Raw genomic sequence first — 57,671 nt, 5'->3', positions numbered from 1 at the left:
AACGGACGAGTAGTGATCGGCGGTGATGGCCAAGTGTCGCTCGGCAATACCGTCATGAAAGCGAATGCGCGCAAGGTTCGGCGTTTATACAAGGATCAAGTATTGGCCGGCTTCGCCGGTGGCACGGCCGACGCGTTCACGTTGTTCGAGCGATTCGAAGCCAAGCTGGAAAAACATCAGGGTCATCTGGCGCGGTCGGCGGTCGAGCTGGCGAAGGATTGGCGTACCGACCGGCTGTTGCGGCGGCTGGAGGCGATGTTGATCGTCGCCGACCGCACCGCGTCGCTCATCATTTCCGGGCAGGGTGACGTGGTCGAGCCTGAGGCCGGCCTGCTCGCCATCGGCTCCGGCGGACCGTACGCCCAAGCCGCCGCCCGTGCCTTGCTCGAACACAGCGAGCTCGATGCCCGCGCCATTGTCGAGCACGCGCTCGGCATTGCCGCCGACATTTGCATCTATACCAACCGCAACCTGACGATCGAGGAGTTAACAATTTAGTATGAGTGAGATGACCCCCCGCGAGATCGTCCAAGAGCTCGACAAGCACATCATCGGTCAGGCCGCCGCCAAGCGCGCGGTTTCCATCGCCCTGCGTAACCGCTGGCGGCGCATGCAGGTGACCGACGAGGAGCTACGCAACGAGATCACCCCGAAAAATATTCTGATGATCGGCCCGACCGGCGTCGGCAAGACTGAAATCGCCCGCCGGTTGGCGCGGTTGGCGAACGCGCCGTTCATTAAGGTCGAGGCCACCAAGTTCACCGAGGTCGGCTATGTCGGCCGCGACGTCGATTCCATTATTCGCGATTTGGTCGAGGCCGCGGTCAAGCTGATCCGGGTCTCCGACATGGAGAAGGTGCGTACCCGCGCCGAGGACGCTGCTGAGGATCGGATCCTCGACATCCTTGTGCCGCCGTCACGCGAAATGGGTTTTGCCGCCGGCGAGGCGCGTGCCACCGACGACGGTCCGGCACGGCAGCGTTTTCGTAAGAAGCTGCGCGAGGGCGAGATCGACGAGCAGGAGATCGAAGTCGAGGTCAGCACGCCCGGCATGGGTGTCGAGATCTTCGCACCGCCCGGCATGGAAGAGATGACCAGCCAGCTGCAAAGCATGTTCCAGAACTTAGGCGGCCGCCGTACGCGCCCGCGCAAGGTGAAGGTCAAGGATGCCAAGAAGCTGTTGACCGAGGAAGAAGCGGCGCGTTTGCTCAATGAAGACGATATCAAGCTGCGGGCGGTGCAGCGTGTTGAGCAGCATGGCATCGTCTTTATCGACGAAATCGACAAGATTGCCGGCCGCTCGGAAACGCAGGGCCCGGATGTCTCGCGCGAAGGCGTGCAACGCGATCTGCTGCCACTGGTGGAGGGCAGCACGGTATCGACCAAGTACGGCATGGTTCGTACCGATCACATCTTGTTCATCGCCTCCGGCGCGTTCCACATGGCGAAGCCGTCGGATTTGATTCCCGAGTTGCAGGGCCGTCTGCCGATCCGCGTCGAGTTGACGGCGCTCAACGCCGAAGACTTCGTCCGCATTCTGACCGAGCCCGATGCGGCGTTAACGGAGCAATACTCGGCGTTGCTTGCTACCGAAGGGCTCAAACTCGAGTTCACGCCCGACGGCGTGCGCCGCATCGCCGAAGTGGCGTTCGAGGTGAACGAGCGTACCGAGAACATCGGCGCGCGTCGGTTGCATACGGTGATGGAGCGGTTGCTGGAGACGATTTCGTTCGAGGCGGCTGATCGTAGTGGTCAGTCCATGGCGATCGACTCGGCTTACGTCAATCAGCACCTCGCGAGCTTGGTGAAGAACGAAGATTTAGCGCGGTACATCTTGTAGAAATAAGCGCCGGCGGCCGCCCACCGCGACGGGTTAACCGCAGATCCGTTGCGCCCTGTTCCGCCGGCAGGCGCGCACCTATTTATTTCTTACAAAGCACCCACTCGCCGATCGATCGGCGAGTGGGATGTAAAAATTAAGAAAAGGGGGTAGCGAGATGAAACCCGCCCGGTGACATCGGCTGACGAGGGCTGGCCGGTAATGACGAAGGCGCAGGATCATAGAAAATTTTGCACCGGCATCGATTGTTCACCACCCATCTAGGTAATCGAACCGTCAATCCGTTACCCCCTGTTCGAGCGGCACGCGAGTTTCTACCTTCGGCCCAGCGCGTATCGCAATACGACGGCTGAACCGTCCAGCGACCGCACATAACAATAAGTCACCTGGGAGGTGTTCGGTATGGAATCGATCAAGGTTTGTTTCGTCCTCGTCGTTTTTGCATCGTTGCTGTCGTTGGGCGGCTGTGGCGGCGGCGACAGCACCGGCGAACCGATCGTCAGTGACCCGCCGAACGTTGACTACCCGCTCAACGTCACGGTCAACGGCGCGGGTGCGGTAACCAGCACACCCGGAGGAATCAATTGCGGCACGAGTTGCAGCAGTTCGTATGCAGCGGGAAGCGCGATCACCCTGACAGCGACGCCAAGCTCAGGCTACCTCTTCGGCGGCTGGAGCGGTGCCTGCTTGGGCACCGGCAACTGCAGCCTGTCGATGAATGCGGCTAAAACCGTCACGGCGACGTTCGTCAACGCGAGCACCGGCGCTACCATCACCATCACCCCGAGCGACGAGACCACTGGGGTCGTGACTGATTCGAGAGGTATCACCACCAACAATCTGATCAAGAAGATCGAGGCCGCGAACCCGGGTGATACCGTCCTGATCTCGCCAGGCACATATCACTCACGGTTACATCTGACGAAGAATGGCACCGCTGGCTACCCGATCTTCATCAAGGCGCTGGATCCGTCGAATCGGCCGGTGTTCGACTACACCGGTAAGAACGTCAGCGACTGGCCCGGCAGCGAAGGTCCTGCCTCCTACAATAGCAATTCGGCACGCGCGGCGTGGTTGATCGGTTCGTGCGGTGTCTATAACCCTATCAACGGTCAGTGTCAGTGGGTCGGTGGCACGTATTACACGATCGATGGCATCGTGATTCAAGGTGCGCGCCATGATGCAGTCGACAGCACCGGTGGCATTCGCTACGGCGGTGCAGATCACCTCACGGTCCGCCATTGCCGCTTCTACGACAACAGCATGGGCATTATGGGCGGCGGTACCTGGACCTTAATTGAATACACGGAGTTCGACAGCAACGGGGTGCAGGGTACGGATCAATCGCACAATCTGTACATATTCGGTGGCGATAACTTCACGTTGCAGTATTCCTATTCGCACGATTCCGTCGGGGGGCAGAACTTTCATATCCGCGCGCGCAACGCCACCGTGGCGTACAGCTGGTTCGAGAATGCGGGGGATTATGAGGGTGACATGATGACCGATAGCGCGGCCTACGATCCGAACTACGACGGCACGCAGGCGCTGCTGTTCATCGGTAACGTGGTTATCCAGAATCCGAATCCCGGGAATCAGACGAAGCTGATCACGATGTATAACGACACCGGTGCCACCATCAACATGTCGATGACGGTGCTGTGGAATACGTTTATCTTCAAAGACGCCGGCAGTAACGGCGGTAACGGCTCGGGCGTGATTCAACTCGGCAACGCCTCGATGGTGAGTTCGACCCTCACGTTCTCCAACAACGTCGTGGGCGGGGTCAATTATCGCAAGGCGTACGTAGTAAGTGCGCCGGGGACGGCGAACTACACCGTCACGGGGTCAAATAACTTCATGCTGACCGGATCCACGGTCGGTGTGCTGACCGGCACCGTGTTTGCCGCGAACGCGATGTTCACCAGCCCCGCGACCGGCGATTACACGTTGGCCGCCGGCAGCGCCGCACGCGACGCCGCGAATACCTCGGTTACGCCGCAACCGACCGCTCAATACCGTGCCACCGTCGGCGTTTCCGCGCGTACGGCGGTGACGGATATGGGGGCGGTGCAGCACTGATGATCTCGGTGGACGTCAACGGCTAACGCAGACTGGAGCGACGTTCGAGAAAAGGCCGCTGTTGCGGCCTTTTCCGTCTTACGTTGAGTCGTGCGTAGCGCGTTCGGCTCGCTTCCCTCTCCCGCGTAGGCGGGAGAGGGAAGCGTAGGGTCAAGAAGCGTAGGGTCAGGTCTTGCAATGAAATATCTCCCTTGCTAGCACTACAGCACCGTGAGTCGGGCCGTAGGGCCGTGGGCAAGGCGGTGTTTTATTGCAAGACCTGACCCTGCTTGCGGCGCAGATTTTGCTATGACAACCCTCAGGGTCAGACGGCAATTTCTCCACGCCTAAACATCTGTGGTGTAATCTTCGAGCGAGACGACACAAAGAGTGCGTCGGCGCCGAGCTAAGCGCGCCGGAGTCAGGCAAGTCCCCTTTAGCGGCGCTTGGGTCGTTGTTGTGTCGCCATGTTTCTTTCTTCCGATATCAATGCCGCCCAGTTTGTACGACTCTTTTCTTTAAGTAACTCTTCGAGTGTGTAACGTTTCTTTGCTTCGTTGTTCGCGCTTTTGTCCGTATTCTTCGAGTCACTCATTTTGATTTCCCCTTTTTGGTTGTTGCGAGACGAAATTCAGCGAGTTCTTCGTCGGTTAGCAACGCCACATCAGGATCTTTGTCCGCTTGTTCGGCAATTTGTTTTTCCGAGGTATTTTGTACCCGGCGGCTATCCGTGCGACTTTTCATCTTTTTTATTTCATCGAGCGTGTAAGTGACGATATGTTCTTTGCGTTTGGTCATGACACATCTCCTACCATGAATGTATAACTATCGTACTGCGCGCGTTCTTTTGCACTCGCCTTTCGCATCGAGATAATTCGGATGACTTCTTGATCCCCGTCGCGGATTCTCTCGGTGTAGACGACCAGATAAATATTGAAGTTGACTTGGCCTATCGTTTGCATCCGTGTTTCGTCGTAATCAACTCGGCTGTCTTCCCGCTCCTGTCGCCGTGGATCCAGCCATACTAATGCCGCATCTCTAAAGTCTATGTTCCGTTCCCGGAGAGTTTTTTCGCGTTTGTCCTCATCCCATTCAAACAGCATGCCTGCTTCCTCCCTTTTTTTAGTCCAATCGACGGATTGAACGTCGGAAGCGAGGATATCGCCGACTCAACAAACACGCTAGGGGAAGGTTGCTAAGAGAAAATCCGCACAAAAAATCGGGGCCAGGTTGGAATGGCTCTTAACTTAAGGGAACCTCTAAAAATCCCCCCCATGGGTCAAGCGAATTAGGGGTCAAGCGAATTAGGGGTCAAGCGAATTAGGGGTCAAGCGAATTAGGGGTCAAGCGAATTAGGGGTCAAGCGAATTAGGGGTCAAGCGAATTAGGGGTCAAGCGAATTAGGGGTCAGGTCTTGCAATGAAACATCTCCCTTGCTAGCACTACAGCACCGTGAGTCGGGCTGAGGGCAAGGCGGTGTTTCATTGCAAGACCTGACCCTGCTTGCGTGTGCGTGTGACTGCTTGCGTGTGACCCTGCTTGCGGGGTTAAGTTATCTTAGCGGCGATGACTCTTAACCGTTATTCGCTTGGATGAGAAGCCGTCGACGGTTAAGGTGCGTGTATTGCGCCTCGCAAAAAGCGGCGAAGAATGTCCTGCTTTATTAGAAAACAGGCGCAGCACAAATTTGGCGGAAGGCTCGACTTAACTACGTGGTCGCGTCGGATTCGATGTCTATTGAGCTCGGCATCGGCATAGTGGGGAACGATGTTGTTCCTTCGAACGGAAAAATAAACGTCGACGTTAACGGCGATGGTTCGCCCGACCAATTCACACAGTGTTCAACGACGGAAGGGGTTTCATTCAACTTGTGGGCGAAGTCGGCTTACGAAGGTAAACCGCTGTGGTCAGGTTATTACTACATCGGTTATGACACCGAAGCGAATTGTCCGTGAAAGACAACTCCCCGCCAGCCGAGCGGAGGAGGTTCGAGTCTCGGTTACTCCAACGATTGCCAATCGAAGTATCCGATCATCATTTCATCGGTGGTTTGCTCGCCGAACGGAACGTTGCGCGTCGGATCCGGGTTCGCCGGGTTGTCGGGGCTGTTGTCGAACCAGCCGGTCGCAGTCAGCTTCGCACCCGCCGGCACGTCGATCGGCGTGCGCGGAACGTAGCGCAGTTGCCAGTTGAAATCGTAGCGCGGGATATCCAGCAAGATTTGTTCTTTACCCTCCGGATAGACGATCTGGTACCGGAACGCTTTTCCGCGGACGTGCATATGCGGCAGGAAGCTCAGGATGCGCCCGCGCGTTTTGAATTCGTAAACGCCGCTGACCGGGTAGTTAGGATTCCCCGCCGGGATCAAAAATTCGGCATTGACCGCCGATGCGGCGTGTACTTCGACGTCGGGTTGGCCGGCGACGAATTTCAAGCCGAGGCTCAGCTGATCGGCGCCGCCGACACCGTTCGGCGTGTAGTGAATTTGAAATAGCAGCTCGGTGCCTTTGGGCAATCGTTTAGCAACGCCCAGTGGAAAAATAACGGTGCTTTGGCCGGGCACACGCGCTGCGAAATAGCCGGTTCGCCCACCCATGTCCGGAAGCTTGTGCGAGTGGTCCTGGCTGTGAGGGTTGAAGCCATCGTTAATGAAGACGAGCACATGGTGCACCACTTCCGGCCGGGTATGGCGGATCTCGAGCGCGCTTACCCACTTGTCCTCGGTGAGTCGAGTCTTCACCGTGACGTACTGATAGGGCACGACGCCTTCCGTCGGCACATCGAACGACGGTGGTGTGAGCACCAGGTCCGGCTCGCCGATCGTCCAGCCCGTCGGCCAGTGATGCGGTAGTGGCGCGTCGGCCGGATCGCCCTTGGGCATACCCGCTTGGATCCAGCCGAGCAGCGCCGCGCGGTCACGTGCGGTCAGGCTACGATCGTTCTGCCATTCGCCGTGGGTCGAGCTGGCGAACCATGGCGGCATGATTTTATTTTCGACGGCGTACTTGATCATCGGCGCGTGCCCTTTGACGTCGTCGTACGTCATCAGCTCGAACGGGCCGGCCTCGCCTTGGCGATGACACGCTTGGCAATTCGTCTGTAACAACCGCGAGATACGATTGTGAAACGTCACATGGGTCTCAGGCGCGGTCGACGGCTCGAGACCGATAGCGCAACCCGGTGCGGACAAGGCGGGGATGGCGACGCTTTCGTCGTCGACCACGGCATCGAGCGCGTCGTGTAAATAGCGATAACGCGGTTGCGCGAGCGCGTAGCCGAGACCGTATTGATCGCTGATCGGCCCCCGGTAAACGAGCGTGCGTGCCCGATCGAGCACGAACACGTCGGTCGAGCTCTGCGCGTCGAGTGCTTGCGCTATGCCATGTTTCAGGTCCGGTAGATAGCGCGCCGTCAGGCCCAGTGCTTTCGTTGTTTGTCGCAGGTGCTCCAGTGTTTCGAGCTTGTTGGTGTTGACCAGTAGAAACGCCACCCCGCGCGGACCGTATTCCCGTTCTAGTGCCGTTAGCGCCGGCGCAAATTTGCGACCCACCGGACAGTCGACTAGGTTCATGGCGATGACCAGCGCCTTCGCTGTGTGGTAGTCCGAGAGCCGGCCCTTTTTTCCATCAAGATCGATGAAGTTGATATCGGCGACACGCTCGCCAACACGGAACGCCGCAGCGCGGATCGGTTGCGGGCCGAGCTTGGCGAGGTTCGGACCCTCAGCAGGTACCGTGGGGCTCGGTTTTTGGCCGGCCATCACGATGAACAGAACAATAAAGAGGATCGCTAACGATCCTATCGCCAAGAGGATTGGCCTAACGATGCGCACTCCCTTCATAGATGAGTAGAACGTCCGGATCTTAATGTATGGATTTTAGCTATCGTGCAACGGCTAGCCGTAAGCCGCAACTAAACGTTAGTACCATTGGGTTCGTTGACGGCGGCATTGACCGAGACCGCTTGTCCTGTAAGCGGTCGCCACCATCGGTTCGCGCTGGTTCGGCACAGCGGCCGTTCTTACTCTCTCGCTAACAATAAATAACTAAGGGAGATCGGACGATGGATTTGTTCGTGCCGCGTATTTCGTTTCGTGCTGTGTGCTTGCTGATGTCGGTGTTGCTCGTCGGTTGTGGCGGCGATGACGGCAGCAGCTCCAATCTATCCGATCCGCGCTACACGCTAACTGTATCCACTAACGGTGGCACGGTAGTATCCACGCCCAGCGGTCTCGATTGCAATTCCGAGTGCAGCGCCTCGTTCGCCGCCGGTACCTCCGTCACCCTCAACGCTTCGGTTGTCAGCATCGGCACGGTGCAATTCAGTTGGACCGGCGATTGTGCCGGTGCCGGCGCATCGTGCACCATGACGATGGATGCAGCTAAGAGCGTGGCGCTGCACATTGCTGTGGTCGATCCGGTCGCTTCGAATGGTGGGCCGCAACTCTTGTTTAGCGATCTCGTATCCGGTCCCGCTATCGGTAATTCGGAAAGGATGCCGTTCGCCGCGTAGCCATTACGCGGCCGCAGTTGTATGCAGAGACCGCAAGTGGCGTGACACATCCAGCGTGGAGCGCTCATGCATTAGATGAATCGGGTCATGAGTTGGCAATGGTCAGCGAAGCGCTAACGCGAAGCTTTTCTACTGTGCCAGCGCAAACGTATCCACTCGCGGCAGTCGGATTTCAAGGCATCAGTGGCGTTCGTTTCGATTCCGACTTTCGGCTTAACGGGGTGCCGTTCGCGGCTTTTTCATCGGTATTAATCGAACGTATTTCCATTACGCCATTCGCCGAGCGCTAACTCGCAAAAATGACGAAGATGGTGAAGGGGTCCTTCTGCCGGGAGTTCTGGCTTGGTCGTTCGCGGCATTTCGAACGCCAAGGATTCTTGGGGGATGGGTGGAAGCAGAAGGCTGTACTAGGGGTCCGGGGAGTAGCGGTCCAATGAATCGACACACGAATGGGTTAACGATCCTACCCGTCGCCGACGCGATCCTTGATTAATCAGCACAAGAGATCACGGCGCTGCTCGTCGCCCCTCGCCGATAAACCGAAGTCGTCGATTTATGTTGAGATCAACTATTTCTGTGTAATGCTCGTCGGAGTGCGTGGTTGTCGCACTCAAAACGCACGAACCATTTCAAGCGGTAAAAATAACGAACGGTGTTCCGCATCGAGCACGATAAATCCGTGATGCTTATAAAACGCCATCGCTTCCTCATCTTTCGCATCGACGAGCAGAGCGTACGCCGCGATGTCAGCGCGTGCCGTCCGTGCCAGCGCATCGGCCAACAACGCTGCACCCAATCCCTGGCCTCGATGTTGCTGGTCGACCGCCAACCGGCCCATGCGCGCCACCGGCACGGTGGGGTAACGGGGTAACTTGCGTTGGAGCTTCGGCGGCAAGTCCGTCAACAGCACGTCGGCAGCAGCCAACGTGTAATAACCGACCACACCGTTATCAGGCGCCAACGCCACAAAGCACGCCGTGTAATGGCGACGTATGTCCTGCGTGACCTGCTCATGAAAATAACGATCGAGTGGGGTACTGCCGCTGTTGAACACCTTCCGGTCGTGCGCCGTGTCGAGGGCGGCAATCCGATACCGCGTTGCCGTCATTCCGAAAGCAGTCGCCGACGGTGTGCGAACGCGCGCTTGAGCGCGGCATTGGGGGCAGGCGGAGAGAGCAAGGCACGGACGAAGTTCGCCTGATTTTCCCGCGAGATCCGCACGATACTCTCCGCCTCGATCGCGCGTACGGCCGCCTCTCGCATGGCGTCGGTTACGAAATCGCTAACCGTACGGCCCTGCAACTGCGCCGCGCGCTTGATCAAATCGCGCAACTCATCGCTGATTCGCGCCTCAAGGCGCGCGCTGGCACGGGAGTTTGTTGACGCGGTCATTTTGGAATCTCGGAAGATTTCATTATCGATAATGAAATATGTACGGCAAAATGCCGTACATGTCAAGTTGGGCATTTTAAACCGTCGTGGCTGGCCCCCAACGACCGCTATTATGCCAAGCCCCTGATTTGGCACACCTTGAACGCGCAAGACCTGTTTATGGTCAGCCGCCATAACAAGACCGTCAAAAAGAAAAAGATCGAGGTGCTGGCGAAAACCCGCACGCCCACGCTTTCCGTTGACGATTGGATCGTTGATATGGGCGGCAGCCAATACGGTACGGCGCCGGTGCGATTGCGCTGGACACATGCTTGGAATGGGGAGTTCGACATCATCCTTGTCACCAATGTGCTCGATCCCGCGGTGTTGTCGCCGCGACAGCTGCTGCAACTGTATCGACGCCACTGGAGCGTGGAGCGAATGTACTTGGCGATGAAGGACGTGCTGGAATTAAACCCTCTTTATAATTGTTCACCGGCGGCGGTCGGCCAGCAGGTCTATGCCACGGCGATTCTCTACAATACGCTCAGAGCCTCACAAGCCAAGATCGCGCAAACCGCCGGTATTGCCCCCGAGGCGCTCTCCGTCGATAAGCTCTTCCCCACCTTGACCACTATATCAAGGCGACGTATATCGCCGCCGGGGTCGAGGAGGCGATCGGGGAATTGCGCACGGCCGATCCCATCGATCCGAATTCAACATCGAAGCCTGCGGATTTGCATCCGCGATCATTTACTGGAAAAACGCAACGAGCAGCGACGTCGGCGACGCTTTTGCAAAGGCCGTGCACGGGCGACGTCCTACAATAAAATACCGGGAGCGAAGAAGCTGCTGAGGAATTAACTTAGCGGCGATGCAGCTAAGAGCGTGGCGCTGCACATTGCTGTGGTCGATCCGGCCGCTTCGAATGGTGGGCCGCAACTCTTGTTTAGCGATCTCGTATCCGGTCCCGCTATCGGTAATTCGGACACGACCCACGGCGCCGGCGGTGCCATTGTCACGGTTTGGGGTCGTGGCCTCGGCAGCGCCCAGGGTGCGTCCACCATCACGATCGGCGGCGTGACGGCGCCGGTCTACGAATGGAAAAACGCCGCTGGCCCGGCGGCTGATATGTACAGTCGCCACGGCATGCAAATGATCTCCTTCCTCTTACCGAGCACCGTGGCAGCGGGAACACAACGGATCCAAGCGAACATCGCTGGTGTGCTGACGAATACGTTGCCGTTTAGCGTGCGGGCGGCCGGCAATATTTATTACGTCAAAACCACCGGCGCCGATACTAACAACGGTTCCTGGAGCGCGCCCTGGCGCACCCTCCCGAAGGCGATCGACAGCATGGCGAGCGGCGATATTATTTATGTCGGTGACGGCGTTACTGCAACGACGACTCATGATATTGGCGCGCACGGTTGTATCAACCTGAACCGCGACGGCACCGCCGATCTGCCACGCGCACTCGTGGCCTATCCCGGCGCAACCGTCAATGTTGGTGGTGTTGGCGCGACTTGCACGGCGGCGTTCAGCAACTACATCCGCCGCGGCAACGTCGATGGCCGCACCGAATATTGGGTCGTGTCGAAATTGCGCGCACTCGGTGTCGGCGGTGATCAGTCGGCATTACAGGCGTACACCGGTTATCGCTTAGTCGCTAATTACGTCTCCATGCCGCGACCGGACGACAACTGTCAAAGCGGCGCCATGACCGGCGAAGGTAACGATCTTGCGATTCTTGGCAATCAAATCACTAACACCGCGCGCGATAACCCGACCACGGTCAGCAAGTTGTGTCATTCGATGTATATCTCCGGCAAGCGCTCGTCGTCGCAGTTCGGTGATACCTGTGGCGGTATCCGTTGTCCGACGGAATCCAATCGTGAGATCGGCTGGAATTTACTGAACGATAACTACAACAACCGCGGCATCAACCTTTATAGTGAACAGGATCGCGCCGCGTTCATCGAGAACCACAAGGTCCACGATAATTACATCATCAATCATCGCGGCAACGGCATGTTGATCGGTTACTACGTTACCGGCGAGAACTGGTTCTATAACAATGTCCTGATCAACACCGGCCTTGGGCCGGAGTGGGCTGGTGGCGAAATCTCCGGTCACTACGCGATTCAGATCAACGGCGGTCACGAGTCAGGCCGGCCGACCACGCTGCATATTTGGAACAACACTATTTACGGCGGTGGCTATCCGGCAAACACGAGTTCAGCGGCGCTGACGTGGTTCAAGTGGGCCGATCTATCCGGCATTAGTGTCAATCTCGATTTCCGCAATAACGTCATCGTCAGTCCTAATGTGCCATACATGAACGCCGACGCCAGCCTGCCGGCGGTGGCGGCGCCTAACTTGTGGTTCGGTCAAAGCGCTGTGCCGGCATGGAATCCGGCCGGCATTGCTGGCGATCCGCTGTTCGCGAATCCCGCTGCCGGTAACGTACGGCTACTGGTAGGTAGTCCGGCAATTGATCGCGGTATTGCGACCCCGCTCACCTCGGATTTCGACGGTATATTCCGTCCGCAAGGCGCTGCGTTCGATCTCGGCGCGTTCGAATACCGCTAAGCAAACCGTCAACCGGCCATCAATTTTTGATGGCTGGTTGAGGCTCTTGAAATGATTTCCTCTATCCCCATTTTATTTCCCGTCGGCGGAGCAGCAGGGCCCGCAAGACGGGTAAAGCCCGCGGTCCAGTTGCTTCATGTCATTCATTCGAATCTGGATAGGAGGTATTGCTATGAACCGGCTAGTAACGGGTATTGAAGGCGCGCCGCTCGCGCGTTGGGGTTTCTTGGGCGATGACTTTGATCGCGTGTTCGAAGGATTCTTTCGGCCGATGCGCTCGGTCGAAGAAGCGACCAGCGAAAGTATTACGCCTGCCATGGATATCATCGAGCGCCAGAACGACTATGTCGTCCGTGCCGATTTGCCCGGCGTGCGCAAAGAAGCCATCAACATCACGCTTGAGAATGGTCTGTTGACCCTCACCGCCGAGCGCAAGCTCGACGAGACTCGTAAGGAAAGTGAGCAGGCGTTGCGTCTTGAGCGTCGCTACGGTCGCTTTGCCCGCAGTCTGCGGCTCGGTACACAGATCGACGAGACCGGCGTGAAGGCGAATTACCATGAGGGTGTGCTCGAGCTGGTGTTGCCGAAAGCCGAGCAAGCAAAGCCGCGTAAGATCTCGGTGGACGTCAACGGCTAAACGCCGTACGTTCAACCGATGTTCGAGAAAGGGCCGCGTATGCGGCCTTTTCTTTTGCTGGCGCTGCGTCGACGCGCACGCACATTAAGCACCGGCCAAGGCCGTCTCGCCTTTGCCGGCCGAATCAGGTAATTTTGTACTTGCCCGCAATAACGTAACGCCAATGAGCCAGAACCCAATTTCCGCTGCCGATCGCACCCGTATCCTAGCCGAGGCACTTCCTTACATCCGCCGTTTTCGTGGCAAGACTATCGTTGTCAAATACGGCGGCAACGCCATGACCGACGATACGTTGAAGCAGAGCTTCGCGCGCGACATCGTGTTGATGAAGTTAGTCGGTATCAATCCGGTAATTGTGCACGGCGGCGGTCCGCAGATCGGCCAACTGCTGGAGCGTATCGGTAAGAAGAGCGAGTTCGTGCAAGGCATGCGGGTCACCGATCGCGAGACCATGGATGTGGTGGAGATGGTGTTGGGCGGGTTGGTCAATAAAGAAATCGTCAACCTCATCAATCAGCACGGCGGCAAAGCCGTCGGCCTCACCGGCAAAGATGGCGGCCTCATTCGCGCACGCAAGATGCTGCTGCAACGCACCGCTGGCGAGTCGGCGGCCGGCGATCTGATCGACATCGGACTGGTCGGCGAAGTCGCCGGTATCGATCCGACCTTGGTGGCATTGCTCGATTCGGCCGAGTTCATTCCGGTAATTGCGCCGATTGGTGTCGGCGAAGACGGTGCGACCTACAATATCAACGCCGACGTTGTCGCCGGTAAGCTGGCGATTACGCTCAAGGCGGAAAAATTTATTCTGCTGACGAACACCACCGGCGTGCTCGACAAAGAAGGGAAACTGTTGACCGGTGTGACCGCGAAGCAAGTCAAAGCGTACATCAATGACGGCACTATCCACGGCGGCATGTTGCCGAAGGTGAACTACGCACTCGACGCTGTCAGCAGCGGCGTACGCTCGGCGCACATCATCGACGGCCGGGTACCGCACGCGGTGTTGCTCGAGTTACTCACCGACAGCGGTGTCGGTACCTTGATTCGCCCATGACCAAGGCTCGCCCCGGCGAACGTCGCGAGATGATCCTGCAGACGCTCGCGCGGATGCTGGAAGAGCGCCGTGGCGAGCGCATTACTACCGCGGAGTTGGCCAAGGCCGTCGGTGTTTCCGAGGCGGCGTTGTATCGGCACTTCACGAGCAAAGAGCGCATGTTCCAAGCGTTGCTCGAATTCATCGAAGAGACGTTGTTCAGTCGTATCACGCGGATCTTGAGCGAAGAGACCGACGCCTGGCAGCGGTTGCACGCGGTGGTGTCGCTCGTACTCGGCTTTGCCGAGAAGAATCCGGGCATGGCGCGGATTCTCTACGGCGATATTTTGACCGGTGAGACCGAGCGTTTACGCAAGCGCGTTGCGCAGATTTACGAACGCTTGGAGACGCAGCTCAAGCAGATATTGCGCGAGGCGGAACTGCATCAGGGCCAGCGTTTCGCCGTCGCTGACACAGCGACGTTATTGTTATCGATCATCGAGGGGCGAATCGCCCGCTTCGTGCGCAGCGATTTTCGGTTGGCGCCGGCGGCCGATTGGGAACAGCAGTGGGAGTTGCTGCGGACGGGTTTGATTAGTCGTTAGTGCCCCGGAGTGATTAATCCAGTTTAAGAATTTGCCGGCGCTTATTCGAGCGTCTCCCTCTCCCCTTGCGGGAGAGGGACTAAGGGCGAGGGGTGGGAATGGGACCCCTCTCTCCTGTCCTCTCTCCCGCAAGGGGAGAGAGGAACCCCTCGGTTGTTAGTCGCGACACACCGGACAGCGCGGATCTTTACGCAACTTCACCGTGCGCCACTCCATCGTCAGCGCATCCAGCATTAACATTCGATCGGCCAGCGGTTCGCCGATGCCCATCAATACTTTCATCGTCTCGGTCGCCTGCACGCAACCGACCAATCCCGCGACCGGCGCGAGCACGCCGAACTGCACGCACGTTTCGCCGACTTCGCCGGTGTCATCGTACAGGCAGCGATAACACGAGCGATTCGGTTGATCGTTGCGGAACACGGCGACTTGTCCTTCGAAGCGCGTGACCGCGGCCGAGATCAAGGGTTTCTTGGCACGCACGCAAGCGGCGTTCACGGCGAAACGGGTCGGGAAGTTATCGCTGCCATCGATTACGGCGTCGGCTAAACGCACTTGTTCGAGTAACTCTTCCGCGTCGAGCTGGCGCTCGATGCCGGTAATTTGCACGTCCGGGTTCAGCGCGTTGAGGCGCGCGGTTGCCGACGCCACTTTCGTTTGGCCGACGGTCTCGGTGACGTGCACGATTTGACGCTGCAAGTTGGTGAGGTCGACTTTGTCGAAGTCGACCAGAACTAAATGACCGACACCGCTGGCAGCGAGATACATCGATACCGGCGAGCCGAGGCCGCCGACGCCGATGATCAAGACGCGCGCGTCGAGCAGCTTTTGCTGGCCGTCGATGCCGATCTGCGGAAGCAAGATGTGGCGGCTGTAACGCAGGAGTTGCGCATCGTTCATGCGCCGATTGTACCGCGGAAGCGGTCTACGGTTGCTTGAGGCGAAGCGCAACCCGGCGGTCGTGAAAACCGTCGGGCTGCGGTAGGACTAGAAGCGGTAGGACATTCCGAAGGCGATGACGGGGTAAATCTTGAAGTCGTCGAGGTCGTCTTCGGCCTCCTGCTCTTCGGTGCGCAATGCCGCTTGGTAGGTGGAATCGTCGGCAAGCGTACCGTCGCTGCTGAGCGTTACGTCAGCCGATCCTTGGAATAGTGCGCCGAGCTCGAAGTTGAAACTGAATCGATTGCCTTTGCCGACGGCATTGCCCCAACCAATGCCGAGATAAGGGGCGGTCTTCTTAAATTCGACCTTACCCGACAGCGTGCCGATTTCCGACGCTGTAAAAGTAGAGCCACCAATGGTTTGGTCGCTCGTCGGTGTCGCCGTGAGCGTCACCTCGTTTTGATTGTTGAAGATGCCGATGCTGATGCGAAATGTGCCGGAGAAAGGATGCCAGTCCAACATCAGACCGGCCGTTTGCAGATCCAGCTCGCCGTCATAGCGGATGCCGCTCGCATCTTCATCACCATCGTGGCTGTATTTGTTGAAGCCGCCGCGCAAATTGAATTGCTCCGACAGGCTGTAAATTCCTTCGAGACCGAAACCGAGAGTTCCGGCTTTGACGCCGAGGCCGAACTCACCGGCGGCATTAGCGGTCCCCGTAAGCAGCAGACCGGCTAGGACGATTGGATAGACGACATGCTTCACGGATGACTCCTGTGGGTTTGCCCTCTTTGTAGATAGCAGGCGGCGCACGAAAGTCTAGCGATTACGGGGCACGGGCCTCGGTGATGCGTTCGTGCCCGGCAAAATCACGCTGTGACGTAATGTCGACGTAGCCAAATTCGGCTAGCAACGTCTGAACGGCGACGGCTTGATCGAAGCCGTGTTCGAGCAACAACCATCCGCCGGCGACCAACTGCGCGCGCGCCTGCTGGGCGATGCGACGAATATCTGTCAGGCCATCATTACCGGCGACCAGCGCTTCGCGCGGCTCGAAACGCACGTCGCCTTGCGATAGATGCGGATCGTTCGCCGGAATGTACGGTGGGTTCGAGACGATCAGTCGAAAGCGTTGACCGGCGAGGGGCGCGAGCCAATCGCCGATGACGAATTCGACGTTGGCGATGTCGAGACGTTGCGCGTTGGCTTGTGCTACCGCCAATGCCGCCGCCGAGCGATCGGTGGCAATGACATCGAGTTGCGGGCGTTCGTGCGCAATCGCTAGAGCGATTGCGCCGCTACCGGTGCCAAGGTCGACGATCGTTTCGACGATCGTCTCGGAAAGATGCGCGAGCGCGCGCTCGACCAGCAGCTCGGTCTCGGGGCGCGGTATCAATGTCGCCGGGGTGACAGTTAAGGCTAATGACCAGAACTCGCGCTGACCGACGAGATAGGCGATGGGTTCGCCGCGCCGGCGCCGCTCGACGAGGGCGGCGAGCGCGGCGCGTTCTTTCGGCGCGAGCGGACGGTTTGGATGCGCGATCAGAACGCTGCGGGTTGCGCCGCTCACAAATTGCAGTAGCACCTCGGCATCGAGTCGCGGCGTTGGGCTGATGGGCGTTAGCGCATGAGCGATATCGTCCAAGGCCGCGGTCAGTGTTTTTGAAGCGATCACTTCGCTCATAAATCCGTGGGCAGAAATGTGCTGCCCACCCTAGGTTTATTCGGCCAATGCCGCGAGCTGATCGGCCTGCTCGGCGGCGGTGAGCGCTTGCACGACTTCGTCGATTTTTCCTTCCATGACGTGATCGAGCTTGTAGAGCGTGAGGTTGATGCGGTGGTCGGTCATGCGGCCCTGCGGAAAGTTATAGGTACGGATGCGTTCGGAACGATCGCCGCTGCCGACCAAACTCTTGCGTGCCGCCGCTTCTTGCTCGCGGTGCTTGCGCCGTTCCGCCTCCAGTAGGCGCGCCGACAAGATCGACATCGCCCGCGAACGGTTTTTGTGTTGCGAGCGTTCGTCTTGGCACTCGACGACGACACCGGTCGGTAAGTGCGTGATGCGGATAGCGGAGTCGGTTTTGTTGACGTGCTGACCGCCGGCACCGGAGGCGCGGAAGGTATCGACCTTCAAGTCGGCCGGGTTGATGGCGATGGCGTCGACCTCGTCGGCTTCGGGCAAGATCGCTACGGTGCAGGTCGACGTATGAATGCGCCCCTGCGCCTCGGTTTCCGGCACGCGCTGCACACGGTGCACGCCGGACTCGAATTTTAAGCGCGAGTACACGTTCTTGCCGACGACGCGGGTGATGATTTCTTTGTAGCCGCCATGTTCGCCGGCGCTGGAGCTGACCACTTCGGTGGTCCAGCCCAATGCCTGCGCGTAATAGTTGTACATGCGGAAGAGATCGCCGGCGAAGATCGCCGCTTCGTCGCCGCCGGCACCGGCACGAATTTCGAGAAACACATTGCGCTCGTCGTTCGGATCTTTCGGCAACAGCAGCGCTTGCAGCTCGCGTTCCAGTGCGTCGATGCGCTTCGATGCGTCCGCCACTTCCTCGGCGGCCATTGCTCGCAGCTCGCCATCGGATTCGGTCAGCATCGTTTGGGCGGCGTCGCGTTGTTCTTGCGCGTTTCGATAATCGCGGAACAGCGCGACCAGCGCGTCGAGCTCGGCGTATTCCTGCGAGAGCTTGCGGAAGCGGTCGTTGTTGCCGATCACTTTGGGATCGGATAGGAGGACCATGACCTCGTCGAAACGTTGGGCCAAGCCCTCCAGGCGTGCCTGGATGGTGGGATTCACAAGAGTTACTCGTCGTTCAGGTCAAAGAGAAGGCGCGCGGCTTCGAGCATGGCTTCATTGCCGTCGTGATCGGCGCGTTTCAGGGCGTCGGTCGGCGCGTGCGTAAATTTGTTGGTCAAGGCGCGCGCGAGTTGTTCCAGCACTTTATTCGGGTCTTCGCCGCGGGCGAGGCGTTGCTTGGCGCGTCTAAGCTCGGTGTCGCGGATGGCAGCGGCGCTATCGCGCAGCGCGCGGATCGTCGGCACGGCGTTGAGCGAATTCACCCACGTCATGAAATCGACGACCTTGGTGTCGATGATCTTTTCCGCTTCGAGCGCTGCTTCCGAGCGCGACTGCATGTTTTCTTGTACCTGGTCTTTCAAGTCGTCGACCGTATAAAGATAAACGTCGGCGAGCTCGGCGGTTTCCGGCTCGATGTCGCGCGGCACCGCCAGATCGACCAGGAACATCGGTCGATGCTTGCGCATCTTCAACGCGCTTTCGACCGCACCTTTGCCGAGGATCGGCAGTTGGCTCGCGGTCGAGGAGATGACGATATCGGCGTCGGCCAGTCGCGCCGGCATTTCTATCAGCGAAATCGCCTCGGCGCCCATGCTGTCGGCGATCAGGCGTGCGCGCTCGACGGTGCGGTTAGCGACGATCATGTGACCGATCGCATGTTCCTTCAGATGACGCGCGCACAGCTCGATGGTATCGCCGGCGCCGATCAGCAATACCGTTTGCTCCGCCAAATTTTTAAAGATGCGTTTGGCGAGTTGTACTGTGGCCGATGCCACCGACACCGGGCTGGCGCCGATGGCGGTATCGGTGCGCACTTGCTTGGCGACCGCGAACGTTTGCTGGAACAAACGATTCAAAATTTTGCCGGTGGCGCCGGCCTTGTGGGCGGCGGCGAACGCGTCTTTCATCTGTCCCAAGATCTGCGGTTCGCCGAGCACCATCGAGTCGAGACCGGCAGCGACGCGAAACGCATGCTTTACCGCCGCTTGGTCCGGATAGGTATAAAGGTAAGGACGCAGATCGGTGTGCGGCAGCTGATGGTAGCGGCACAACCACTCGATGATAGGGTCGTCGTTGGTGCTGTCGGCGCCGCAATAGACCTCGGTGCGATTGCAGGTCGACAAGATCGTCGCTTCGCCGACGATGCCGCGGTCCATGACATCGTGCAGCGCTTCGGCCAATTGCTCAGGCGTAAACGCGGCACGTTCGCGGATGGCGATCGGTGCCGTGTTGTGATTGATCCCGAGGGTGAACAGGTGCATGGGGGCGATATTACCGTGCGCGGGGCGCGGGCGCGATTTTACCCGATCTAGAGAGGTCGGGTCAGGCGCTGGATGTCGTTTGGCCGCCGAACCAGGCGCGGATCGTATGGATGCCGATGACGGCGGCAAATAGCAATATAACCACGGCAGCGGCGAACCAGCCCCACGCGTTGGTCTGTGCCCATGCCAGTAGCTGCGCGATCGTGCTCCAGGCGGCTAACGCCGCGACCATCAGCGCAAGCGCCGTGAGTAAGGTATAAGACCGCTCGGCGGCACGTAAGCCTAGGGCTATGAGCGCGAAACCGAACGCCGCCAACCATAGGCTAGCCAGCGCCAGCAGCGGCCAAGCGCTGAGGCCGCCGAGCCCGTGGCCGTCGGCGAGCGCGAGTAGGCCGGCCAGGCCGATGATCCACCATAGGCGCGTAGGCGAGTTGTTGCGTGTCGGTATGGGGTTGGATGTCGCTGGAATGAGCTCAGCGAAAATGACTCTCAGCGCACGCACCGCCGCTTCCAGCGCTGCCAGCGCCAAGCTGGCGAGCACCGTGGCGATAAAGCAGCGGGCGAGCGTGGCATCGATGCCGAGGGTTGCGACAAGGCGCGCGTACTGTTCGACGTAGAACGCCAGTGCGCGCGGAAAGTCGGCGGGGCTCGACAGGCTGGCAGCGTGCTTGGCCCATTCGCCGCTATCGGCGAAGGCGACCGCGACCACGATCAGCGCACTCAGTGCTATCAAGCCCTCGATCAATGCGGCACCGTAACCGACATAGTGCGCATCGGTTTCACGGCGCAATTGTCGACCGGTAACGCCGTAAATGATTAACAGCTGCACGCCGGCGAGCGCACCCGAGCTGAGTAGAATGAATAGCCACGGCAAGGTGCTCGGTTGGGTATCCGCGTGTTGGAATTGCGGTGCTGTCAGCGTCGGATGTTGCCATCCCAAGGCAACGTAAAAAATCAGCAGCGCGATGACCAACAACGACGCGCTGAAGAACCCGCGCGGCCGCATGAGTTTCCAGATCGGCAGGCGGGCCGCATGAAACGCGTACACCATCAGCAGCACCACCCACACGAGCACGGCGTCAATCGATAGCAGCGTGGTCTGGCCGAGAGTGACGTTGAGTGTGCCGGCGAAGGTAAACGGTAACCGACTGAGCGCGCCGATCAGCAGCAGCGCCAGCACGATCGCGATCAATGTCGTCGGCAACAGCGCCGACTCGCGACGTCCGTGCAGATAGTGGCCGACACCGAGGGCGAGAAGAACGATCGCCCAAAACGGTAACGCCGCCGTCGGAAATGTCGCCAGTACGCTCGCCACTAGGCCCGCGCATGCCGCTACTAATATGAAGAGAATTACCAGTGCGAGCAGCAACAACGGTAGACGCACGTGGTCGCTAATCAGCTCAGCGGCGGTTCGGCCGATGCCATGCGGCCGGCGCACGGCCAGCCAGAAACCGCCGAGAGCGTAGGTCCCGGCGGCGACCGTGCTACCGATCGTCAACCACAAAAACGCCGGCACCCAACCCCATGAGGCGGCAACCAGCGGGCCGACGAACGCCGTGACACCGGTGACGGCGGCGATGTGATGGCCGAGTAATAGGTGCGAATGTACCGGGACGAAGTCGTACGCATCGGCCAGCGCTTGCGCGGGTGTACTATAATTTTCCTCGAGGCGGAAGATTTCCAATGTCAGTAACTTCGCGTAGAACCGATATCCGAACGCGAACGTCACTGCTACCGCCAGTAGGAGAAATAGGGCATTCATCGGGGATCCGCCTTTCGAGTACCCAAGATTAAGTATTGTTTGATTAGCGAATTTAAGCAGAAACTTCGGCAGGATGCTGACTAAGCGCCATCGCCACTCTGTAAGTTGAACCGGTGTCCGGGTTGATGTAAACCTCCCGACGCGCCTCTCACGAATCAATCGTTATGTTGTCGGAGCTTTTCTTATGAAGTTGCGATCCTCTTATTTAGTGTCGGCACCGGCATTGATGTTTTTTAGCGCCTGCAGCTTGCCGTTGCTCGCGGCGCAACCCCAACCGGCGGTTGCACCGCCGGCGCTGACGGAACCGGCCACCGGTTCCGAGCTGGATGCGGAAACGCTCTACGATATTTTGGTCGGTGAGCTCGCCGCGCAGCGCGGTGATGCGACGATTGCCGCCGAGGCGTTGGGCCGAGCGGCGCGCCGCACGCGTGATCCGCGCTTCGCCGAGCGGGCTACCTTGGCGGCGTTAGTGGCCAAACAGAACGACCAGGCGTTGCAATCGGCACAGCTGTGGATGGAGTTGCAACCGGCGAGCACTGACGCGCGTGAAGCGCTGGCGACCGTGTTGCTCGAGCTCGATAAGATTACGGAAGCGCGCGAGCAATTTCTGCGCGTGCTCAACGCCGACTCGAGCCGCGCTAATCTCGACGCGGTCTATCTGCGTTTTGTCGGTGTGCTCGGTCGCGCTAGTAATCGCATCGCCGCGCTTTCGTTGATGCGCGAGTTGGTCAAGGTGAACCCCGACGTAGCCGCCGGCCACTTCGCGCTGGCGCACTTGGCGGTACGCGCCGGCGATCTCGAAGCGGCAGAACAGGCGGTCGATCAGGCGTTGACCCGCAAGCCCGGCTGGGAGGATGCAGCGTTGTTCAAGGCGCGCATTCTGGTGTCGCGCAACCAGGGAGCGCAGGCGCAGCGTTACTTCGAAGATTTCTTAAAGAGTCATCCGAAGGCGACCAATATTCGGTTGCACTATGCCCGGCATTTGGTGACCCAGAAGCAATGGGAACAAGCGCTCACGCAATTCAAGCGCGTGTCGGCAGAAACGCCTGGTGATGCCGAAATCGTTTATTACATCGGCTTGCTGGCACTACAAACCAACCGGCTGGAAGAGGCCGAGTCCTATTTGAAGCGGGCGGTAGAGTTGCAGCCGGAAAACGACCACGCGCGCTTTTCGCTCGGCCAGCTGACCGAGCGGGGTAAGCGTTATGCCGAAGCGACGCGCTGGTATCGCGACGTCAACGCCGGCGAGTACTACTTCGAGGCGCAGATCAAGCTCGGCCTAGTGATGGCGAAGCAGGGCGATGTGGCGAAGGCGCGGGCGCATTTGCATGAGATTCCAGTCGAAAGCGATCAACAACGGGTACAGATCGCACTAGCGGAGGAGCAGCTGTTGCGCGACGCGCGTCAATATCGCGAAGCGCTCGACATGCTGAACGATGCGTTGACTCGCTTGCCCGGCGATGTCGATCTGTTGTACGCGCGTGCCTTGGTTGCCGAACGGCTCGACATGCTGAAGATTCTCGAAGCCGATTTGCGCGCGATCTTGAAACGCGACCCGAAAAACGTGAACGCACTGAATGCCCTCGGTTACACCTTGGCCGATCGCACCGATCGTTATGCCGAGGCACAGACGTTGTTGAACCAAGCACTCGAGCTCAAACCGGACGATCCGTATGTGTTGGATAGCATCGGCTGGTTGTTTTATCGCCAGGGCGGTAATGCCGAGGCGATCAAATATCTGAAGCGTGCGCTAGCGCAGCGCAGCGACGCCGAAATCGCGGCGCATCTCGGTGAGGTGTTGTGGGTCACCGGCGATCGGACCGAGGCGGAATCGGTCTGGAAGCAGGCGCTGCACGAAACGCCCGACAACGAGGCGCTGCGCGACGTTATTAAAAAGTTCAAACCGTAAGTCGCACCGGTCGAGATTGCCATGCGTTTTCTTGTGGTCGTTGTGTTGGCGTTCGTCGTTACCGGTTGCGTTACCACGCCCGAAACGCCGGTGGCCGATGTAGAAGGCGCGTGGCAGATACGGCAACGGGCGTTGGCGGAAATCGATCATTGGAATTTGCACGCACGCATCGCCGTGCGCACGCCGAAAGAAGGAGGGCAAGCATCGCTGCAATGGTTGCGGCAGCAACAAAACCATCGACTCGATCTGGCCGGTCCCTTCGGCAGCGGCCGTGTGCGGTTAACGCAGGGGCCGCACGGCGCCGAGTTATTCGACGGCCGTCGTGTGTATCGCGATTCCTCCATGCAACAACTGCTCGTCCGTGCCACCGGCTGGCAGTTGCCGCTCGACGGACTCAACTATTGGGTATTGGGCCTGCCGGCGCCGAATGCGCCGGCGCAAACGACGCTCGACACGCACGGCCGATTGAAGGAGTTGCAGCAGTTCGGCTGGGCCGTCAGTTTCTTGGAATACGCGCCGCAGGGTGCCTACGAATTGCCCAGTCGGATTTTTATTAAACAGCAAGAACCGGAGCTTGAAGTCCGCCTGGCGATTGGCGAATGGTCGTTGAGCGATGCCGTGCCGGTGTCGCCGTAGTCGCTTCCCCGCTATTCATGAGTCACGCGTAAGCGGCATACTGCGTCGCTGACTGATCGATGGAATAAGATCCCCGTGCCCGTCATTTGGCCCGCGCCGGCGAAGTTAAACCTGTCCCTGCATATCGTTGGCCGTCGACCCGATGGTTATCATTTATTGCAGACCGTTTTCCAGTTCCTCGACTATGGCGACGAGCTATCGTTCCGCGTGACCGACGATGGGTCGATAACGCGTGCGCGGGAATTGACCGGCGTGCCGGCGGAAATAGACCTGACACTACGGGCAGCGCGGCTGTTGCAGCAGGCCACCGGTTGCCCCGCCGGTGCAGAAATAACCCTGACTAAGCGTATTCCGACGGGCGGTGGTCTCGGTGGCGGCAGCTCGGATGCGGCGACCACGTTGTTGGCGCTGAACACGCTGTGGCGGATCCAGTGGCCGACGGCGAAATTGGCGGCGCTCGGGCTTACGCTTGGCGCTGATGTACCGGTATTTATCGAGGGTCAGGCGGCTTTGGCCAAGGGTGTCGGCGAGGTTTTGACCCCGGTCAACCTGCCCGAGCCGTGGTACGTAGTCGTGGCGCCGACCGTGCAGGTATCGACCGCCGATGTTTTTCGTGAATTTGCTCGCGAACGCCAATTGACACCCCATACCTCGGCCCGGACAATACGCGACCTTCGCGCGGGCTGCGGTCCTAACGACCTCGAACCTTTAGTGCGAAGACGTTATCCCGAAGTCGAGCGCGCTTTTCAGGCATTATCCCGGTACGGGCAGCCGCGCATGACAGGTTCCGGCGGGTGCGTGTTTATCGAAGTGGTGGACGACCGGCAGGGTAAGCGCGTGCTGACGGAGCTGTCTTCCGGGTTCACGGGATTCGTGGCGCGCGGGATGAACCGGCACCCGTTGTATCAGCCATCGATGTCGTAACGCGTTTCCAGTGTGAAAATCATTGGGGTGTCGCCAAGCGGTAAGGCACCGGATTTTGATTCCGGCATTCCCAGGTTCGAATCCTGGCACCCCAACCATTCTCAATATGTCCGCGTGCGGACATATTGAGAATGGTAGTTTGGACCAGGATGAGAACCCGGAGGGTTCGACAAATTCGCCGGGAGCGAATTTGAACAGCGTCGCGGAGCGACGTTGGCCCGAAGGGCGAAGTACAGGTACGTACGGAGTAATCCTGGCACCCCAACCAATTTCAGCAGCTAATACCAACTAGCGATCTTCGCAAGATAAGGGGAGCGTATGTCGCTCGATAACATGATCGTCTTCTCTGGCAACGCTAATCCCGCGCTCGCGGAATTAGTCGTACGCCATTTGGGCTTGCCGCTCGGGAAGGCAACCGTCGGCCGATTCTCCGACGGCGAGGTCATGGTAGAAATTATGGAACACGTCCGTGGTAAGGACGTGTTCGTGGTGCAGCCGACGTGCAATCCAAGCAACGATAACTTGATGGAGTTATTGGTGCTGATCGATGCGATCAAGCGCTCATCGGCGCGACGCATCACGGCGGTGATTCCTTATTATGGTTACGCACGTCAGGATCGTCGGCCGCGCACGGCGCGCGTGGCGATCACGGCCAAGCTGGTCGCCGACATGATCACGACCGCCGGCGCCGATCGCGTGTTAACGATGGATCTGCACGCCGATCAGATTCAGGGTTTCTTTAATATACCGACCGACAATATTTACGCGTCGCCGGTATTGATCGGCGACTTATGGCGGCACGAGCACGAGGACCTGCTGGTGGTGTCGCCCGATGTCGGCGGTGTCGTGCGTGCGCGAGCGATGGCGAAGCATTTGGAAGCCGATCTCGCCATTATCGACAAACACCGGCCGCGGCCGAACGAAGCGAAGGTCATGCACATCATCGGTGAGGTCGAGAACCGCACCTGCGTACTGATGGATGACTTGGTCGATACCGCCGGCACATTGTGCGAAGCGGCGTCGGCATTGAAGGCGCGCGGTGCGAAAAAAGTTTTAGCGTATTGCACGCACGCCGTGCTGTCGGGCAAAGCCATCGAGCGCCTGTCGCATTCGCAGCTCGACGAATTAGTCGTGACGGATACCATTCCGCTGGGGCCCGAGGCCAAAGCGTGTAATCGCATCCGTCAGTTGAGCGTTGCCGAGCTGCTGGCCGAGTCCATGCGCCGTATCGCTCAAGAGGATTCGATTAGTACTTTATTCATGGACTAGTTAGTCCATACCTACTCTCCCTCTCCCCTTGCGGGAGAGGGATGGGGAGAGGGGGCGTGAAGTTCGGCACCCCTCAAACGTCGTCCAGCCCTGGTCGCGGGGCGGACGGGATTTGCCATTAACTTGAGGATTTACCAATGAGTCAGAAATTCGAAGTGATTGCTGAGCCGCGCGTGGCCAAGGGGACGGGTGCGAGCCGCCGCCTCCGCCACGAGGGCAAAGTTCCGGGTATCGTTTATGGCGCGGGTAAAGAGCCGGTGGCGGTTGTATTCGACCACAACGCCATGTTCCGCCAGCTCGGCCAGGAGGCGTTTCATACCTCCATCCTGACGCTACAGCTCAACGGCGCCAAAGACCAAGCCATCTTGCGCGACTACCAGGTGCATCCGGTTAAGCCGCTAGTCATGCACGTCGATTTGCAGCGCATCAGCGCCACCGAAAAGATTCACATGCGCGTGCCGTTGCACTTCCTTGGCCAAGACGCGGCCCCGGGCGTAAAACAAGAAGGCGGTCTCGTCAGCCATCTGATGACCGAAGTCGACATCACCTGCTTACCGGCGGACCTGCCGGAGTACCTCGAAGTCGACATGTCGAACGTGCACTTGAACCAATCGGTGCATTTGTCCGACCTTAAACTGCCTAGCGGTGTCGCCATCAGTCAGTTGGTTCATGGTAACGACCTGGCAGTGGCAACCATCACCGCCGTGCGGGTCGAGGAAGAAGCGCCAGCGGCAGCTGCCGAAGCAGCACCGGCAGCGGGCGAAGTCGCGGCCGCAGCACCGGCAGCGGGCGCCGATGCCAAGAAGGCCGAGGCGAAGAAGCCCGAAGCCAAGAAATAGGGTAAGTAAGGAGAGGCTTGATGACCGCGTCACGGTCACGAACGTTGCCCTTGAACCGACATCGCTTTTGTTTTAGCTCCCCCTCTCCCCTTGCCCTCCCCCGCAAGGGGGGAGGGGGAGTTGGTTCGCTGGCGCGATTCGTGGAGGTGGGGTGCAACCCGGCATCTCTTTGATCGTGGGCCTGGGAAATCCAGGCCCGGAATACGCGGAAACCCGGCACAACGCCGGGTTCCGTTTGCTGGATGCTGCATTTGCCTCCGGCGGGTCGCTGCGTTACGAGTCTCGATTCACCGGCGACGCCGGACGTGCCGAGGTTGGGGGTCGCGAAGTCTGGCTGCTTAAGCCGATGACCTTCATGAATCTCAGCGGCGATGCCGTTGCTAAGTTTGCTCACTATTACAAAATTCCCGTCGATCAGATTTTGGTCGTGCACGACGAGCTCGACCTGCTCCCCGGTGTCGTGCGCCTCAAAATCGGCGGTGGCAACGGTGGCCACAACGGTTTGAGCGATATCACCGCCAAGCTCGGCCCTGACTATGCGCGGTTGCGCATCGGCATCGGCCATCCAGGATCGGCGGCAAAGGTTGCGTCGTACGTATTGAAGAAGGCGCCGGCGAGCGAGCAGGAGTTGATCGATACCGCGATCGAGCGGGCCCGGCAGCATTTGTCCGACATCGTTCAAGGCCAGCAGCAGAAAGTGATGAACTTGTTGCACACACAGAAGTAAGACCCGTTAACATTTCTCGCCATTTGGGCGAGAGCGATAAGGCGAAATTCCTATGGGTTTTAAATGCGGCATTGTCGGTTTGCCGAACGTCGGCAAGTCCACGCTTTTCAATGCGCTTACGCGCGCCGGTATTCCGGCCGAGAACTATCCGTTCTGCACCATCGATCCGCACGTCGGTATCGTTGAGGTGCCGGACGAGCGTTTGACGCAACTCGCCGAGATCGTGCAGCCGCAGAAAACGTTGCCGACGGCGATCGAATTCGTCGACATCGCCGGCCTGGTTGCCGGTGCATCGCAGGGCGAAGGGCTCGGTAATAAATTTCTGGCGCACATCCGCGAAGTCGACGCCATCGCCCATGTCGTGCGTTGTTTCGAAGATCCGAACGTGGTCCACGTCGCTGGCGGCGTTAACCCGCTCGCCGATATCGAAACCATCAATACCGAGTTGTCGCTCGCCGATCTCGATACTGTCGACAAGGCGTACCAGCGCACGACCAGCAAGGCCAAGAGCGGCGCGAAAGACGACGTGAAATTGTTGGCGTTGCTCGGTCGCGTGCGCGAGCACATGAACAGCGGCGCGCCGTTGCGCGCGTTGGCGCTGACGCTGGAGGAGCAGCAGCTAATGAAACCGCTGTGCCTGCTCACCGATAAGCCGACGATGTACATCGCCAACGTCGCCGAGAACGGCTTCAAAAATAATCCGTACCTCGATCAAGTGACGGCGCTGGCGCAAAAGGAAGGCGCGGTCGTAGTGCCGGTGTCGGCGGCAATCGAGGCCGAGTTGTCGGATCTGGAAGGCGATGACAAGAAGGCATTCCTTACCGACCTCGGGCTCGACCAGCCCGGCCTCAATCGCGTGATTCGTGCCGGTTATCGCTTGCTCGGGTTAATCACGTATTTCACCGCCGGTGTTAAAGAGGTGCGTGCCTGGACTGTGCACGACGGCGCCACCGCGCCACAGGCGGCCGGCGTTATCCATACCGATTTCGAACGCGGCTTTATTCGTGCCGAGGTCATCGCCTATGACGATTTCGTGCGGCTGCGTGGCGAGGCGGCGGCGCGCGACGCCGGCAAGCTACGGCTCGAAGGCAAAGAATATCGCGTGCACGATGGCGATGTGATGCACTTTCGGTTTAACGTATAGCTGGTTGTAACAGTCAAAACTAAAAGAGGGAGGACTCATGAGTATTCAGAAAAAAACAGCAGTGGTTCGCCTATTCGCCGTCACGGCGGTATCGGCGTTAGTGTTGTTGTCGGCGTGTGCTAAGCCCGAGCTGCAAGAACCGTTATTGCCGACCGCACCTACCGCCACGTTGCGTGCGCACTACACCATCAACATCAAAGCGTTACCGACGATACGGGGTGACCAAGTTGTGTTCGCGCGCGAGGATCGGCGCGCCTTGGGTCGCGGTAACAGCTATCCGAAAGATGCCCTGCCGGCGCTGTACGACGAGAGCACCAAAACCGTGGACATTGCCCGCCTCGACAAAAATCTTCAGTGGCACCTCGATCCGAAGCGCAAGCGCTACGAGGAGTGTCCGCTCAAGGGTTGCGGCACGAACTTGTTCAATATGACGGGCGTGCCGCCAGAAGGCGAGGAGTCGGATGGTGCCGAAGCACCGCCGCCGAGTTGCGTGCTGTCGACGGTGGAGAACAGTTTCAAGGTCAAGGAGACCGGTCAGTGGCGCAACGTCAACGGATTTTATTCGCAAGAATATGTCGCGACCTGGCGCATGGTTACCCAGGACAAGCAGAAGCGTAAGGACGTGATGGAACTGACGCTGACGTACTGGAACACGGCCGAGACGCCGGCGATCCGCGACGTCTGGCGCGTCAACGAGGTGTTCTCGCGTGCGTACTATAAAAACGTCGCCGACGGCTCACTGTTCGCGCAGTTGCTTCCGCTCGGCCAGTATCTCGATATCGGCGCCATGGTCGGCCAGTTCGGGCCGCAGCTGAATGGGTTGTCGAAGCAGTCAGACTTCCAGCGTGAAATCAGCAAGCTCAAGGGCTACCCGGTATCGATCCGCACGGTATTGACCAGCGACAGCAAGAGCTGCCCCGAAGAGCGCAAAAGCGCCGAAGCGCCCAAAGAAGAGTCGAAGGGCATTAGTTTTTCCGGTGGTTTAAGCGGACTGAAGGCCAGCGCCGAAAGCTTTATTAAGGGCACCGCCGACAAGATCGCCAAAGACAAGGCGCAGAAGTCGATGGAAGCGAAAAACGCCGGCAAGCCGATCATCGACTACCTGTACGAAATTTACGCCGTCGGTATCGAGCAGGTACCCGACAATGCTTTCCAGCCGGGCCCGCAGTACCAGATCGTTACCCGTCGTTAGTGAGTTCCCGAGGGGCGAGCGCGTTGCTTGCGCGCGCCCCTCGTTTGGTCGAAAATCCGCCCCCTCGCGGTACCCAACATGGCTATGTAGCTCAGCTGGTTAGAGCGCGGCACTCATAATGCTGAGGTCGGTGGTTCGAGTCCACCCATAGCCACCATTTTTTCCCCAATGCGTCAGCTGGTTACAACCCCTCTAACTGCACGTACTTTTTTTGACGATGTGCTTGCGGGACTTTTACGGGGATTTATCCGGAAAAATGCTCCGCTTGGCTCTCAGGGCGCATGCGTTGAAAGTTTACTTCTCTATTAATCTCAATAGATTCCGCTTGTCGATTTTGAGATAGCTTTACTCAAGTTATCGACGTGCGGGGCTGTAGTGCTCCGCTCGATGGTCGAAGTAGCGCCTAACCCGTAGCCTTCGTTACGTTGTTGGTTTGCCTAGTCATCTGTGTTTGTATTGCAAGCTCAACTTGTTGAGCGCGTATTCGGATCGACCATGGAAGGGGAAGCGAATGGTTGTCAAAGACAGACGTTACTTTAGGTCTTCAATCGTTGAACTTGAGCAGTTGTTCGAATCATCGAAGGAAGACCGGACGCTGTTAAACGATCTGTGCGATGAGCTGAAACATCGCAATACAAATCGGGCAAATGTGCTAGCAAGAAAGATTGAGGAGAGGCTTTCAGCAGCCAGTCAAACGTCAGCGCTCGATCTACCGTTCGCTTCGAAGGATAACATCGCATTTCCTGAGCAAAGGTCAGCCATATCTGACGAAGGCGTGTTGGTCGAAACGTTCCTAGCGACAACGTTAGAAAAGAGATCGCCTAGTTCGAGCTCATTCGTTATGAATGGAACCGATAGTGCGGATTCCTCTTGCGTATCTGACGTTGTTCCTCTTAGGCAAGAGAGGATCGAGGCGGGCGAAGTTGTAGCAATTTTTGACGACGACGGCCCCCAATTTGCGCCAGAAGTGGAAATCTTGCCTGGACCAGACTCAGTTCTGGCGGCATGGCTCACGCTTGAGGTTTTAGCGCTCCAGCCGATCCCCGATGCACGAGAAACAGAGTCGATAGGACGGCAGCTCGTAAAACTAAAAGAGTGTCCCGAACCCTGGCGCGAACCGCGTTTTGGTAAACGTGGTAAGGAGCGTGCTGTTTATTGGATGGTCTATCTCGGGGAGCTTGATCTCGCAAAGGCGGCAGAAGCGTTCCTAAAACTCTATCCGGATGCGGCAGTCGACGAGCGTGCAGATATCAGCGGCAACACCACCCTCGCCGTGATCGTTGTGGATAGCTACGGCCGACCGGTCGAAAGCAAGACGTTCCTATCGAGCTTCGCCTGGGGATACGGCCAAGTGCGCGCAGGGCATTTGAAAGGATTGGCCGGCTTTGTAGATGCTGAACGAGTAATCAAAGCGAAGCTCGAACGAGGACTCGTAAGACAGAGCGACGACGGCAAGATACTTCCACTTACGGGTGCTCACATCGACCAGGCGATCACGTGGCTGGTAAAAGTATTAAATCTATCTGAAGCAGAAATAATGCGGCCAGGGGTCGCAATACGCGTTCCACAATGGGGCGGATACCAAGAGGCACCAGAGCCGGAGCTTCTTAATAGTTTTTTTATAGAAGATTTGGTCAAGGCTCGCGCTGCGTTCAGAGGCGGTCAAGTTGGTCAGGCATTGTCGGCATACATGGGAGCCACGGCTTCCCGCGAACGGCAAGACGTAATACGGGACAGAGGTATTGTCGCCAAGACGCTTGCACCTAGAAGAATGCCTTTGGCGCGTTGGCCAGGACCCGGCCGTCATCCTCTCGTCCTAATGCAACAAGCGGCTATTAACCACGCGATAACAGAACTTGCCAATGGCGGGATCGTTTCGGTTAATGGCCCGCCTGGAACTGGAAAGACCACCCTGCTGCGCGACATCGTGGCAAAGGTGGTGCTCGACAGAGCTGTTGTGATGTCGAAATTCGATAATCCGCTGCAAGCGTTCTCTCATGTAACTAAAATGAGAACCGGACAGGCATACACCCATTTGTATCAACTAGATCAGCGGTTGATAGGTCACGAGATCGTCGTCGCATCTTCGAACAATAAGGCAGTCGAAAACATCAGCCGCGAAATTCCTTCGACGGCCGCTATCGCGAATGACTTAAATCCTCCCGCGCAATATTTTCGTTCGATTGCCGACGTTGTTGCCGCTGGCAAGGGCGCGATTACGGAAGGCGCGACTTGGGGGTTGGCAGCCGCGGTATTAGGAAACTCAGCCAATCGATCGGCGTTCGCGCAGGCGTTCTGGTGGCACAAGAGGCGTGGAATGGCGCTGTACCTTAAGGCCGTAATGGGCGGTGATATTCCGGAAGACGAAGATGATGAAGAAGAGGGCGACGAACAAAATATTCTCGATGTCGTAGCGATTGAGAGACCGCCTCGCAGTGAAATTGAGGCGCTGGAAAATTGGAGGATCGCACGCCGAAGCTTTTTGGCTAAGTATAAAAACGTTGAGGCCCTACAAAAGCAAGCACAATCGGCACATGAGGCTATGTGTCAGCGTCCTGCCGCTGCTCAGCGATTAGATGATTCAACGCGCGCGCTCACCGATGCCAAGCGGAATTTAGTTTCGGCTCAGCAGAATGAAGAGAACTGCAAGCATTTGCATGAAAGAGCATCCGAAGCAGCGCGAATAGCGCAGATGAACCTAGACTCAGCTGACCGCCTACGTCCAGGTTTCTTTGCTCGTCTATTTGGCACCCGTTCGTATCGGGAATGGCAAGGTCGAATGACGACAGCGCTTGAAGCTCTTAACCAGGCGGGAGTCCAATTAAAAACGTCATTCGAAGGTACCCAAAAAGCTGCTGGTGAGACTCAATCGGCGAACAAGAAGGCTGACGGCCTTGAATTGGAAAAAAATAAAGCTGAAAGTGCTTTGGCGCAGATTGTCTCAACAATAGATGAATTCCGTAAAAAAGCCGACTTCAATTTCGCAGATGAAGCATTTTGGGCGCAAGAAGATCACAGCCTGCAACTTCAGTCGCCATGGGTTTTCGACGAATTACAGCAAGCGCGCGACTCACTTTTTCTTGAAACATTCTCTTTGCATCGAGCGTTCATTGATGCGGCAGCAAAACCATTACGGAATAATCTTCGGGCAGCGTTGGATGTAATGAAAGGTCGGGTTCTAAAGGAGAACCAGGAACCTACACGGAAATCCCTCTGGGCCAGCTTGTTTCTCGTTGTACCGGTCATCTCAACTACCTTCGCTTCGGTAGCGAGGCTTTTTGGCCCGTTAGACAAAGAACAACTTGGCTGGCTTCTCATCGACGAGGCCGGGCAAGCGGTGCCGCAGGCGGCTATCGGCGCTTTGTGGCGTGCAAAACGAGCCGTCGTAATTGGAGATCCGCTTCAAATTCAACCTGTGGTAACTGTGCCACCGAAGCTCATTCGTTCGATATTTGCCGAGTTTGGTGTTGAGGCTGAGGAGTGGGCGGCACCTGATATGTCTGCACAGACACTAGCCGACCGAGTTAGTTGGTTTGGTACAAATATACTGAACGATGATGGCGAGATATGGGTTGGTTCGCCACTACGTGTTCATCGACGCTGTGAAAATCCTATGTTCAAGATTTCCAATCACATCGCCTATGACGGAAAGATGGTATACGGAACGCCTGTTGACTCGTCTCAGATTGGGGAAATACTCGGCGAGAGTTCATGGATCAATGTAAACGGCGGATCAGATGGAAAGTGGTCCGAGGCAGAAGGCCAGCAGGTACTTAAATTACTAGGAAAGTTGCTCGACCGAGGCATTAAGGAACCCGATATTTTTGTTATCACACCGTTCAGAATCGTTGCAAAGAAAATAAGAGAGATGATTCGATCGAATCGTTCAATATCGGAGCGATTGCCGACAACCGCGTGGGAATGGACAAATAAGCGCGTGGGAACCGTTCACACCTTCCAAGGAAAGGAAGCAGAAGCAGTCGTGCTGGTTCTCGGTGCCTCGCATGAAGCGTCGGCCGGCGCAAGAAATTGGGCAGGTCATCCTCCAAACTTGTTGAACGTCGCGGTGACGCGGGCAAAACGAAGACTCTACGTGGTAGGAAATAAAGAAGCGTGGCGGAACGCGGGAACATTTTCACATTTGGCTCAGATTCTGCCCGTACAACGGCCGTCGGCCAATGGAGATCGGGCGCGCGAGTAGCACGATTTAACTGATGTGCTCGTGACTTGCGGCAGCCCGATTGGTGCCGCGTTGCGGGATTTTTGCGGGACTGGTTGTGCTTCGTTATGCCAAGTACTGCAAACGGTGCAATGGGCGTTCGGTCGTGGTTTAACGAAAACAATCAGTTACACATTATCACACTACCTCATAATGCTGAGGTCGGTGGTTCGAGTCCACCCATAGCCACCATTTCCCTTTCGATGTCAGGTAGTTGTGTGGTCGGCTGGAACAGCGCCATTTGTGCGACATGCTTCGGCAGTTCCTGCTCGTCGACAAAGACACCGGGCGCTACCTGCTAAATGACACGGTTCTGTGCATCCGTTTCGCCATCAGCGGTGAGTTGAATTGTGTTCTCCACTGATCGAGCAATTCCTGCTCAATATAAAAATCTGCAACGCGCTCATATTGAGCATCGTTTCCGTGAGTTCGCTGTGTCCGGAAAGTCGACGACACGCTTGTTACGCAACGTAATACGTCGTACCTCAACAACGATGCCGTCACTGTTTGTACCGTCGAGTCATTCAGCCACGTGAACGGTATTGATCTATCGGCCATCTCGACGGTGATATGTCAAGCAACCGATCACGGAGATTGCGGCGGGCGTCATGGCGCGCTTTCTTGTTCGAGACGATACTGCTCGCCGCCCGAACTGTCGTGCCCTGCTGTTCATAGTTATCGATATGGCAGTTCAATCCAGGCGACACCGCTTTCAGCGCTTCGATCAGTGCCGACGGGGCGTGGTCAATGTGCTCACGAGTCGCGCGACCACATCGGCTTACTGTGGATGTGGTAATACATCCGCCAATTGGCGCACAGTCGCACCTCACGCACGGCTTTCAGGCCCGGCAGAAAGCTCGCGAAGCATAAAGACGTACGGTGCATATATTCCAGCCCACGCACGGTCTTGCAGAAAATTTCATCGAAGCGATCTCCTGAGCGACTGACGTCTCTACCCTCGTAAGCTCGCTCGTTCGACACGGCAGTATTGAGGTCGGCCGTTGATGATCTTGTGCCACTCTACCTGGTTGATGAGCACGGTCACGCCGCCTCTCGCGCGCCACTACGCCATTGCCTCACGCAGCGCCGGAACCTGCATACAGCGCAGAACCCGTCACACGCTCCGCATGCCCGCACGTTTCCCCAAGTGAAGACGGCGCATTCAGCGCCACCACATCAACCAAGCAGGAGAAGCAGTCATGGCACAAAACGCCACCAACGGCAAGAAACCCGACCTCACCGCGTACAGCGTGCGCAAGACGGAAGCCGGCAAGTTCTGGACACGCATCGGAGTTGCGTGGAAGCACACCAACACCGAAGGCATCAACGCCGAGGTTCCAGTGTTTCCGCTCAACGGTAAGATCGTCTTCCTGCCGCCGAAGGAAAAGCCGGCAGGCAAGGAAGAACCTACCGCGGAATAGTCCCGCAGCTCGCGCCGGCGGCACCTGCTGCCGGCGCTTTTTCTCCTGATCCTCGCATATCAAACGCAGGCAACCGGTAGCGGAAATGCCTGCCCTTAGCCGTCCAGCCGCTTATTTAAGGTGACGGATGCCGGCTCGATTGTTAGGATTCCGGGCTGAAGTTTGGGGCTTTTGGAGGGAGATTGAATACCTACAAGCAGGGCACCCAGGGTATCGGGAATCGTTTGCGCAATGGACGCCGCTTGGTGAATAGTGGCGCTCCATCCTGATTTCCCCGAGTCCCCGTACGCCGAGCTGCTGCCCGATCAGCGCTGGTTCCCAGCTGCTGAAGAGCTGCGCAGTACCGCCTACGAAAAGTTACTTCCCCCGTTAGTAGCCAAGATTCGCAGCGAAGTTACCGCGTGGCGGGAGGCAGGCTACGCAGGCGCCTCGGATACGTCCCGCGGACTTCTGAAATGGTGGTTCGAGACCGAGCACCTGGTTGAACAGGCCGATAGCTCGTTGTCGTCGTTCCGCTATTACTTTGCGCAACGCGAAGCAGTGGAAACCGTCATCTGGCTCCACGACGTGCGCAAAGTGCGAGATAAATTTGATCTATTCCGCTTCGACGCGTCCGGGGCGGTTTCAGCTGGAATGTTCGACGAGGAATGGCCGCGCTATGTCTTAAAGATGGCAACCGGAGCTGGAAAGACAAAAGTTCTGTCGCTGCTGATTGCGTGGAGCTACTTCCACAAGTTGTACGAAACAGACTCCACGCTGGCGAGAAATTTCTTATTAATCGCGCCAAACATCATCGTTCTCGACCGCCTGCGCCATGATTTCGACGGGCTGCGCATTTTCTTTAACGATCCTATCCTCCCAGATAACGGTCATGTTGGCCGCAATTGGCGCGATGATTTCCAGATCACGCTGCACATTCAGGATGATGTCCGAGTAGTTAAAGAAACAGGCAATCTTTTTCTTACCAACATTCACCGCGTCTTTCTCGGCGATGTCCACGAGCCGTCGCTCGAAGACGACGATCTGCGCGACTACTTCCTTTCGCCCTTTGGTCCAAAACCAGTCGGCAAGACAACCGACAGCAAAACAGATTTGGGCGAGATCGTCCGCGAGATAGAAGAGCTTGCTGTTTTCAATGACGAGGCGCATCACATCCACGATAGCCGCCTAGCTTGGTTCAAGAGCATTCAGGACATCCATCATCGCATGCTGCAAAAGGATGCCCGCCTGGCGCTGCAAGTGGACGTGACGGCAACGCCTCGGCACAACAACGGCGCCATCTTCGTGCAAACAGTTTCGGACTATCCGCTGGTCGAGGCCATCCACCAAAACGTCGTCAAACACCCGGTGTTGCCCGATGCCGCCAGCCGTGCCCGGCTGCATGAACACAAGAGTGCCATCTTTACCGAGCACTACGCCGACTACTTACAGCTTGGTGTTGAAGAATGGCGCAAGAGTTGCGCCGAGCACGAAGTACTGGGCAAGAAAGCCGTGCTATTCGTAATGGTCGACGACACGCGTAACTGCGACGAAGTCGGCGCGTATCTGCAACGAATCTGTCCTGAGCTGCAAGGTGCGGTACTTGTTATTCACACTAAGAACAATGGTGAAATCTCCGAGGCGGCTTCGGGTAAGAACAAGGAAGATTTGGAAATCCTGCGTAAGCAGGCCAATGAGATAGATAGTTGGCAGAGCCAATTTAAGGCCATCGTGTCCGTTTTGATGCTGAAGGAAGGGTGGGACGTTCGTAACGTTACCACCATTGTCGGCTTACGCGCCTACGCGGCAACGAGCGACATCCTGCCCGAGCAAACGCTAGGTCGCGGTCTGCGTCGCATGTATTTCGGGTCAGATATACAGGAAACGGTTTCGGTGATGGGTACGCCGCCGTTCATGGAGTTCGTTGAGTCCATTCAAAGCGAAGGCGTCACCTTCGAGCGCGTGCCGATGGGCACGGGTTTGGGCCGTAAGGATTCGCTGGTTGTCGAAGTGGACGCGCAGAATACCGACAAGAATCTCGACGCGCTGGACATCAAGCTTCCCCGGCTTTCTCGTCGCTTCAACCGCGAGTTCAAAAATCCGGATGCGCTCGATCCGGCCAGTTTCGGTAATCCCAAACTTCCGCTGAAACCCTTTACGCCGGAAGAGACTCGCGAGATCGTTTTCAAAACCATGCTCGACGGCGAAGTGCATCACACCATTCGACTGGACGCAGTGGGTGCCGCCGACTATCGTTCGGTTGTCGGCTTCTTCGCTCGGCAGATTCTGAAGGAATTACGTCTCGTCGGCGGTTACGATCTGCTTTACCCCAAGGTAAAAGCCTTCGTGGTCGGTCACCTGTTCGACGCATCGCCAGCGAACCTTGAAGACCCCGTGGTGCTGCGCAATCTTTCCGAACCCGAGGCCGGCAAGATATTGTTCGACTCATTCAAAACCGCCATCAATGTACTCACCATCCAAGAATCCGGCTCGTCGCGAATCGAAGACTACATTCGGTTACGGAACACGCGGCCGTTTCGCACCGAAAACCGTCCGTACCTGACGCCGAAGCGATCGTTATTCAGCAAGATCGTCGGCGAACCGCATGCAGGTGGTTTCGAGTTGGACTTTGCTCGTTTTCTTGACGACGCACCGGACATCGCGGCCTTTGCCAAAAATTATCTCGCCGTCGGTTTCAAGATCGATTACGTCAAGGCAGATGGCGATCTTTCCACGTATACGCCCGACTTCATCGTGAAGACTACCGACAACACGGTCTGGATCATCGAGACCAAAGGCCGGGAAGAACTCGACTTGCCGCAAAAGATGGCGCGGTTGCACCAGTGGTGCACGGACGCAACCGGTGCGAGCCGCATCGAGAATGGGCCCGCTTACCGCTTCGTGTACGTGGATCAAGCTGGATTCGAAAAGTACACCCCGAAAGACTTCGCTGGTCTGGCCGCTTCCTTTACCGAGTACCGGAGAGATTGAGGCGATGGCAGACCGCGACCCACCCGAATCGGCCGGCGAAATCCTCCTGTACCAGACAGAGGACGGCAAGACGCGACTGGAAACCCGGATGATCGGCGATACCGTTTGGTTAAGCCAAAAGCAGATGGGTGAACTGTTCGGTAAGAACGTGCGCACGATTTCCGAACATATCCGAAATGTTTTCGAGGAAAGGGAGTTAAATGAATCTTCAGTTATCCGGAATTTCCGGATAACTGCCGCCGACGGCAAGCTCTACGACACCCGGTTCTATAGCCTCGACGTCGTCATCTCGGTCGGCTACCGCGTCAAATCCCATCGTGGCGTCCAGTTCCGCATCTGGGCCACGCAGCGGCTGCGAGAATACATCGTCAAGGGTTTCGCGCTCGACGACGAGCGGCTCAAACGCGCGGGCGGTGGCAATTACTTCGATGAACTGCTGGCGCGCATCCGCGACATACGCTCGTCGGAAAAAGTGTTCTGGCGCAAGGTGCTGGATATCTACGCCACCAGCATCGACTACGACCCCACCGAGGAGGCAACCCAACGTTTCTTCGCCACGGTGCAAAACAAGATGCACTGGGCAGCACACGGAAACACCGCCGCCGAAATCGTCCATGCGCGCGCCGATGCGACCAAGCCGAGCATGGGGATGACGAGCTGGCTGGGCGAAAAGCCAAGGAAAGATGAAGCGGCAATCGCCAAGAATTACCTGACGCCTGAAGAACTCGATGTGCTGAATCGCATCGTCACCCTTTACCTGGAATTTGCCGAGCTTCAGGCATTGAACCGCAAACCGATGACCATGCAAAGCTGGATTGCGAAGCTGGACGAATATCTGCGTCTCAGCGAACGGGAAATTCTCCCGCACGCGGGAAAAATCTCCCATGATGCAGCATTGCAAAAAGCAGAGCTGGAATTTGAAAAATACCGTGTAAGGCAACTTGCACAAACATCCCGCGTGGAGAGAGATTTCGACGAGGCCGTGAAGAAACTCCCGGCGCGGATGCCGCGCAAGAAATCAGTCAAACCGAAAAAACCGAAGAAGAGTTGACCGCCATGGCCCGTCCACCGAAAGAAGCCTACGACCTGACGGACGCCGAGAAGCGCGACCTGATACAGCTCATCCAGCAGGGCAAGCCGTTACCGGAGAAATACCGCTTCGTTCTTTTTGAAGACAAGCGCGAGGTAGAGTTGGTGTGGAACGGCAAGACGCGCGAGGTCTGTACCACGGTGTTGCCGTTTCAATCGTTGGAGCACGTGGACGAACCGCGCAAGGAGCGGCCGGAAATTCAAGGCGATCTTTTTGATTTCCGTGGCCGTCAGCTCAAAGGCTGGACCAATAAACTCATCTGGGGTGATAACAAGCTGATTCTTTCTTCGCTCAAGAGCGGCGCGCTGCGCCGGCAGATCGAAGATGCGGGCGGCCTCAAGCTGATCTACATCGACCCGCCGTTCGATGTCGGTGCTGATTTCTCGATGGACATCGAGATCGGCGGTGAGACATTTCACAAAGAACCGAATCTGCTCGAACAAATCGCATATCGCGATACGTGGGGACGCGGCGCGGATTCCTTCATCGCCATGATTTACGAACGCCTTATCCTCATGCGTGATTGTAATGCACAACGAGGGCAGTATCTACGTGCATTGTGATTGGCGACTCAACAGCTATCTCCGAACCACAATGATTGAAGTATTCGGAGAACAAAACTATCGCAACGAAATCGTGTGGCGGCGAGCTACGGGCGCGAGCAACACGAAAGGGCGGCAATACCCACGCGACGCCGACCATATCATCTGGGTGAGTAAGAGTGACAAATATGCCTACACGCGTCAGTTCAGCGACTACAGTGAACAGACCTTGGTAAATTACCGTTACGACGACAAAGACGGGCGTGGGCCATATCGGATGCGAGATGTTCGAGACTATTCACCAACTTCAATTTCAGAGTTCGAGAAAAATGGGCGCATCATTCTAGGGAAAGACGGCGCGTTAAATCTCAAGCAGTACTTGGCAGATAAGCCCGGCGTAACCGTCGGTTGTTGCTGGACTGAAATTAAAGATGTCTCAGGTCACAACGACGAGAGTACTGGCTACGCAACTCAAAAGCCCGAAGCCCTACTTGAGCGCATTATCACTGCCAGCAGTAACGAAGGCGATTTGGTGGCTGACTTTTTCTGCGGCAGCGGCACGACCGTCGCCGTGGCCGAAAAGCTCGGGCGCAAATGGATTGCCACCGATCTCGGCAAGTTCGGCATCCACACCACGCGTAAGCGTCTAATTCGGGTGCAGCGCGAGTGCAAGGAGTCCGGCAAGCCGTTCCGCGCTTTCGAGGTTCTGAATCTCGGCCGTTACGAACGTCAGGCGTACCTGAATGTCGGTGGTCGGCTGAGCGGTAAGCAGAAAGAAGAAGCACTTGCCCAGAAGGAAAGAGAGTTCCGCGACCTCATTCTTCGTGCCTATCGTGCACAGCCACTGGAAGACGCCAATTTTTTCCACGGCAAGAACGCCGGTCGGCTGGTCGTGGTCGGACCGATCAATCTGCCCGTGGGGCGGCTGTTCGTGGAAGAGGTAATCACAGAATGTCGCAAGCGCGGAGCGACGCGTGTTGATGTCCTCGCGTTCGAGTTCGAAATGGGCCTATTTCCCGCCGCACTGGATGAAGCGAAGCAGAAGGGTATTGATCTCGCGCCGAAATTCATACCGGCGGAAGTCTTCGACAAACGCGCCGTCGAAAAAGGGCAAGTAGTATTCCACGACATCAGCTTTGTGGAAGCCACGCCGCGCTACGAAAAGAAAGACAAGTTCACGCTCCGTATCGAGTTGACGGATTTCTCCGTGTATTACAGTCAAGGCGCCGCCGAGGCCGCCGCTGCGAGCCTCAAGAACGGCAAGAGCGAAGTCGTGTGCGAACAGGGTAAGCTCATCAAGGTGAGCAAAGATAAAGAAGGTGTCATCAAGCGTGAAGTGCTCACCAACCACTGGACCGACTGGGTGGACTACTGGGCCGTGGACTTCGACTACATGCACCGCAAGGAAATCATCAAAGTCCCGCGCGACTCGGGTGTAGTTGATCCCGCATTCGGAGATTCATCAAAACCGGAGGTAGCGGAGAACAATTTCGAAGAACGTTGGACCGGCGGCTACATTTTCGAAAACGAATGGCAAAGCTTCCGCACCCGCAAGAATCGTGAGTTGGAACGCACCTCGGCACCGCGGACCTATACTAAAGCCGGCCGCTACACCGTCGCCGTAAAGGTGATCGACATCTTTGGTAACGACACAATGGTTCTTGTGCCGGTGAGCGTGTAGGAAATAGGCCAGATTTATTTTTGTATAAGCCAAGAACGGAAACATGCTCAGAGCCAACAGTCGGTTGAAGCGCCGACTTAGCCCAGCAGAAGTCGAATTTGTAGAGTTCGCTGTTGGAGCTGTTCAACGGATTTTGCCGCACGTGGAAGTTTCCACGTGGAAAGAGAATCTTTTGGGTCAACCCAAATCTGTGTGGGCGTCCAAAAAGAGAACGGCGATTGAGATGTCAGCCGCAATTGGCCAGCATCGATCCCTGACCGCAGTAGTGCAGCGCCGGCGTGTACCGATAGTAGGTGGCAGTGTCAAACAGACGCTCGATGTTAGAGAACACGACATATGTAAGAGAGTGGTCGATCGAATATCAGAAGTACTTCGGCCGTCCACGTCGGATAATAGCGCAGCTTCGTTGCAAGCGATTCGTGATTCCTTTGATGAGCAGGTTGTAGCGCACCACGTCGCTCAACATCACAACTTAACGTTGTCCATAAGTGCGGTATTTGATGCTCTCCATACTTTGTCCGAGCAGAGCTACGAGAACAAGTCGCTGACGTTCGGTTGTATACTCGATCCAAGTCACAGGGAAAAAAATGTAGGGGCAAAGTTTCCGAAGGATTTTATCGATACGAAAAAATACAAGGCTCTTTCGGATGGATTTCGAAGCGCCTATCACGTTTCAAGCGATGGACGAATTATAAATTTCGTTGATTTGGATCGTTTCAATGAAAAGTCGCTTACAGAGAAACACTATTATCCAGATTGGGCCGAACCGATTGCTCGTGCTAGCCGTTATGGGAAATGTGGCGTAGCGTTGAGCAGGCAGGGCGACATTCTGGTTTTTGACAAAGGAACACTAAGATTCACCTATCGTTATGGTCGATGGCAATATTGGAATCATGCGCATCTATTAAGTTTGTTGAAAGATAGGGCGCGGGCGCAGCGCGTTCCTGCAACAATCCGCGGTCGCGTGGTCGGAGCGATATATCGGGCGGTATTGGACGTATCGTTTCGGCGGTCCGGCGGGCTATTCGTAATCTTGCACAATCGAAACAATCTACGTGACATTGTTAGAACCGGTGACGCGATCGGCAGCGAAAGTAAACGGAGCCAGACAGATCGCGAGTTCGACGCGGTGCTTATAGACCATTCTATTCAGTCGCTCGCTCGACCCGTCGTCGTTGAACTAGCGTCGCTCGACGGCGCGATTGTGCTGGATAATTCCGGGAAAATTCTAGCGTACGGCGCAGTACTTCAACCGAAGAAATCGGGACGACTCAGCGGCACTGAAGGCAGCGATTGGCGCCTCAAACTACGGTCTAGCGATAAAGATAAGTGCTGATGGTGATATTACTGTGTACTACGAAGGCAAGGAATTTATTCGCGTGTAAACTTCTCCGTCAGTACCGTAGGCTGGGGCGTCGAAAAAGCGCGAGTCAGAGCCCGGCCTCTCAGTGGCACACGCGACAGAAAGCAGAAACGGAAAAATTGATTCGGCGCTTTGGAATTGGTAGATCGGAGAGGGGATCAGAAAGAGACCACCGCATGCCGAGACCCGTAACAGGTTCACTTCTATATGATCTTGTGCGCTGCCCTCATCGGGTCACGATGGGCCTCTTTGGCGATAGTGCTCGTCGCGACCCTACCAACATCGCCGATCTGCGTCAGCGCCTGCGGCAGGCGCTCTTCGAAATGCGCATGGTTGGGCAGGCCGGTGAGTCGGTCGTAGCGCGCTAGATGCACGATGGTTTGCTGCGCGGAATCGTGCGCCACGCGCGTGCGCGCGCTGCCGATGCCGAACGCGAGATCCTGCGCCGCTTCGGACAACAGCTCGAGTTCCTCGGTATCGAACGCGTCGATCTCCTGCGAGTAGATAGCGAGCGCGCCGATAATTTTTTCCCGGACCCGCAGCGGGAACGCGACCGCCGAGGCAAGCCCGTGTCGAGTCACAAACGCGCGCCACGGCGCAAAGTTCGAGTCGGTGGGAATATTTCTGACGACGCAAGGTTGTGCGCTGCGAATCGCGCTACCGACGGCGCCGCGACCGCGTTCGTCGTCGGACCAAGTGATCGTTCCCATTTCCTCCGTCAGCGTCGCAAGCTCGCCGTCGAATCCGGCCTGCGCAATCGGACGGACTGTTTTGTGCTCATCGTCTTGCGTGTAACCGATCCAGGCGAAGCGATAACCGCCGATGTCGACGATGACGCGGCACATCTCTGCCAGCAGCGACGGTTCATCTTCCGCGCGCACCAGCGCGCGGTTGCCGGCGCTCAAAGTTTTCATGGCGCGGTTGACGCGTTGTAATGCGCTCGCCATGTCGTCGAAGCTGTGCGCCAGTTGCCCGAGTTCTTCGTTGCCGGGCGCCAGACCCGTACGCGCGTTGAGGTCGCCCTTGGCCAGCCGTTGCGCCGCGTGGCTTAGCGCATTGACGCGCTTCAGCACCAAGGCATTGCTTCCGGTCCACGCTCCGAACAGAATCAACAGCGCGACGACCGACATGAGCAGGATGTTGCGACGCAGATCTTCGCGCGCGGTGGCGAAGGCGGCGTCGGTCGGTATGCCGACGGCGACGTATACATTGCCGGTCGCGCTATCCTGCAGGACGTTAAAGGCATAGAGGCGGTCGGTGCCGTCCAGTCCGGTTATCTCGGCGCTGTCGTCGGTGCCGTGTGCGAGGATGGTTTTGATCAGCGGCGCGTCCGCGACGTTTTTCCCGACCCATCGATTCGATTCCGGGTAATTCGCCAGAACGGTGCCGCGTCCGTCGACGACGGTGAGCATGGAGCCGGCGGGTAGTTTTGTCGCGGCCAGGAATTTTTCGAGCCAACGCAAATCGAGCGCGGCATAAACGATGGCGCGCACCGCACCGCGCTCGTCGCGTACCGGGTAGCCGAAGTTGATGGCGTTGATACCGGTAACGCGGCCGATTTGGTAATCGCCCACGCTGAAATCGCCCGATTCGACCGCGCGCCGAAAATAACTGCGGTCAGCGATGTTGATGCGGCGCGCAAGCGCCCGCCAGTTGCAATAGATGTCGCCGTCGAGTGCGGCGACGCCGATGTTGGTGTAGAGCGGAAAAGATTGTTGCAGTGTCGCGAGCATGCGGTTGCACGCGGCGGTACTACTGGGTCGCTTCAGCTCCGAGAGTTGCGACAAGGTGATCAGCAATTGCCGTGTCGCTGCCAGCATCTGATTTTGCTGTTGCGCGGCGAATTGCACCGCCGCCATCGTCACGCGTTTCGCCTCGGCGGCATCTTCGCTGAATTCCCTGAGTGTCGTGTAGCCGCTGAACACGAACGTCGGCACGATCGCGAACAGCACCAACAGCAACAGCCGCGCGCGCAATCCGATGGAAGAAAATTTCATGGCGATACTTTTCTGTTGGCGCGTGCGTTAATCATTGTAGGGTCACGCTGAAGCTCACGTTGCCGGCCGCACCCGGATCGAGCGTGCCGGTGAAAGTCCATTCGACCGCGCCGGCGGCGCCGGTCGCCGGTTGTTGCGAGATCGAACAGACGCTGAGTCCCGCCGGCAGCGTGCCGCACTGGGCCGCACCGAAGACGGTGTAGGCCGGCGTGGCGTCGTGGATCGTCAGGTTGTGCAGCGCGCCGCTGCTTTGGTTCTCGTAGCGAATCGTGTAGGTGAGGGCATCACCGGATTTAGCCGCGGCCTTGTCCACGGATTTGACGAGCGTGAGGCCGGTGTCGGTGGTGCGGCCGACGAGCGTGAGATCGCTGCGGCTCTGCGACCAGACAATGGATGAGTTGGCGTAGCTGAAGCTCGCGCCCAGCGTTTGATTGTACTGCGCGTTATAAGGCGCATTTTCCGGCGCGAAGGTTTTGACGACGATGCAGATCTTCTGATCTGCCGTGACGTTCAATGAACCCGATACCGGCGTCTCGCCGCTGTCGATGACGCCGTTGCAGTTGCCGTCGAGATAGACAACCGTATTCCAATTGATCGACGGATTCGCGGTTCCGGTGGCCGCAATCGTGAGCTGGCCGGCGCTACCGGCGTTGAAGACGTGCGTATAGAGCGCGATGCCGCCGGGCAACACCGTCTGTTGGTTGTCGCTGTTGAAGCTGTTGTCCGGCACGTTGGCGAAGTTGACGTTGGTATAGACAGTGCCGATGACGTTGGTGAAGCTCACCGTATCGTGCGCGCGGTTGTAACTGCCGCCGGTGTTGCCGGCGCTGGCGCCAACGGAAACGTAGCCGGCGGCATTCGTTTCGATCACCTTTAATATCGCCGCGCCCGCGCCGGCAGGAATCCACAAGGTGTAACCGCCGCCACTCGAAGTCGTCGCGCTGTCGTGCGCCGTCGCGCCGGTGGCGTCGGTTACTTTCAGCGCGACGCCAATGATTCCGCTTTCGGTGCCGTCTTGCACGCCGTTGTTTGCCGTGTCGCTGCCCGCGCCGTTGTCTTTAAACACGGTGCCGTCGAGGCGGCTGCCGTTGTAGAGGCCAAAGTTCTGGTTGGCGATATCGGCGGCGGCGACGGTGAGTGCGCGCGTCTGCGTCGGTGTCTCGGTGCCGAGCCAGCCGGTGGGCAATGTCGGTGTAACATCCGAAGCGGTCGCGTTGTTGTCGAGCACGATGCTATAGCCGCCGCCGGCGACGTTGGGAAAGCTGAATGCACCGCTTGTTGGATCGACCGTTGTCACATTCGTCGCGGGACCGGTCGGACCGCTCGCCGGTACGAGCTTGGCGTACAGTGCCACTCCGCAGCCGGCTTCGGTGTTGTCGCGCACACTATTATGGTTGGCGTCGCTGTAGGCGTAGCCGGAGATGCTGCAAAGTTGCGTCAGTCCATTGACGGTCACGTCGACTTCGCCGAGGCGAATGCCGAGCGTTTCGAGCAGCGGATCGACCAGGCTGGTAAGAAGTGTCGCCAATGCCGGTGTGAGCGATCCCGACACCGCGGTCTTCAGCAGCGGCAGAATGGCGCTATCGAGCGTGCCGAGACTGGGCGAGAGTTCCAGTTGCAAATTGCTCGTGAGGCTATCGACGGCGTTTGCGATAAACCCGGCGGAGGTATACGCCGTCTTCGTTTGCGGATAGGGGCCGGTGAACGACAGCACGTTCGTGAACGGCGCCTGTCCGCGCGCATAACTCTTCGCCTGAATGTTTACCGTGGTGGCGCCGATCAGCGGTTGCGTGACACTCAGTGTGCCGATGGTGGCGAAGTTAAGATCGGCGTTGGCATTCAGCACGTGACCGCGATTGAAGAACGCGCTGTCGCTGATGTTACCGAGATAAAGATCGGCCACACCGGGTGTCGCCTGCACCGTGACCGTGTTCGCTACCGCGTTGATCGCCGTGATCGTACCCTCGGCGCGCGCGACCTCGGTGTAGAGTTGCAACTGCGTGATGGCCGCGCTCGCGCCCGATATCCCGGCGAGGCTGTTAAGCGCCGACACGTTAGGGCTCAGCGAAACCAGATTTAGGTTCAGCTTGACGCGGATCGCCCCGGTGTGGAACTGCGCACCGGCGGGTGCGCAAACATAAACCGGCGGCTCGATCACCTGCGCATATAGATCGACCGAATTGATGACGCCGCCTAAGCCGAGCGCCGAGCCCGATAAGGTTATCGGCGTTGGCGTGGTCAGCGCGTTGTTGTAATTGAAAAGCTGAATGCTGCCGCTCACGAGTTCGAGCAGATTAATTTTACTCGTGGCGAGCGCGCCGTTTGGCAGCGACACGCTCAGCATATCGCCCAATCGTACATTGCCGAACAGCGCGCTGACGGAAAGATGCGATAGCGCGCTCGCGGCGGCGCTGTTGCCATCGGCCTGTGCCGCGGTGGCGGCGGCGTTGACGATTTGCGCGAGGCTTGCGCTTGCCGACAGCGCCGCACTGGGGCTGCCGGTGCTCGTCTGTGTCTGCAACGCGCTCAGGAAGCTCGCGAGATTGACGTTGCTCCGCGCCAGCGCGTTCCAATCGGCCACGCTCAAGTTAATGCTGTTGCCGAGCAGATCGCCGAGCACCGCGTTCATCAGTGCGCCGCGCGATGAGTCGACGCTGGCGAGGCGCGCTCCGGCGGAGACGCAAGCGCCGGTGGTGCAGGCAGCGTTGGCTGGCGGTGACGCGAGACCCAGGTAGCTGAAAGTTGCCAGCGTTAAAATTCGCTTCACGATCGCGATCGTCATTCCCGCGAAAGCGGGAATCCATGCGGCTTTGCTTAATGCCCTATGGATTCCCGCTTTCGCGGGAATGACAGTGATATCTAGTGCGATTGCCTTGGCCATGGTTTGCTCGCTCATTTCATGCGCTCGAACAATTTCTCGTCGAACTTAAACCGCAGCCGCAAATAAACGCCGCGCTCGGTGTATTCGTCGCCGGCGAGGTCCGCGTCTTTGAAACCGAGCACGTTGTAGCCGACGGCGATCCACAAATTATCTTGCATGCGATAGCCGAGTTCCGTGCCGACGCCGTATTGATGGCTGGCGAATCCGCCGGAGAATAAACTGCTGACCTGCGCGCCGACGTCCCAACGTTGACCGACGTCGCGCGTCACGCGTGCCGCGATGAGCTGCGTGGTGCCGCGGCTGTCGATGCCGCCGCTGTATTCGTCGACGAATTTGATGGCGTAATGGCCCGAGATCACCAGCGGTTGCGACGGTTGCACGTTGATGTGCGTCGAAACGATGTGCGCCTCACGCAAGTATTGGCTCCCCGACGTGCTATCGCTCTCACGTTTGTATTCGTAGCGCCCGAGACCGTTCCACACGTTGGTGGCGACATCGCGATAGGCGAAGCCGAGCTGAAGACGTTCCTGCACGCGATCGCCGGCGTTGAGCGTTTTGTTGTCGGTGAGGCTGATGATGTTGCGGCCGAGAAAAGTCCATTGCTCATCCAGCTTCACCGCCAGACCGAGCGTGTTGAGAAGGCTGTTGGCGCTTGGGCTCATGCGATATTCCAGGCGCGCGCCGCCTTTCCACAACGGATTGCGCGTGTACTCGACGGCGCCGGTCACGGCGGTCGATTCTTGATCGCTCTCGCCCGACAGCGTTTGGATACGTTCGAGCCCGGTATTCAGGCGCACGCCCTCGGCGACTTGCCAGCCGTTGTGCAGGCCCATCGCCGCTTCGGATTCGCGGCCGCTGAAGCTGTCGGCGGCGCGGTATTCGCTGAACGCTCTGCCGTCCTTCATGTATTCGTTGTCGATGCCGACCACCGTGGTGTTGTTGCGCTGATTGGCGTCGAGCCCGTACGGACTGGCGATCGAAGAAATAAGTTCATGGCGACCATACAAACGACCTTTGTCGGAAAAACGATATTCGCCGCCGACGGCGACGAGCTTGCGGTCGCTGTTGTCGATCGCTTGCTCGGCTTCGCCGTAAACGCTTGCGTTCGCGACACCGGGCACCGGCGCGCCGATCTTAGCGCGCACGCTCGTGGTCTCGTTCGGCGTCACGCCGCTGGTGGGTTGCGCCGGCGTCAAGGTCTCGCGCGCGTGGCGCACGCCGGCCTCGACCTTGATGCTGTTATCGAAACTGCGCTCGACGCCGACCGATTGGCCATCGCGTTCGCCGCCCGTGGTCACGTCGCCGGTGTGGATCGCCTCGCCCACGAGGCGCGTGCGCTCATCGATTTTGTAAGACGCTTTGGCGCCGGCTTCCGAGCGGCCCTTGGTCAGCGTCGATGACGAGTTGTCGAAGTTGGCGTCGCTGCGCCCGGCGTAGGCGCGCGCTTGCAGATCGCCATCTTCGTGCTTCACGTCGATGCGCTCGGCGTTGCCGGTACCGACGCTGAGCTTGTCGCTTTGCGCGACCTCGGCGATGAAGGTGGTGTCGCCGTTCTTTACGGTGGCGTTGACGCCGCGCACTGTTGATGGGTCTTGCGGATTGCGGTCCTGGATGGCGACCGCGCCGACCCCGACGTTATCCGTGACCTTGATCTTCGCATCCACGCCGCCGATCCAAAATGCATCGCCGCCCTGATCCACTTCATAGGTGACGCGAATGAAATTCGGATTGAGGTTGGCGTCCACGCTTGCCACCGGAGCGCGGAACAACAGACTGCCGCTGAAGGATTCGAGTTCGTAGTCGGTGAAGCGCGTTTGCGGCACGCTGTTGATCACGAGCGCCGGCTGATTGCGGTCGCGCGTGATGATCTCGACTTTTTCGCTGTTGACGATGAGATTGGTGTTGGCGAGCGCGTACGGGCCGGAAGTGCCGTTGGCCGGAATTTCTTCGACCACCTGACGCACGCTGTCTTCGCTGGCGAAGGCGTTCACGGTCACGCCATTCGATTCGTAATGTTCGCGCACGCCGGTGAGGCTGCGGTTGTAAGCGGCGAGATTGCGCGCCGGGTCGGTTTCCGATGTGGTGAAGTCGCCGTAGAGCAGCCACGATTTATTTTTATCGACGCGCACGTACAGACGTTGGCTCGATTGCGCGTCGAAACCCTTGACCGAGGCGTCGCCGTAGACCGGATAGAACTGGTCGGGCTGAATGTCGCGAAACAGACGCTCGCGCGTCGACTTGTCCGAGTCGAAACCGAGCGTGAGCAGATAGTCGCCCTTGATCTTGCCTTTCAGGAACAGCGCGGCACGCGCGGCGGCGCTGTGGTGATCGTCGCCCCACGAATAATTTTTCAGTTCCTGCTCGAAGCCGTCTTGCCGGCGCGCCGGCTGCAGCGCGCCGAGTTTGAAGTGGCGCACGTTGAGTGTGCCTTCGATCAAACCGGCCGCGACCATGTCGCGCAGCGATGGCGTAAACGTGAATTTTGTTTCGGCCGAGAGTGCGCCGCTCGATACGCGTATCTGCACGTCGCCCAATTGCTCCGGTGCGCGCAGATCGAACTGCGTGCGGCCGCCTTCGACGAAGATTTGCACGCCCGGCTCGATCTTGTTCAGATCCTCGACGAGCCAAGTGCCGACACTAGCTTCGAGTGTCAGCGGTGTGCGCACGGCCACGGCGAGGCCATTGGTGTCTTCGAGTCGAACGCTGACCTTGGCGATGCTCGGGCTGTTTATATCGGCGTCGGCTTGCACGACGTCGAGTCGCAACCGGGCGAGATCGCCCGGCGCCAGCAGCGTGATCGTCTTGGTCGCGCGCAAGTTGCCGAACGGATCGCGCTGTTCCAGCGTCAGGGTATTCTTTCCGGGTTGTAGATCGATGCCGATGTATTCGCGCGCTTCGAGCTTTCGATCTTGATGTACGACGCGCGTGCCGATGCGGGAGTCGGCGATGGCTTCGCCGTTGACGCGCAACGTTAGCGGTGCGTCGAGTACGCCTTTGACGCGCAGTTTGATTTGCCGGACGGAAAGGACCGCGCCGTCGGTGAGGGCGATGAAGTCCGGGGTGTTGTCGAGATCACCAATGACATCAGCCAATTTCCGCTCCACACAATGAGTTCCTCCCCCTTCAAGGGGGAGGGCAGGAGGGGGATGGGTTGCGTCGGCGGAAATATCGCACGAACCCCATCCCCACCCCGGCCCTCCCCTTGAAGGGTAGGGAGATTCATGGGGAGTTTCATGGGCAGGAGATGTGTCAACGATAACACCGCTCGCCGCCAGCGAATGCGGATCAACCGTGCCCGCGTTCTCCAGATTCAGCGGCTTGGCGACACCGGCTTCCACTTCGCCTTTTCCTTGTTGCGCTTTCGCGCGCCGGCGTTCGACTTCTTGCATCACGCCGGCATCGCAGTTGCCGACGGCGAAATCGGCGCGCGCCAGTTCGCCGTTTTTTAAATCGACGAAGCGGCTGTCGCCGTCGTTGAGGTTGCGTTGCGCGAGCGGCACCAGCTTGGCGCCGGCAGGCAGCGTGATCGGATCGACTTTAGCGACGTGCGTGCGCGGGCTGATGCCGTAGAAACTGAATTTACCTTCGCCGTCGCTGATCGCATAGGTGCCGTCCTCGAGCCAAATGCGCACGCCGGGAATGCCGCGCTCGCCTTCGTTTTGAATGCGATCGGCGTTGCAGTCGGCGTATATTTTTCCGAGGATGAAACCGCGATCGTCGAACACGCCGCCTTCGATGCGCACTTTCGCCGTGGCGACGTTGCTGATGCGCGCCAGCGGCGCTGCGCTCGATGCTTGCGCACTGTTGACGTTGTCGCCGAGGTGCGTACCGGGACCGACGCGCAGGCGATAGACGATCTTCGTGATCGCGTCGTCGGCGAGATTGCCGAGGCTGAACGTCAACACCGGGCCGCGTCCGCCGGCGGGATCGCCGACGCGCGCGCCGTCTTGGCGCGCGCTGCCGAGTTGATACATGAATCCGATCGGCAACCGATCGGCCAATTGAATCCCCGGCAACGCCGAGCCGGAGGCATTTTTCACTTGCACGGTGTATTCGATGAAGTCGCCGAACTCGGCGACATTGCGCGAGGCGACTTTTTCCGTGAGCAATCCGCCGACGGCATCGGCGTCGAGCGGAATATCGATGCGCACCGCACCGCTGGCGGCGCTGATCGTAAAGTTGCCGCCGTACGAACCGGACACGTCGATAATGCGTCCCGCCGGCTGCAAGCTCGGTGCGAGCTGCGACGGAAAGTCAAAACCGGCCAACGTCGAAAGCTGCAAACGATAAATGCTCGGCGACACCAACGCGAAGCGATAGCTGCCGTCGGCGCTGGTGACGATCGTGCTCGGCGCCGGCGTGAGGCCGTCATCCTCGAACACCAGCGCCGGACCGCCGGCGTTGCCGCCGTTGCCTTCGCCGGTGACGTCGATCAGTTGCACCGTGATGCCGGCGAGCGGCGAGTTGGTGCGGCTGTCGTAGACGATGCCGAACGGATCGATGAAGATCGTCGTCGTGGTTTCGGTCGCGCCGCAGCCGCGGATGACCGCCATCAGCACATCGTTCTTGCCGGTCTCGAGCGCGCCGCTGCCGATCACCGGCGGCGTCATGGCGGCGTTCGCCGTCGGTATGCCGGCGTAGCGAAACATGCCGGAGTTCGGCGCCGTCTCCGTGGCGACGTACGATTCGCTGTCGCCGGTTAGCTCCGAGGTGATCGTGACGGTGACGGTTTCGACGGCCGTCGGATCGGTGTTGCAGGCGCCGGCGTCGACCTGAACATGCAGCGGTGCGCCGAGCGTCAAGTTGATAGCGCGTTGCATGAAGTCGTTGTCGCGGTAGTAATCGATGCGCGGCGCCTGCATCGGCACCAGCAGTTGCACGTCGTTCGACGGCGCGCGGCTGTCGCCGGGCGCGACACCGTCGCTGTAGATCGTCTCACCGGCGGTGGTGATCGTGCCGCTGGCGTTGTCGTTGATTTTCACTTGCACATCGAGCGCGTTGGTTTCGCCGATGGCCATCGCCGCGAAGGCGCAGGCCACGTCGATGACGTGCGCCGGATCCGATGGCGCGCTCATCGAATAGACCGATGCCGGCATCTCGGCCGAGTGATAAAGCAAGCGCGCATTCGCCGGGCAGCGGGCATGGGTAAACGTCGTGTTCGCCGGCACCGATTGCAGCAGCAAGACGCCGCTATCGGCTGCGCCGTCGACGCTGAACGTCACCGTCGTTGCCGGCGCGCCGCCGGTGTTGCGCGTCACCAGGTGCAGCGTCACGTTATCGTTGCGCGCCGGTGTCGTCGTCGATGCGCTCAAGGTTGTTACCAGCACGGCGCCGGTGCTGGCGCTGATGACGTCGTCGTTGCGCGCGCCGATATTTTGCCGCTGGCTGACGGCGCTCAGTTGAATGCGCGCCGCCGTACCCGCTGACAGCGTGCTCGGCAAGGTGCCGACGATGACGAGATTGGCCGACTCGCCGGGCGCTAACGTGACGCTGCCGATCGCCGGTTCATTGGCGTCGGCGACGCCGTTGCTGTTCAGATCGCGCACGAGCAACGGACCGATCAGATCGAAATCGTCGCCGCCGAGATTGGCGACGGCGAGGGCGTAGGTCGTCTCGGTATTGCCGGTGTTGCTGAGGCGGTGCGCCAAGCTGATGTGGCTGCCGGCGGCGCGCTGCACGCTTTGATTTTGCGTGAGCAGCACGGCGTCGAACGGCTGTACCACGATGCGCACGGTGTTGGAGGTCGTCATTGACGCTAAGCCGGTGACGGAATCGACGTAGCGCACGCTCGCTTGGTTGTCGATCAGGCTGCCGGCGAGTGGCGCGGCGAAAGCGGTGTGTGTCAGTAGAGCGACGCAGAACGATAGGACGATGCATGAACGATTAAATAATGTGTAACAAATTTCCCTCACCCTGACCCTTGTCTCCGAACTCATCCCCTCTCCCCCGTGTTTTTCGGGGGAGAGGGTTAGGGAGAGGGGGATGCGTAGGCATAGGTGATCTTTCACGCACCCCTCTCCCTCGCCCTCTCCCCGCCAGGGCGGGGAGAGGGGATTTTTTGTTGGTTCATGGGGCTGAATTACTTTTCAATTTTCTTGAAGAGTCGCGCAAACCTCCTATCGCTCGCCGTTACGGATTGATGCGCACGCCAAACGTGATCGTCGCCGACTTACCCGGCGCCAGCGTTCCGACCGTGGCCTGCACCGTGCCGCTACTGCCGGCGGCCGGCGCGGTGATGCTGCCTTGGCTAGTCGCGGCGGCGACGGCGCCGTGATAGGTCGTGTTCGCGGGTGTGGCGTCGCTCACCACCACCGAAGTCGCATCGGCCACGCCGATGTTGGTCGCGGTGATCTGGTAGCGCACGCACGCGCCCGGGATCGCGCCGGTGGTGAGGTTGCTCATCGAGTACGCGGTGTCGGGCGTGCCGTCGCAGTTGGCGTCGAGTGCTTGCATCTTCGTCAGCTGCAGTTGGCCGGCGATGACGGTGGTGCTGTCCGTCACGGATATCGGAGATACCGCGGCGACACTGTTAATGATACCGATGGTCGTGGCCGTCAGCGTTGCCGTGTCCACGGTGCCGATGGCGCCGCCGGCGGGTGCGTACACTTTTACGAACAGCGTCGCGTTCTCGCCGGGATTCAAACCGGCCGCGGTGCTGGCGCCATTGGTGCCGCCGGCAAGCGCTGCCAAGTTAGTAACGATCGGATCGGCTGCATCGAGCACGCCGTTATTGTTCTTGTCCCAATAGATCGTGGCGCTGAAGCTCGATTGCGAATCCGTCGTCGTGAGACTCACTTGACTCAACACGCCATCGCCTTCGAGCACGTTGCCGTTGTTGGTGAGGGTGTGGCTGTACACGACCGCGCCGCCGGGATAAATCTGGCCGCTATTGTTCGGCGTCAGCGCGAGGTTGCGCAGTGTGTTGACCAATATCGCATCGTGCAGGCGGTCGGAGGCGCCGGAGGTCGGCGACACCGTGCGAAAGTACACGTCGGTGGTGCCCGGTGTGCTACCGGCCGGCGGCGTGACATCCGCGTACACCACCATGTTGGCGCCGGCGTTGATGACACCGGTGTTGCTGATCACCGCGCCGTTGGCATCCTTGAAGATCACGCTCCAACCGGACGGCAGCGTGAGCCCGGCGAAACTGCTGTCGGTGCTCGCTTGCAAGTTATAGGTGTCGGCCACCCCGCTGCTGTTGGCGACATATAAAGTGAAGCGTGTGGTCGTGCCCGGATTGGTCGAGTTAGTCACGACCGCTGCGACTTCCGGGCCACTGCCGGCGCCCGGCGCGCCGGTGCCGGCGGAGTTGTTGGTGAGATCGACCGTATGCGTCGTGATGGCCGTCAACGTATCGGTCGCGGTCGCGCTCTTAGTCGGGTCGGCTTTCGATGTCGCGGTTTTTTGCACCGTGTACGGACCGCCGGTGGCGCCGACCGGCAGTATCGCCTTGAGCACGACGCTGTAGCTTGCGCCCGGCGCCAGCGGACCCGTATCGGGAACGCCGTTGCCGTTGCTGTCGATGAGCGGGGTCACGCCATCGGCTTGAAACAGCACGAACGTCGTGCCGAGCGGGAAGGTCGAGGTGCCGATGCTCATGTCAAAGCTGTCGGTGCCGTTGCCGTTGTTGGTGACGGCGTTGGCGAAGCTCGCGGTGCCGCCTTGCGCGGCGACGACGACGGTCGCACCGGTCATCGCTACCGCTACCGATTGGCTGACGATGAATTGCACGCCGTTGGTGTTGGCTGCGGCGATATTGTTGGCGCCGTCGTTGTAGCTGTACGACGCTGTGTTCAACGTCGCCGCGTTGGCGCCGGGCGCGAGACCGGCATTGATGTTGACTTGGAACGTCAGCGTGCCGCTCGCGCCCGCGGCTACCGAGGCGATGACGGCGGTGACGCGGCCCGCGGAGGTGACGTTGTAGTCGTACACGATGCCGCTTTGATTGTCGGCGGCGTTCGCATCCGTCAACACCGTGCTGCCGGTGCTGCTCCAACGCGCGCTGTTGGCGACGTACGTCATGCCCGAGGGAATCGCGTCGATGAGCGTGAGGTTCGTCGCCGCGCCGTTGCCGACGTTGGTGTACGTCAACGTGAACGTGCGCGGGCCGGTTCCCGGCAAACCACTCGTTACATCGATCGACTTGGTGACGTTGATCACCGCGTTGCTCGAGACCGTGGTCGTGTCGGTGTTGCTCGCCGTCACCGAGCCGGTGAACGTGCTCGCGGCCGACACCGTCAGCGTGTTGGTGTTGCCCGCGACCGCAGTGGCCGGCACCGTGCCGACGACGACGAACTTGAACACCGTGCCCGCCGCCAATTCGCCGGTGGAGGTGATCGGTGTCGTGTTGTCGGGCACGCCGTCGCCGTTGGCGTCGGCATACATCGTCACCGAGCCGAAGCTAAAGCTGTCGCTGTTGCTGGTCGATAGGCCAAACGTGTCGGACCCGTTGCCGGTGTTGGTCAGTGTGTGCGGATAGCTTGCCTGCCCGCCGATCGCGGCGTTCTTGGTGCCGTTGGCGGTGAGCGTCAAACTCGCAACCTGTTGCACGATGGTCGTCACCGTATTGCTGGTCACGGTGCGCACTGTTTGGGAAGCATCCGAATAGGTTGCCGACGCTTGGTTACCGATGCTGGTGCCGGCAAGGGGAGCGGCGTAGACCCGAGGCGCGTTTAACAATGCGAATACGCTGATAAATGCCAGGATTACAATTTGGCGCAATCGCGCGTGTGGCGAAACCGCCAGAGCGACGGAGCGTAGCGCGTTCATTGCGGCACCTCCGTCCCGAGCACTTGCACGCGCGCGCTGACCACCGTTGATTTTCCGGCGGCGAGGTCGCCGAGTTGCCAGCGCAGATAACGGTACTCCGACAGCGGCACCAGCCGCGTTTCGTGCGCACCATTCACCAATGTCACGATGCGCTTCAGCGGCATCGGCTCGAACGTGTGTCCGTCGGTGCTGGCGAGTGCGGCGGCGGGGCGCGCCGAGTCGTGGAGGTACACGGTCGTTCCTGCGGGAATCGGCAACGTTGCCTCGACGTTTCGAGCTGTCGATTTACCGGAATTGGAATAGATCGCCCGGTATTCGACGGTGTCGCCCGGCTCGGCGCGATCGCCTGGCCGCAGCGACTCCTTGCCGTTGGTTGGGTGCACGACGAGAAAGGCGCTAAGTTTCGCGGCGACATCGCCGCTGTCTGCTGTGACGTTTGCGGCGGTGAACAGCAGCACGAGGCAAATGCTGGCGACATAAATTTGTTGTTTCAAAGAATCTCTCCATGTAGAAGTTTTTTAGCCTTTCCTTGGCAATTGGTGTTAACAGCGCAGCGGGGATCTCAGGGTCAATTTTATACTTACTATATGTATAGCATCAGTAGTGTCCGGACGTTAATCGAATAAAGTCAGCTGATTAGCCGCAAGCGCCTGGATGTCATCCGTGATGATGTTGTTAAGTAGCTGATCCAATGGCATTCGCTCGAACAAGGTCAGACTCAAGATCTGTAGCATT

At 58.5% G+C, this 57,671-nt stretch carries 41 protein-coding genes, 2 tRNA genes and 1 pseudogene (1 of these 44 running past the window's edge); 27 read left to right on the top strand and 17 right to left on the bottom strand.

Annotated elements, in window-relative coordinates; genetic code table 11:
• From hslV to HY308_15685, 3 genes are all read left to right on the top strand, one after another.
• Positions 1–498: the 3' portion of an ATP-dependent protease subunit HslV gene (hslV, locus tag HY308_15695; protein ID MBI3899719.1), read on the top strand. It extends 39 nt beyond the left edge of the window; the window shows 498 of its 537 coding nt (coding positions 40–537); its start codon lies beyond the left edge, outside the window; the stop codon is at positions 496–498.
• 1 nt (position 499) lies between these two features.
• On the top strand, positions 500–1,840 hold the full coding sequence (hslU, locus tag HY308_15690) for an ATP-dependent protease ATPase subunit HslU (protein MBI3899718.1): 1,341 nt from the start codon (positions 500–502) through the stop codon (positions 1,838–1,840).
• A 402-nt stretch (positions 1,841–2,242) separates the two neighbouring features.
• Positions 2,243–3,922, top strand: coding sequence for a hypothetical protein (locus HY308_15685; GenBank protein MBI3899717.1), 1,680 nt, complete (start codon positions 2,243–2,245; stop codon positions 3,920–3,922).
• Positions 3,923–4,337: 415 nt separating this feature from the next.
• Here HY308_15685 and HY308_15680 read toward each other — a convergent pair whose 3' ends face one another.
• The 3 genes from HY308_15680 to HY308_15670 are packed head-to-tail and all read right to left on the bottom strand — an operon-like array spanning position 4,338 to position 5,004.
• Complete coding sequence (locus HY308_15680; protein ID MBI3899716.1) at positions 4,338–4,496, bottom strand: hypothetical protein; 159 nt, start codon at positions 4,494–4,496, stop codon at positions 4,338–4,340.
• Positions 4,493–4,699: a hypothetical protein gene (locus HY308_15675; protein MBI3899715.1), complete on the bottom strand. Its 207-nt coding sequence runs from the start codon at positions 4,697–4,699 to the stop codon at positions 4,493–4,495. The genes HY308_15680 and HY308_15675 overlap by 4 nt, the downstream gene beginning before the upstream one ends.
• Positions 4,696–5,004 carry a BrnT family toxin gene (locus tag HY308_15670; GenBank protein ID MBI3899714.1) on the bottom strand — a complete coding sequence of 103 codons (309 nt, stop codon included), beginning with the start codon at positions 5,002–5,004 and terminating at the stop codon, positions 4,696–4,698. The genes HY308_15675 and HY308_15670 overlap by 4 nt, the downstream gene beginning before the upstream one ends.
• Before the next feature lie 627 nt (positions 5,005–5,631).
• Between HY308_15670 and HY308_15665 the strand changes: the two genes are divergently transcribed.
• Complete coding sequence (locus tag HY308_15665) at positions 5,632–5,856, top strand: hypothetical protein (GenBank protein ID MBI3899713.1); 225 nt, start codon at positions 5,632–5,634, stop codon at positions 5,854–5,856.
• A gap of 44 nt (positions 5,857–5,900) precedes the next feature.
• Here the strand turns inward: HY308_15665 and HY308_15660 are convergent, their stop codons facing one another.
• A complete protein-coding gene (locus tag HY308_15660) occupies positions 5,901–7,709 on the bottom strand; it encodes a redoxin domain-containing protein (protein MBI3899712.1) in 1,809 nt (602 codons plus the stop codon).
• Between the two features lie 254 nt (positions 7,710–7,963).
• On the opposite strand from HY308_15660, the gene HY308_15655 reads away from it, so the two are divergent.
• Together HY308_15655 and HY308_15650 are read left to right on the top strand one after the other, a co-directional pair.
• The gene (locus HY308_15655) at positions 7,964–8,413 is read left to right on the top strand and encodes a hypothetical protein (GenBank protein MBI3899711.1); all 450 of its coding nucleotides are present in this window, start codon (positions 7,964–7,966) and stop codon (positions 8,411–8,413) included.
• A gap of 41 nt (positions 8,414–8,454) precedes the next feature.
• On the top strand, positions 8,455–8,703 hold the full coding sequence (locus tag HY308_15650) for a hypothetical protein (GenBank protein MBI3899710.1): 249 nt from the start codon (positions 8,455–8,457) through the stop codon (positions 8,701–8,703).
• A gap of 320 nt (positions 8,704–9,023) precedes the next feature.
• Here the strand turns inward: HY308_15650 and HY308_15645 are convergent, their stop codons facing one another.
• A complete protein-coding gene (locus tag HY308_15645) occupies positions 9,024–9,521 on the bottom strand; it encodes a GNAT family N-acetyltransferase (GenBank protein ID MBI3899709.1) in 498 nt (165 codons plus the stop codon).
• Positions 9,518–9,805 (bottom strand): DUF1778 domain-containing protein, encoded by a 288-nt coding sequence (locus HY308_15640; GenBank protein MBI3899708.1) that lies wholly within the window; start codon positions 9,803–9,805, stop codon positions 9,518–9,520. The genes HY308_15645 and HY308_15640 overlap by 4 nt, the downstream gene beginning before the upstream one ends.
• Before the next feature lie 138 nt (positions 9,806–9,943).
• Here HY308_15640 and HY308_15635 point away from each other — a divergent pair, with 138 nt between their 5' ends.
• The 5 genes from HY308_15635 to slmA all read left to right on the top strand — a co-directional run bounded on the left by HY308_15635 (position 9,944) and on the right by slmA (position 14,654).
• Positions 9,944–10,648 carry a hypothetical protein gene (locus HY308_15635; GenBank protein ID MBI3899707.1) on the top strand — a complete coding sequence of 235 codons (705 nt, stop codon included), beginning with the start codon at positions 9,944–9,946 and terminating at the stop codon, positions 10,646–10,648.
• Positions 10,649–10,672: 24 nt separating this feature from the next.
• Positions 10,673–12,376, top strand: a complete 1,704-nt coding sequence (locus tag HY308_15630) for a hypothetical protein (GenBank protein ID MBI3899706.1) — start codon at positions 10,673–10,675, stop codon at positions 12,374–12,376.
• A 172-nt stretch (positions 12,377–12,548) separates the two neighbouring features.
• Positions 12,549–13,013: an Hsp20/alpha crystallin family protein gene (locus tag HY308_15625; protein MBI3899705.1), complete on the top strand. Its 465-nt coding sequence runs from the start codon at positions 12,549–12,551 to the stop codon at positions 13,011–13,013.
• Between the two features lie 163 nt (positions 13,014–13,176).
• Positions 13,177–14,070 (top strand): acetylglutamate kinase, encoded by an 894-nt coding sequence (argB, locus tag HY308_15620; GenBank protein MBI3899704.1) that lies wholly within the window; start codon positions 13,177–13,179, stop codon positions 14,068–14,070.
• Positions 14,067–14,654, top strand: a complete 588-nt coding sequence (slmA, locus tag HY308_15615) for a nucleoid occlusion factor SlmA (protein ID MBI3899703.1) — start codon at positions 14,067–14,069, stop codon at positions 14,652–14,654. Before argB ends, slmA begins: the two co-directional genes overlap by 4 nt.
• A 156-nt stretch (positions 14,655–14,810) precedes the next feature.
• On the opposite strand, the gene moeB is transcribed toward slmA, so the two are convergent.
• The 6 genes from moeB to HY308_15585 all read right to left on the bottom strand — a co-directional run bounded on the left by moeB (position 14,811) and on the right by HY308_15585 (position 21,363).
• Positions 14,811–15,554, bottom strand: coding sequence for a molybdopterin-synthase adenylyltransferase MoeB (moeB, locus tag HY308_15610; GenBank protein ID MBI3899702.1), 744 nt, complete (start codon positions 15,552–15,554; stop codon positions 14,811–14,813).
• 87 nt (positions 15,555–15,641) lie between these two features.
• Positions 15,642–16,280, bottom strand: coding sequence for a hypothetical protein (locus tag HY308_15605; GenBank protein MBI3899701.1), 639 nt, complete (start codon positions 16,278–16,280; stop codon positions 15,642–15,644).
• Between the two features lie 82 nt (positions 16,281–16,362).
• The gene (gene prmC, locus HY308_15600) at positions 16,363–17,220 is read right to left on the bottom strand and encodes a peptide chain release factor N(5)-glutamine methyltransferase (protein MBI3899700.1); all 858 of its coding nucleotides are present in this window, start codon (positions 17,218–17,220) and stop codon (positions 16,363–16,365) included.
• A gap of 36 nt (positions 17,221–17,256) precedes the next feature.
• Positions 17,257–18,339 (bottom strand): peptide chain release factor 1, encoded by a 1,083-nt coding sequence (gene prfA / locus HY308_15595; protein MBI3899699.1) that lies wholly within the window; start codon positions 18,337–18,339, stop codon positions 17,257–17,259.
• Positions 18,340–18,344: 5 nt separating this feature from the next.
• Complete coding sequence (locus HY308_15590; GenBank protein ID MBI3899698.1) at positions 18,345–19,601, bottom strand: glutamyl-tRNA reductase; 1,257 nt, start codon at positions 19,599–19,601, stop codon at positions 18,345–18,347.
• 61 nt (positions 19,602–19,662) lie between these two features.
• The gene (locus tag HY308_15585; GenBank protein ID MBI3899697.1) at positions 19,663–21,363 is read right to left on the bottom strand and encodes a hypothetical protein; all 1,701 of its coding nucleotides are present in this window, start codon (positions 21,361–21,363) and stop codon (positions 19,663–19,665) included.
• Between the two features lie 184 nt (positions 21,364–21,547).
• Here HY308_15585 and HY308_15580 point away from each other — a divergent pair, with 184 nt between their 5' ends.
• The 16 genes and pseudogenes from HY308_15580 to HY308_15505 all read left to right on the top strand — a co-directional run bounded on the left by HY308_15580 (position 21,548) and on the right by HY308_15505 (position 43,262).
• Complete coding sequence (locus HY308_15580; GenBank protein ID MBI3899696.1) at positions 21,548–23,272, top strand: tetratricopeptide repeat protein; 1,725 nt, start codon at positions 21,548–21,550, stop codon at positions 23,270–23,272.
• A gap of 21 nt (positions 23,273–23,293) precedes the next feature.
• On the top strand, positions 23,294–23,908 hold the full coding sequence (gene lolB / locus HY308_15575) for an outer membrane lipoprotein LolB (protein ID MBI3899695.1): 615 nt from the start codon (positions 23,294–23,296) through the stop codon (positions 23,906–23,908).
• A gap of 75 nt (positions 23,909–23,983) precedes the next feature.
• Positions 23,984–24,832, top strand: coding sequence for a 4-(cytidine 5'-diphospho)-2-C-methyl-D-erythritol kinase (ispE, locus tag HY308_15570; GenBank protein ID MBI3899694.1), 849 nt, complete (start codon positions 23,984–23,986; stop codon positions 24,830–24,832).
• A 23-nt stretch (positions 24,833–24,855) separates the two neighbouring features.
• A tRNA-Gln gene (locus tag HY308_15565) sits at positions 24,856–24,930 on the top strand.
• A 220-nt stretch (positions 24,931–25,150) separates the two neighbouring features.
• Positions 25,151–26,101 carry a ribose-phosphate diphosphokinase gene (locus HY308_15560; GenBank protein ID MBI3899693.1) on the top strand — a complete coding sequence of 317 codons (951 nt, stop codon included), beginning with the start codon at positions 25,151–25,153 and terminating at the stop codon, positions 26,099–26,101.
• Positions 26,102–26,238: 137 nt separating this feature from the next.
• Positions 26,239–26,940 (top strand): 50S ribosomal protein L25/general stress protein Ctc, encoded by a 702-nt coding sequence (locus tag HY308_15555; GenBank protein MBI3899692.1) that lies wholly within the window; start codon positions 26,239–26,241, stop codon positions 26,938–26,940.
• A 172-nt stretch (positions 26,941–27,112) separates the two neighbouring features.
• Complete coding sequence (gene pth / locus HY308_15550) at positions 27,113–27,667, top strand: aminoacyl-tRNA hydrolase (protein ID MBI3899691.1); 555 nt, start codon at positions 27,113–27,115, stop codon at positions 27,665–27,667.
• 52 nt (positions 27,668–27,719) lie between these two features.
• A complete protein-coding gene (gene ychF / locus HY308_15545) occupies positions 27,720–28,811 on the top strand; it encodes a redox-regulated ATPase YchF (protein MBI3899690.1) in 1,092 nt (363 codons plus the stop codon).
• A 37-nt stretch (positions 28,812–28,848) separates the two neighbouring features.
• Positions 28,849–30,003, top strand: a complete 1,155-nt coding sequence (locus tag HY308_15540) for a hypothetical protein (GenBank protein MBI3899689.1) — start codon at positions 28,849–28,851, stop codon at positions 30,001–30,003.
• An 80-nt stretch (positions 30,004–30,083) separates the two neighbouring features.
• Positions 30,084–30,160: transfer RNA gene (locus HY308_15535), tRNA-Met, on the top strand.
• Positions 30,161–30,514: 354 nt separating this feature from the next.
• Entirely contained in the window at positions 30,515–34,204 is a 3,690-nt protein-coding gene (locus tag HY308_15530; GenBank protein MBI3899688.1) for a helicase, read from the top strand.
• Between the two features lie 1,217 nt (positions 34,205–35,421).
• A complete protein-coding gene (locus HY308_15525; protein ID MBI3899687.1) occupies positions 35,422–35,643 on the top strand; it encodes a hypothetical protein in 222 nt (73 codons plus the stop codon).
• A gap of 252 nt (positions 35,644–35,895) precedes the next feature.
• Positions 35,896–38,613: a DEAD/DEAH box helicase family protein gene (locus HY308_15520; protein ID MBI3899686.1), complete on the top strand. Its 2,718-nt coding sequence runs from the start codon at positions 35,896–35,898 to the stop codon at positions 38,611–38,613.
• A gap of 4 nt (positions 38,614–38,617) precedes the next feature.
• Entirely contained in the window at positions 38,618–39,664 is a 1,047-nt protein-coding gene (locus tag HY308_15515; GenBank protein MBI3899685.1) for a virulence RhuM family protein, read from the top strand.
• A gap of 5 nt (positions 39,665–39,669) precedes the next feature.
• Positions 39,670–41,926 (top strand): annotated as a pseudogene (locus HY308_15510) (site-specific DNA-methyltransferase).
• A gap of 142 nt (positions 41,927–42,068) precedes the next feature.
• A complete protein-coding gene (locus HY308_15505) occupies positions 42,069–43,262 on the top strand; it encodes a hypothetical protein (protein ID MBI3899684.1) in 1,194 nt (397 codons plus the stop codon).
• Between the two features lie 230 nt (positions 43,263–43,492).
• On the opposite strand, the gene HY308_15500 is transcribed toward HY308_15505, so the two are convergent.
• The 5 genes from HY308_15500 to HY308_15480 form a co-directional block, all read right to left on the bottom strand.
• A complete protein-coding gene (locus tag HY308_15500; protein MBI3899683.1) occupies positions 43,493–45,286 on the bottom strand; it encodes a GAF domain-containing protein in 1,794 nt (597 codons plus the stop codon).
• A gap of 31 nt (positions 45,287–45,317) precedes the next feature.
• Entirely contained in the window at positions 45,318–48,053 is a 2,736-nt protein-coding gene (locus tag HY308_15495) for a DUF11 domain-containing protein (protein MBI3899682.1), read from the bottom strand.
• A 125-nt stretch (positions 48,054–48,178) separates the two neighbouring features.
• Positions 48,179–54,079, bottom strand: coding sequence for a DUF11 domain-containing protein (locus tag HY308_15490; protein MBI3899681.1), 5,901 nt, complete (start codon positions 54,077–54,079; stop codon positions 48,179–48,181).
• 217 nt (positions 54,080–54,296) lie between these two features.
• Positions 54,297–56,936: a DUF11 domain-containing protein gene (locus tag HY308_15485; protein ID MBI3899680.1), complete on the bottom strand. Its 2,640-nt coding sequence runs from the start codon at positions 56,934–56,936 to the stop codon at positions 54,297–54,299.
• A complete protein-coding gene (locus HY308_15480; GenBank protein ID MBI3899679.1) occupies positions 56,933–57,430 on the bottom strand; it encodes a DUF11 domain-containing protein in 498 nt (165 codons plus the stop codon). The genes HY308_15485 and HY308_15480 overlap by 4 nt, the downstream gene beginning before the upstream one ends.
• Positions 57,431–57,671: the final 241 nt, after the last annotated feature.

The sequence above is a fragment of the Gammaproteobacteria bacterium genome (genome assembly GCA_016199745.1).
GTDB lineage: Bacteria > Pseudomonadota > Gammaproteobacteria > Acidiferrobacterales > Sulfurifustaceae > JACQFZ01.
This window is presented reverse-complemented; position numbering and strand designations above follow the sequence as displayed.

What these genes read in the sequence shown, in the direction of transcription:
- hslU (MBI3899718.1), top strand. Translation starts at nt 500, where the DNA reads ATGAGTGAGATGACCCCCCGCGAGATCGTCCAAGAGCTCGACAAGCAC.
- HY308_15685 (MBI3899717.1), top strand. Translation starts at nt 2,243, where the DNA reads ATGGAATCGATCAAGGTTTGTTTCGTCCTCGTCGTTTTTGCATCGTTG.
- HY308_15680 (MBI3899716.1), bottom strand. Translation starts at nt 4,496, where the DNA reads ATGAGTGACTCGAAGAATACGGACAAAAGCGCGAACAACGAAGCAAAG.
- HY308_15675 (MBI3899715.1), bottom strand. Translation starts at nt 4,699, where the DNA reads ATGACCAAACGCAAAGAACATATCGTCACTTACACGCTCGATGAAATA.
- HY308_15670 (MBI3899714.1), bottom strand. Translation starts at nt 5,004, where the DNA reads ATGCTGTTTGAATGGGATGAGGACAAACGCGAAAAAACTCTCCGGGAA.
- HY308_15665 (MBI3899713.1), top strand. Translation starts at nt 5,632, where the DNA reads ATGTCTATTGAGCTCGGCATCGGCATAGTGGGGAACGATGTTGTTCCT.
- HY308_15655 (MBI3899711.1), top strand. Translation starts at nt 7,964, where the DNA reads ATGGATTTGTTCGTGCCGCGTATTTCGTTTCGTGCTGTGTGCTTGCTG.
- HY308_15645 (MBI3899709.1), bottom strand. Translation starts at nt 9,521, where the DNA reads ATGACGGCAACGCGGTATCGGATTGCCGCCCTCGACACGGCGCACGAC.
- HY308_15640 (MBI3899708.1), bottom strand. Translation starts at nt 9,805, where the DNA reads ATGACCGCGTCAACAAACTCCCGTGCCAGCGCGCGCCTTGAGGCGCGA.
- HY308_15625 (MBI3899705.1), top strand. Translation starts at nt 12,549, where the DNA reads ATGAACCGGCTAGTAACGGGTATTGAAGGCGCGCCGCTCGCGCGTTGG.
- argB (MBI3899704.1), top strand. Translation starts at nt 13,177, where the DNA reads ATGAGCCAGAACCCAATTTCCGCTGCCGATCGCACCCGTATCCTAGCC.
- slmA (MBI3899703.1), top strand. Translation starts at nt 14,067, where the DNA reads ATGACCAAGGCTCGCCCCGGCGAACGTCGCGAGATGATCCTGCAGACG.
- moeB (MBI3899702.1), bottom strand. Translation starts at nt 15,554, where the DNA reads ATGAACGATGCGCAACTCCTGCGTTACAGCCGCCACATCTTGCTTCCG.
- prmC (MBI3899700.1), bottom strand. Translation starts at nt 17,220, where the DNA reads ATGAGCGAAGTGATCGCTTCAAAAACACTGACCGCGGCCTTGGACGAT.
- HY308_15590 (MBI3899698.1), bottom strand. Translation starts at nt 19,601, where the DNA reads ATGCACCTGTTCACCCTCGGGATCAATCACAACACGGCACCGATCGCC.
- HY308_15585 (MBI3899697.1), bottom strand. Translation starts at nt 21,363, where the DNA reads ATGAATGCCCTATTTCTCCTACTGGCGGTAGCAGTGACGTTCGCGTTC.
- HY308_15580 (MBI3899696.1), top strand. Translation starts at nt 21,548, where the DNA reads ATGAAGTTGCGATCCTCTTATTTAGTGTCGGCACCGGCATTGATGTTT.
- lolB (MBI3899695.1), top strand. Translation starts at nt 23,294, where the DNA reads ATGCGTTTTCTTGTGGTCGTTGTGTTGGCGTTCGTCGTTACCGGTTGC.
- HY308_15560 (MBI3899693.1), top strand. Translation starts at nt 25,151, where the DNA reads ATGTCGCTCGATAACATGATCGTCTTCTCTGGCAACGCTAATCCCGCG.
- HY308_15555 (MBI3899692.1), top strand. Translation starts at nt 26,239, where the DNA reads ATGAGTCAGAAATTCGAAGTGATTGCTGAGCCGCGCGTGGCCAAGGGG.
- ychF (MBI3899690.1), top strand. Translation starts at nt 27,720, where the DNA reads ATGGGTTTTAAATGCGGCATTGTCGGTTTGCCGAACGTCGGCAAGTCC.
- HY308_15540 (MBI3899689.1), top strand. Translation starts at nt 28,849, where the DNA reads ATGAGTATTCAGAAAAAAACAGCAGTGGTTCGCCTATTCGCCGTCACG.
- HY308_15530 (MBI3899688.1), top strand. Translation starts at nt 30,515, where the DNA reads ATGGTTGTCAAAGACAGACGTTACTTTAGGTCTTCAATCGTTGAACTT.
- HY308_15525 (MBI3899687.1), top strand. Translation starts at nt 35,422, where the DNA reads ATGGCACAAAACGCCACCAACGGCAAGAAACCCGACCTCACCGCGTAC.
- HY308_15515 (MBI3899685.1), top strand. Translation starts at nt 38,618, where the DNA reads ATGGCAGACCGCGACCCACCCGAATCGGCCGGCGAAATCCTCCTGTAC.
- HY308_15500 (MBI3899683.1), bottom strand. Translation starts at nt 45,286, where the DNA reads ATGAAATTTTCTTCCATCGGATTGCGCGCGCGGCTGTTGCTGTTGGTG.
- HY308_15485 (MBI3899680.1), bottom strand. Translation starts at nt 56,936, where the DNA reads ATGAACGCGCTACGCTCCGTCGCTCTGGCGGTTTCGCCACACGCGCGA.